This is a genomic window from Vibrio sp. K4 (genome assembly GCF_051122595.1).
GTDB classification, from domain to species: domain Bacteria; phylum Pseudomonadota; class Gammaproteobacteria; order Enterobacterales; family Vibrionaceae; genus Vibrio; species Vibrio owensii.
Genome location: NZ_CP178577.1, coordinates 575,792 through 633,462, shown reverse-complemented (window position 1 = coordinate 633,462; position 57,671 = coordinate 575,792). Strand labels below are relative to the sequence as shown.

Annotated in this window: 59 protein-coding genes (2 of these 59 running past the window's edge); 21 read left to right on the top strand and 38 right to left on the bottom strand. The window is 46.3% G+C overall.

Going from position 1 to position 57,671, the window contains the following annotated elements:
* The 4 genes from ACLIIY_RS02965 to ACLIIY_RS02950 all read right to left on the bottom strand — a co-directional run.
* A protein-coding gene (locus tag ACLIIY_RS02965) for a flagellin (protein WP_005438659.1) crosses the window boundary here: on the bottom strand, positions 1–675 show its 5' portion. Its footprint begins 459 nt before the window's first position; 675 of the gene's 1,134 nt are visible here — the first part of the coding sequence; its start codon is at positions 673–675; its stop codon lies beyond the left edge, outside the window.
* Between the two features lie 263 nt (positions 676–938).
* Entirely contained in the window at positions 939–2,072 is a 1,134-nt protein-coding gene (locus ACLIIY_RS02960; RefSeq protein ID WP_434528097.1) for a flagellin, read from the bottom strand.
* Positions 2,073–2,224: 152 nt separating this feature from the next.
* Positions 2,225–3,652, bottom strand: coding sequence for a melibiose:sodium transporter MelB (gene melB, locus ACLIIY_RS02955; RefSeq protein WP_434528096.1), 1,428 nt, complete (start codon positions 3,650–3,652; stop codon positions 2,225–2,227).
* Positions 3,653–3,740: 88 nt separating this feature from the next.
* Positions 3,741–5,093, bottom strand: coding sequence for an alpha-glucosidase/alpha-galactosidase (locus tag ACLIIY_RS02950; protein ID WP_434528095.1), 1,353 nt, complete (start codon positions 5,091–5,093; stop codon positions 3,741–3,743).
* Positions 5,094–5,421: 328 nt separating this feature from the next.
* Here ACLIIY_RS02950 and melR point away from each other — a divergent pair, with 328 nt between their 5' ends.
* Complete coding sequence (gene melR, locus ACLIIY_RS02945; RefSeq protein WP_434528094.1) at positions 5,422–6,432, top strand: transcriptional regulator MelR; 1,011 nt, start codon at positions 5,422–5,424, stop codon at positions 6,430–6,432.
* Positions 6,433–6,510: 78 nt separating this feature from the next.
* Here the strand turns inward: melR and ACLIIY_RS02940 are convergent, their stop codons facing one another.
* A complete protein-coding gene (locus tag ACLIIY_RS02940; protein WP_434528093.1) occupies positions 6,511–7,413 on the bottom strand; it encodes a Dyp-type peroxidase in 903 nt (300 codons plus the stop codon).
* Between the two features lie 44 nt (positions 7,414–7,457).
* Positions 7,458–7,943 (bottom strand): DUF2919 domain-containing protein, encoded by a 486-nt coding sequence (locus ACLIIY_RS02935; protein WP_027726641.1) that lies wholly within the window; start codon positions 7,941–7,943, stop codon positions 7,458–7,460.
* Between the two features lie 143 nt (positions 7,944–8,086).
* Between ACLIIY_RS02935 and ACLIIY_RS02930 the strand changes: the two genes are divergently transcribed.
* Together ACLIIY_RS02930 and ACLIIY_RS02925 are read left to right on the top strand one after the other, a co-directional pair.
* Positions 8,087–8,440, top strand: a complete 354-nt coding sequence (locus ACLIIY_RS02930) for a DUF2956 domain-containing protein (protein ID WP_005436875.1) — start codon at positions 8,087–8,089, stop codon at positions 8,438–8,440.
* Between the two features lies 1 nt (position 8,441).
* Positions 8,442–8,774 (top strand): DUF4156 domain-containing protein, encoded by a 333-nt coding sequence (locus ACLIIY_RS02925; RefSeq protein ID WP_038895719.1) that lies wholly within the window; start codon positions 8,442–8,444, stop codon positions 8,772–8,774.
* A gap of 38 nt (positions 8,775–8,812) precedes the next feature.
* Here the strand turns inward: ACLIIY_RS02925 and ACLIIY_RS02920 are convergent, their stop codons facing one another.
* Complete coding sequence (locus ACLIIY_RS02920; RefSeq protein WP_005445349.1) at positions 8,813–9,100, bottom strand: winged helix-turn-helix domain-containing protein; 288 nt, start codon at positions 9,098–9,100, stop codon at positions 8,813–8,815.
* Between the two features lie 304 nt (positions 9,101–9,404).
* On the opposite strand from ACLIIY_RS02920, the gene ACLIIY_RS02915 reads away from it, so the two are divergent.
* Genes ACLIIY_RS02915 through ACLIIY_RS02900 form a run of 4 tightly spaced genes read left to right on the top strand, consistent with a single transcriptional unit; the run spans position 9,405 to position 11,848 of the window.
* Positions 9,405–9,755 (top strand): ArsC family reductase, encoded by a 351-nt coding sequence (locus ACLIIY_RS02915; RefSeq protein ID WP_334543476.1) that lies wholly within the window; start codon positions 9,405–9,407, stop codon positions 9,753–9,755.
* Positions 9,756–9,773: 18 nt separating this feature from the next.
* Positions 9,774–10,910: a succinyl-diaminopimelate desuccinylase gene (gene dapE / locus ACLIIY_RS02910; protein WP_434528092.1), complete on the top strand. Its 1,137-nt coding sequence runs from the start codon at positions 9,774–9,776 to the stop codon at positions 10,908–10,910.
* Positions 10,911–10,949: 39 nt separating this feature from the next.
* Entirely contained in the window at positions 10,950–11,648 is a 699-nt protein-coding gene (locus ACLIIY_RS02905; protein WP_434528091.1) for a M15 family metallopeptidase, read from the top strand.
* Positions 11,645–11,848, top strand: a complete 204-nt coding sequence (locus tag ACLIIY_RS02900) for a DUF2897 family protein (protein WP_033005406.1) — start codon at positions 11,645–11,647, stop codon at positions 11,846–11,848. The genes ACLIIY_RS02905 and ACLIIY_RS02900 overlap by 4 nt, the downstream gene beginning before the upstream one ends.
* Before the next feature lie 128 nt (positions 11,849–11,976).
* Here the strand turns inward: ACLIIY_RS02900 and bamC are convergent, their stop codons facing one another.
* Together bamC and dapA are read right to left on the bottom strand one after the other, a co-directional pair.
* A complete protein-coding gene (bamC, locus tag ACLIIY_RS02895) occupies positions 11,977–12,996 on the bottom strand; it encodes an outer membrane protein assembly factor BamC (RefSeq protein WP_005436864.1) in 1,020 nt (339 codons plus the stop codon).
* Positions 12,997–13,062: 66 nt separating this feature from the next.
* Positions 13,063–13,941: a 4-hydroxy-tetrahydrodipicolinate synthase gene (dapA, locus tag ACLIIY_RS02890; RefSeq protein ID WP_005436863.1), complete on the bottom strand. Its 879-nt coding sequence runs from the start codon at positions 13,939–13,941 to the stop codon at positions 13,063–13,065.
* A gap of 408 nt (positions 13,942–14,349) precedes the next feature.
* On the opposite strand from dapA, the gene ACLIIY_RS02885 reads away from it, so the two are divergent.
* On the top strand, positions 14,350–14,892 hold the full coding sequence (locus ACLIIY_RS02885; protein ID WP_005436861.1) for a glycine cleavage system protein R: 543 nt from the start codon (positions 14,350–14,352) through the stop codon (positions 14,890–14,892).
* Positions 14,893–14,908: 16 nt separating this feature from the next.
* Positions 14,909–15,379, top strand: a complete 471-nt coding sequence (gene bcp, locus ACLIIY_RS02880; RefSeq protein WP_005433058.1) for a thioredoxin-dependent thiol peroxidase — start codon at positions 14,909–14,911, stop codon at positions 15,377–15,379.
* A 64-nt stretch (positions 15,380–15,443) separates the two neighbouring features.
* On the opposite strand, the gene ACLIIY_RS02875 is transcribed toward bcp, so the two are convergent.
* Together ACLIIY_RS02875 and ACLIIY_RS02870 are read right to left on the bottom strand one after the other, a co-directional pair.
* Positions 15,444–16,514 (bottom strand): AI-2E family transporter, encoded by a 1,071-nt coding sequence (locus ACLIIY_RS02875; protein ID WP_005436858.1) that lies wholly within the window; start codon positions 16,512–16,514, stop codon positions 15,444–15,446.
* 1 nt (position 16,515) lies between these two features.
* Positions 16,516–16,752: a sulfurtransferase TusA family protein gene (locus ACLIIY_RS02870; protein ID WP_009707396.1), complete on the bottom strand. Its 237-nt coding sequence runs from the start codon at positions 16,750–16,752 to the stop codon at positions 16,516–16,518.
* 270 nt (positions 16,753–17,022) lie between these two features.
* Between ACLIIY_RS02870 and ACLIIY_RS02865 the strand changes: the two genes are divergently transcribed.
* From ACLIIY_RS02865 to ACLIIY_RS02850, 4 genes are read left to right on the top strand one after another with little or no spacing between them, the layout of a single operon-like run.
* On the top strand, positions 17,023–18,477 hold the full coding sequence (locus tag ACLIIY_RS02865) for a beta-barrel assembly-enhancing protease (protein WP_033005399.1): 1,455 nt from the start codon (positions 17,023–17,025) through the stop codon (positions 18,475–18,477).
* Between the two features lie 16 nt (positions 18,478–18,493).
* The gene (gene arsC, locus ACLIIY_RS02860; protein ID WP_434528090.1) at positions 18,494–18,844 is read left to right on the top strand and encodes an arsenate reductase (glutaredoxin); all 351 of its coding nucleotides are present in this window, start codon (positions 18,494–18,496) and stop codon (positions 18,842–18,844) included.
* Positions 18,845–19,417: an NAD(P)H:quinone oxidoreductase gene (gene wrbA / locus ACLIIY_RS02855; RefSeq protein ID WP_009707399.1), complete on the top strand. Its 573-nt coding sequence runs from the start codon at positions 18,845–18,847 to the stop codon at positions 19,415–19,417. It begins immediately after the preceding gene.
* A gap of 19 nt (positions 19,418–19,436) precedes the next feature.
* Positions 19,437–19,877, top strand: coding sequence for a DUF2069 domain-containing protein (locus ACLIIY_RS02850; protein ID WP_005436847.1), 441 nt, complete (start codon positions 19,437–19,439; stop codon positions 19,875–19,877).
* A gap of 154 nt (positions 19,878–20,031) precedes the next feature.
* Here the strand turns inward: ACLIIY_RS02850 and ACLIIY_RS02845 are convergent, their stop codons facing one another.
* Positions 20,032–21,300, bottom strand: a complete 1,269-nt coding sequence (locus ACLIIY_RS02845) for a DUF2066 domain-containing protein (protein WP_180824738.1) — start codon at positions 21,298–21,300, stop codon at positions 20,032–20,034.
* 235 nt (positions 21,301–21,535) lie between these two features.
* On the opposite strand from ACLIIY_RS02845, the gene ACLIIY_RS02840 reads away from it, so the two are divergent.
* Positions 21,536–22,789: a uracil-xanthine permease family protein gene (locus ACLIIY_RS02840; protein ID WP_434528089.1), complete on the top strand. Its 1,254-nt coding sequence runs from the start codon at positions 21,536–21,538 to the stop codon at positions 22,787–22,789.
* Between the two features lie 145 nt (positions 22,790–22,934).
* Here the strand turns inward: ACLIIY_RS02840 and upp are convergent, their stop codons facing one another.
* Positions 22,935–23,561 (bottom strand): uracil phosphoribosyltransferase, encoded by a 627-nt coding sequence (gene upp, locus ACLIIY_RS02835; protein ID WP_005445324.1) that lies wholly within the window; start codon positions 23,559–23,561, stop codon positions 22,935–22,937.
* 179 nt (positions 23,562–23,740) lie between these two features.
* On the opposite strand from upp, the gene purM reads away from it, so the two are divergent.
* Together purM and purN are read left to right on the top strand one after the other, a co-directional pair.
* Complete coding sequence (purM, locus tag ACLIIY_RS02830; protein ID WP_017189240.1) at positions 23,741–24,781, top strand: phosphoribosylformylglycinamidine cyclo-ligase; 1,041 nt, start codon at positions 23,741–23,743, stop codon at positions 24,779–24,781.
* 143 nt (positions 24,782–24,924) lie between these two features.
* A complete protein-coding gene (purN, locus tag ACLIIY_RS02825; protein ID WP_045414432.1) occupies positions 24,925–25,563 on the top strand; it encodes a phosphoribosylglycinamide formyltransferase in 639 nt (212 codons plus the stop codon).
* Positions 25,564–25,647: 84 nt separating this feature from the next.
* Here purN and ACLIIY_RS02820 read toward each other — a convergent pair whose 3' ends face one another.
* Positions 25,648–26,493: a class II glutamine amidotransferase gene (locus tag ACLIIY_RS02820; protein ID WP_045480543.1), complete on the bottom strand. Its 846-nt coding sequence runs from the start codon at positions 26,491–26,493 to the stop codon at positions 25,648–25,650.
* Positions 26,494–26,554: 61 nt separating this feature from the next.
* Positions 26,555–27,130: a D-sedoheptulose 7-phosphate isomerase gene (gene lpcA / locus ACLIIY_RS02815; protein ID WP_005436835.1), complete on the bottom strand. Its 576-nt coding sequence runs from the start codon at positions 27,128–27,130 to the stop codon at positions 26,555–26,557.
* Between the two features lie 359 nt (positions 27,131–27,489).
* Between lpcA and fadE the strand changes: the two genes are divergently transcribed.
* A complete protein-coding gene (gene fadE, locus ACLIIY_RS02810) occupies positions 27,490–29,934 on the top strand; it encodes an acyl-CoA dehydrogenase FadE (protein ID WP_434528088.1) in 2,445 nt (814 codons plus the stop codon).
* A 105-nt stretch (positions 29,935–30,039) separates the two neighbouring features.
* Here fadE and ACLIIY_RS02805 read toward each other — a convergent pair whose 3' ends face one another.
* From ACLIIY_RS02805 to dnaQ, 4 genes are all read right to left on the bottom strand, one after another.
* A complete protein-coding gene (locus tag ACLIIY_RS02805; RefSeq protein ID WP_054823903.1) occupies positions 30,040–30,303 on the bottom strand; it encodes a hypothetical protein in 264 nt (87 codons plus the stop codon).
* Positions 30,304–30,634: 331 nt separating this feature from the next.
* On the bottom strand, positions 30,635–31,027 hold the full coding sequence (locus tag ACLIIY_RS02800) for a DUF1353 domain-containing protein (protein WP_434528087.1): 393 nt from the start codon (positions 31,025–31,027) through the stop codon (positions 30,635–30,637).
* 214 nt (positions 31,028–31,241) lie between these two features.
* On the bottom strand, positions 31,242–32,492 hold the full coding sequence (locus ACLIIY_RS02795) for a TIGR03503 family protein (RefSeq protein ID WP_418104765.1): 1,251 nt from the start codon (positions 32,490–32,492) through the stop codon (positions 31,242–31,244).
* 15 nt (positions 32,493–32,507) lie between these two features.
* A complete protein-coding gene (dnaQ, locus tag ACLIIY_RS02790; RefSeq protein ID WP_005436825.1) occupies positions 32,508–33,224 on the bottom strand; it encodes a DNA polymerase III subunit epsilon in 717 nt (238 codons plus the stop codon).
* Between the two features lie 58 nt (positions 33,225–33,282).
* Between dnaQ and rnhA the strand changes: the two genes are divergently transcribed.
* Complete coding sequence (gene rnhA / locus ACLIIY_RS02785; RefSeq protein WP_005436823.1) at positions 33,283–33,747, top strand: ribonuclease HI; 465 nt, start codon at positions 33,283–33,285, stop codon at positions 33,745–33,747.
* Here rnhA and ACLIIY_RS02780 read toward each other — a convergent pair.
* Positions 33,744–34,499, bottom strand: coding sequence for a class I SAM-dependent methyltransferase (locus tag ACLIIY_RS02780; RefSeq protein WP_005436820.1), 756 nt, complete (start codon positions 34,497–34,499; stop codon positions 33,744–33,746). The two genes, rnhA and ACLIIY_RS02780, sit on opposite strands and share 4 nt — an antisense overlap.
* 39 nt (positions 34,500–34,538) lie before the next feature.
* Here ACLIIY_RS02780 and gloB point away from each other — a divergent pair, with 39 nt between their 5' ends.
* From gloB to ACLIIY_RS02765, 3 genes are all read left to right on the top strand, one after another.
* A complete protein-coding gene (gene gloB / locus ACLIIY_RS02775) occupies positions 34,539–35,297 on the top strand; it encodes a hydroxyacylglutathione hydrolase (RefSeq protein ID WP_020195503.1) in 759 nt (252 codons plus the stop codon).
* Between the two features lie 253 nt (positions 35,298–35,550).
* Positions 35,551–37,137, top strand: a complete 1,587-nt coding sequence (locus ACLIIY_RS02770; RefSeq protein ID WP_045414448.1) for a lytic transglycosylase — start codon at positions 35,551–35,553, stop codon at positions 37,135–37,137.
* Positions 37,134–37,820 carry a YIP1 family protein gene (locus tag ACLIIY_RS02765; protein WP_005436814.1) on the top strand — a complete coding sequence of 229 codons (687 nt, stop codon included), beginning with the start codon at positions 37,134–37,136 and terminating at the stop codon, positions 37,818–37,820. The genes ACLIIY_RS02770 and ACLIIY_RS02765 overlap by 4 nt, the downstream gene beginning before the upstream one ends.
* Before the next feature lie 27 nt (positions 37,821–37,847).
* Here the strand turns inward: ACLIIY_RS02765 and ACLIIY_RS02760 are convergent, their stop codons facing one another.
* The 18 genes from ACLIIY_RS02760 to frr all read right to left on the bottom strand — a co-directional run.
* Positions 37,848–38,696, bottom strand: a complete 849-nt coding sequence (locus ACLIIY_RS02760) for an endonuclease/exonuclease/phosphatase family protein (RefSeq protein WP_409931959.1) — start codon at positions 38,694–38,696, stop codon at positions 37,848–37,850.
* A 134-nt stretch (positions 38,697–38,830) separates the two neighbouring features.
* A complete protein-coding gene (gene glnB / locus ACLIIY_RS02755; protein WP_005436810.1) occupies positions 38,831–39,169 on the bottom strand; it encodes a nitrogen regulatory protein P-II in 339 nt (112 codons plus the stop codon).
* Positions 39,170–39,399: 230 nt separating this feature from the next.
* Positions 39,400–39,714 carry a c-type cytochrome gene (locus ACLIIY_RS02750; protein WP_171370584.1) on the bottom strand — a complete coding sequence of 105 codons (315 nt, stop codon included), beginning with the start codon at positions 39,712–39,714 and terminating at the stop codon, positions 39,400–39,402.
* A 64-nt stretch (positions 39,715–39,778) separates the two neighbouring features.
* Positions 39,779–41,125, bottom strand: a complete 1,347-nt coding sequence (tilS, locus tag ACLIIY_RS02745) for a tRNA lysidine(34) synthetase TilS (protein WP_434528086.1) — start codon at positions 41,123–41,125, stop codon at positions 39,779–39,781.
* Between the two features lie 103 nt (positions 41,126–41,228).
* Positions 41,229–42,188, bottom strand: coding sequence for an acetyl-CoA carboxylase carboxyl transferase subunit alpha (gene accA, locus ACLIIY_RS02740; protein WP_005436807.1), 960 nt, complete (start codon positions 42,186–42,188; stop codon positions 41,229–41,231).
* A gap of 46 nt (positions 42,189–42,234) precedes the next feature.
* Positions 42,235–45,714 (bottom strand): DNA polymerase III subunit alpha, encoded by a 3,480-nt coding sequence (gene dnaE / locus ACLIIY_RS02735; RefSeq protein WP_434528085.1) that lies wholly within the window; start codon positions 45,712–45,714, stop codon positions 42,235–42,237.
* Between the two features lie 92 nt (positions 45,715–45,806).
* Complete coding sequence (gene rnhB / locus ACLIIY_RS02730; RefSeq protein ID WP_005430230.1) at positions 45,807–46,445, bottom strand: ribonuclease HII; 639 nt, start codon at positions 46,443–46,445, stop codon at positions 45,807–45,809.
* 9 nt (positions 46,446–46,454) lie between these two features.
* The gene (gene lpxB, locus ACLIIY_RS02725) at positions 46,455–47,594 is read right to left on the bottom strand and encodes a lipid-A-disaccharide synthase (protein ID WP_039986283.1); all 1,140 of its coding nucleotides are present in this window, start codon (positions 47,592–47,594) and stop codon (positions 46,455–46,457) included.
* Between the two features lie 161 nt (positions 47,595–47,755).
* The gene (gene lpxA / locus ACLIIY_RS02720) at positions 47,756–48,544 is read right to left on the bottom strand and encodes an acyl-ACP--UDP-N-acetylglucosamine O-acyltransferase (RefSeq protein ID WP_009707416.1); all 789 of its coding nucleotides are present in this window, start codon (positions 48,542–48,544) and stop codon (positions 47,756–47,758) included.
* A gap of 1 nt (position 48,545) precedes the next feature.
* Positions 48,546–48,998, bottom strand: a complete 453-nt coding sequence (gene fabZ, locus ACLIIY_RS02715) for a 3-hydroxyacyl-ACP dehydratase FabZ (protein WP_009707417.1) — start codon at positions 48,996–48,998, stop codon at positions 48,546–48,548.
* A gap of 174 nt (positions 48,999–49,172) precedes the next feature.
* Positions 49,173–50,204, bottom strand: a complete 1,032-nt coding sequence (gene lpxD / locus ACLIIY_RS02710) for a UDP-3-O-(3-hydroxymyristoyl)glucosamine N-acyltransferase (protein ID WP_180824718.1) — start codon at positions 50,202–50,204, stop codon at positions 49,173–49,175.
* Positions 50,205–50,210: 6 nt separating this feature from the next.
* Positions 50,211–50,720, bottom strand: coding sequence for an OmpH family outer membrane protein (locus tag ACLIIY_RS02705; protein ID WP_005529354.1), 510 nt, complete (start codon positions 50,718–50,720; stop codon positions 50,211–50,213).
* Between the two features lie 13 nt (positions 50,721–50,733).
* Positions 50,734–53,148, bottom strand: coding sequence for an outer membrane protein assembly factor BamA (bamA, locus tag ACLIIY_RS02700; RefSeq protein WP_009707420.1), 2,415 nt, complete (start codon positions 53,146–53,148; stop codon positions 50,734–50,736).
* A gap of 44 nt (positions 53,149–53,192) precedes the next feature.
* On the bottom strand, positions 53,193–54,551 hold the full coding sequence (gene rseP, locus ACLIIY_RS02695; protein ID WP_020195495.1) for a sigma E protease regulator RseP: 1,359 nt from the start codon (positions 54,549–54,551) through the stop codon (positions 53,193–53,195).
* Positions 54,551–55,756, bottom strand: a complete 1,206-nt coding sequence (gene ispC / locus ACLIIY_RS02690; RefSeq protein ID WP_045414455.1) for a 1-deoxy-D-xylulose-5-phosphate reductoisomerase — start codon at positions 55,754–55,756, stop codon at positions 54,551–54,553. Before ispC ends, rseP begins: the two co-directional genes overlap by 1 nt.
* 51 nt (positions 55,757–55,807) lie before the next feature.
* Positions 55,808–56,650, bottom strand: a complete 843-nt coding sequence (locus tag ACLIIY_RS02685; RefSeq protein WP_005436782.1) for a phosphatidate cytidylyltransferase — start codon at positions 56,648–56,650, stop codon at positions 55,808–55,810.
* Between the two features lie 12 nt (positions 56,651–56,662).
* On the bottom strand, positions 56,663–57,418 hold the full coding sequence (locus ACLIIY_RS02680) for an isoprenyl transferase (protein ID WP_005436781.1): 756 nt from the start codon (positions 57,416–57,418) through the stop codon (positions 56,663–56,665).
* A gap of 96 nt (positions 57,419–57,514) precedes the next feature.
* On the bottom strand, positions 57,515–57,671 hold the 3' end of the coding sequence (gene frr, locus ACLIIY_RS02675; RefSeq protein WP_005436779.1) for a ribosome recycling factor. 401 nt of this gene lie beyond the right edge of the window; only the last 157 of its 558 coding nucleotides appear in the window; its start codon lies beyond the right edge, outside the window; its stop codon occupies positions 57,515–57,517.

Here is a 57,671-nt window from a genome sequence, read left to right as displayed (position 1 = left end):
GTACGTCGCTAGCTCTTCGATATCATCACCCGCTTTCGCGCTGATGTTGATTTCTTGCTCTTGACCAAAGCTGTCAGTCAGGCTGATTTTCAGGTCGTTTTTGCCCGCTTCAACGTTCCAGTTTTTGTCTTTACCGTTTTCAGCTTGGTAGCTCACGCCGCCCATCATTTTGTTGTCTGAGCGCATGTCTTTTAGGTTAAGCATTACTGCTTCACCGTTGTCCGCACCGATTTGGAAAGACTGAGTGCCGTAAGTACCGTTAAGTAGACGGTTACCACCGAAAGATGTCGTTTCAGCGATACGGTTTAGTTCGTCGTTTAGTGCCGTTACTTCTTCTTGAATCGCAACACGCTCAGATTTTGAGTTAGAGCCGTTCGCAGATTGAAGAGATAGGTCACGCATACGTTGCAGGATGTTAGTTGTCTCGTTCATTGCACCTTCAGCAGTTTGTGCAATCGAGATACCGTCGTTCGCGTTACGAACAGCCACATCCAGGCCACGGCTTTGTACGTTCAAGCGGTTCGAGATTTGAAGACCCGCAGCGTCGTCTTTCGCGCTGTTGATTTTGAAACCTGAAGACAAACGTTCCATAGAAGTTTGTTGTGCTGAGTTTGCGTTGTTTAGGTAACGCTGAGCGGTCATCGCTGATACGTTTGTGTTTACATTCACTGCCATGGTGATTTCTCCAATTGATTTTCCGATGTAGCGGTTTCCGACGTCTCGGAAAACCAAGTAGTTCTCTCAAAGTTACTTTTATTAACGGCGCATGCCCTGTTTTCTTTAGAAAAAATTTTAGATTTTTTTGAAAATAATTCGTTTGGAGAGGTAATCGTGACGAAGCGGATAAAAAAGCAAAAAAACTTTCATTTTTCGCTAAAGCTTCTTTTCGAATTGTCGATACAGGCTGATTTTGCGTTAAATTCGTGTGGTGCGAACCATTAACCAAGCAGCGTCAAAGCAAGGTTTGGCGCTTGTTTTGCTTGCGCCAGAATAGAAGTACTGACCTGTTGTAAGATCTGCTGCTTCACCATTTGCGTGGTTTCTTTGGCGTAATCAGTATCTTGAATACGGCTATTCGAAGCCGCTAGATTTTCATGGATATTATCCAGATTATTGATCGCGTGATTAAAGCGGTTTTGATACGCACCTAACTCAGCACGATGGCTATCAACGTACTTCATCGCAGTATCTAGGACGGCCACGGCTTGTTGTGCACCACCGACAGAAGTAATGTCGATGTTATCAACCGCATCGTAACCTTTTAGCTGCAACCCAAGTTCACTCGCTAAATCACCTGAAAACGATAAAGTGCCTGAAGTTTCTTCTCCAGCTATAAATAGCTGTAGCTGACCCTCTTCATTCACAGACGCAGTAACTTTGTCAGTTTGACCATTGATATAAGTCGCAAGCTCTTCGATATCGTCGCCAGCTTTGGCATTAATTTGAATGGTTTCCGTTTCACCAAAACGATTAGTAAATGACATACTAAGATCATTCGCACCGTCTTTTACTTTCCAATCAGAGCTTGCACGTCCGTTTGCAATGTAACTAAAACCGCCCATATCAATGCCATCACTGCGCATCGACTTTAACTCAACTTGCACGGCTTCACCTGACGCTGCGCCAATTTGAAATGCCGACTTGCCAAAGCTGCCATTGAGCAGTTTACGCCCACCAAAAGAAGTAGTTTCCGCAATACGATTTAGCTCATCGTTCAGTGCCGTCACTTCTTCTTGCAATGCAGTACGTTCCGCTTTGCTGTTTGAGCCATTAGCTGACTGGAGCGACAAATCACGCATACGCTGCATGATATTGGTCACTTCATTCATCGCGCCTTCCGCAGTTTGCATGATGGAAATGCCGTCGTTTGCGTTACGCACGGCAACATCCAAACCACGCATTTGCGATTGCAGACGGTTGGAGATTTGTAGACCTGCAGCGTCATCCTTTGCGCTGTTAATACGCTTCCCTGAAGACAAACGCTCCATGGATTGGTTCAGCATGTCGGTTGCACTGGTCAAATGACGCTGTGCGACAAGTGCTGCCACATTGGTATTAACGGTGATCGCCACAAATATTGGTCCTGAAATTAAGGCTTTGGATACTTATCGACCAAGTTTCAGAAAGGTTTAGTGTTTTTTGGAAAAGAGATCGAGAAGTAAAAAGGCGGTTCGTAGTGTGGACAGGTCAGCGTAAACAATAAGCTTACGCTGACTATGTAGGATTAGAGTGCTTCTGCCGGTTTAGCAGGTTTGCGCGTAAGGTCTTTTGGCGTCTCTTGCGTCGTAATATGGTCGTATTTCTCGGTCAGATGATCCTGAATCTTTTGGTGGTAAGCGCCGTTGAGTTTGTAGAAGCGGAAGTACACAACCAAAGCGATAGCAAAGAAGAACGCAGGCAAACCAACCATGATGCATTGCATGCCAAAGACGGTTTCAGGGCTTTGTTCCATGTTCGGTACATAATCCACTGCGGTCAGTGCGATACCAATGAAGAAAGCCGCAAAAGCTGAACCAGCTTTAACCACCAGCGTTTGTACTGAGTACGCGATGCTCTCGCAGCGTGAACCTAGCTTGTACTCACCGTAATCCACTGTATCCGCCACCATAATGACGTTCAGTACCCAAAATAGCGCCGTACCGATTTGCAATAACACACCCGCTGTAGAAATCAGCAGAATGCTTTGCTTGTCGTACATGCCTACGTAGATAAGAACTGCACTGCCTAAGATTGGGAAGCTAGACGCACATGCCCATAACACTCGACGTGAGAACATTTGCGCCAGTTTAGGGAAAAGAACCAGAGTAATAAGGTTCGCAATACCAGCGTAAGCCATGTAGTAAGGGAAAAGTTCCTCATTACCGACCACATAGGTGAAGTAGTAAACCGCAAAGGCTGTGATGATGTTGGTTGCGAGGTTGTATGATAGTGCCATACAAAGCACGCTCGTTAACTGGTCATTTTTGTAGATAAGCGAGAGGAGCTTCTTCAGTGAGACTTTTTCTTCCGGTTTCGTCACGTCAAGATTGCTGGTTGAGTAACGCTCTTTCACGTTACGTAACGTGATATACGTTGAGACGAGGAAACAACCGACAAGCAAAATCGCAAACACTTGGAAGCCAAATCCTTTGTCGTCGCCACCGACATAATTAACGAACGGCATTGCGATAGCGGCGGTAACAATCCATGCAAGACTGGCAAAGAATCGAGGGTACGGTACAAGCTCTTCACGCTCACGTTTGTCCAGAGTGAGTGTCGGAACCAGTGACCAGAAAGGAATATCCATTAAGGTGTAGGTCATGCCCCACAAAATGTAAGTCACTGCTGCATAAGCAACAAGCCATGGTCCTTCGATGTGATGTGCACTAAACAACATGAGCAACACCACTGAATTGGTGATGGTGCCAATTAAAATCCAAGGTTTAAATTTACCCCAGCGTGTGCGGGTATTGTTCACGATCCAGCCCATAATTGGGTCATTCACTGCATCCCAAATACGCGCAATTAAGAAGATGGTTCCCACCACGGCAGCCGAAATACCAACAACATCGGTGTAGTAGAACATCAGGTACATGTAAACGATGGTGATAGCGAAGTCTTTACCAAATGCGCCAAAGCCGTAGCTTAGCTTGGTATTCATAGAGATACTCATTTGTTACTCCTTACGCCCCCTCATCGAGAAGGCGCAGTATATTCACGTTATTGTCGTTTTTATTGATATTGGTTTTGTGATTCTGGATTTACTGATGCACCCACGCAGGCAACCAACCTTCGTGTGCTTCAATCAAGTCATCAACAAGGGCATAAATCTCTTCGAGTCCAAGCACTGCCGCGGTATGAGGATCAAGCATGGCGGCATGATAGATACGATCTCGGTTTTCAGTGAGGATGGCTTCCGTCAGCAGAGTCTGAACATTGATGTTGGTCTGCATTAATGCCGCTAAGTGATTTGGTAGTCGGCCTGCTTTGATAGGTTGAACGCCATTTGCGTCGACCAGACAAGCTACCTCCACACAACAACCTTGTGGCAAGTTGTCAATTAACGCTTCATTCTTCACGTTGCCGTAGATAACACTTGGCGTGCCTGTCCAAATCGAGTTCATGATGGTGCTCGCGTATTCATGCGACTCTTTGACGGTGATTTGATCCGCGTTTTTGAAGTCTTCGAGGTCTTTTTTCCAATCAGCAATTTGTTCTACACAACGTTTAGGATATTCATCAAGTGGCACTTTATAACGTTCGATCAGATCTGGGCGATTTGGTTTGATGAAATATGGGGTGTATTCAGAAAAATGTTCTGATGATTCCGTTACGAAGTAGCCCAGCTTCTTAAACATCTCGTAGCGGACTAGGTTGGTGCAGCGACCGTTGTGATGCAAACCCGGCTTCGGCGCTTTGCCCGATTCAAATGCCTCAAGCAGATCAGGATAAATATCGACATACTCCCCCTGCTCGTTTTTCTTTTCGAGTGTCAGGTAGTAAGCCATGTGGTTGATGCCTGCACAGGTGTAACGAAGGTCTGAATATTTGATATCAAGGTCGCGAGCCAGTTCCTCCGCCGTCCCTTGCACGGAATGGCACAAGCCCACTTGTTTGATGTGAGGGTATTTCTCATACATCGCCCATGTGTTCATCGCCATTGGGTTAACGTAGTTGAGCATGGTGGCATTTGGACACACTTCAGTCATGTCTTCACACACGCTCCAAAGGTGAGGAATAGTGCGCAGTGAACGCATGATGCCGCCAGGGCCTAAGGTATCGGCGATGGTTTGCTCCAAACCGTGACGCTTACAAACCTCAAAGTCCGTTACAGTGCATGGCTCATACCCACCGATTTGGAATGCGATAACGACAAAGTCTGCGCCTTGCAATGCTTCTTTTTGGTTTAAGTGACAAGTGATCGTCCCCGTCGCACCGGATGATTCCATCAACTTGCTTACGACTAGGTGTGATTCCTCCAAGCGGATTTCATCAATATCCATCAAGGCAATTTGCGCCCCTTTGAAGGCCGGCTTATGGAACACATCGCCAAGAATGTTCTTCACAAAAATCGTAGAACCCGCACCGATAAATGTGATTTTAGGGCTTTTCATAGTTGAATCCTTTTTGCTTTCAAACTTTTGTTTCGATGCATTTAAGTTACACCTGTCGCAAGGCCGAATTCGTCTCAGATAAACCAATCACTCTCCCGTTTCCTAATATTTAAAATCAACCAATAAAAAATCTTAGGAAATGGGATATTTTTGTGTAAATCACGGATAAGGAAGGTGGAAAGATACGCTGAGGCTTGCTAGCACGGCGATTTAAATCACATAACCAAAATCTTATAAAACAGAGTAATCGGTGTTTTTGAAGCTGTTTAGAGTTTTGTTTCAACAGATTTAGTACAAAGAACTTATACAGTTTCCTAAGAGGTGGGCAATGGCGAAGGTAGAGTCCAAGGCAGAATTAGATACATTGAAAGTCGTGATTCAAGATAAGTATTCTTCCGAAACGGTTTCTGTAAGCCCACTTTCGCTGTACTCATCTTATGAAAAAATCGATATCGAGCTTAGGCCGCCCCACTCTATGCCGGGTTATCACTGGCACGGACAAGTAGAGGTAAACATTCCTTTTGGCGATGATGTCGAGTACATCATTAACGGCAGCCCAGTCGTGGTGAAAGCAGGCTCGATAGGATTGTTTTGGGCGTCAGTACCTCATCGACTCACCAACCCGGGCAAGAGTCATAATATGGGGATCATCAATATTCCGATTCACCACTTTATGTCTTGGACGCTAAATCGAGACTTCGTCAATCAGATCACCCATGGTTGTGTGCTGCAATCAAACGCCAGTTCATTAGTCTGCGAGTTTGAGTTAGCACGCTGGGCTAAAGAAATAAACCACTGTTCGGAAAGTCGCCAGCAATTAGCGATCGATGAAATTGGCTTGATGTTAAAAAGAATGTGTTTAGATGGCTGGCAACAACTGAGCATCAATCGACAAGAAAAATCGACCAAGAAAGGTGTCTCCAAACACTCGCAGTTTTACGTCAGTCAAATGCTGGAATACATTGCCACCCATCATAACCAGCCGATCACGATAAAAGACATAGCAGAGCACATTGGGCTGCACACTAACTACGCGATGAACGTGTTCCAACGAACCATGCAGATGACCATCAAGCAATACATCACGGCAATGCGGATTAACCACGCCAGAGCGCTGTTGAGTGATACCGACCGAACAATTTTAGATATCGCGTTAACGGTAGGTTTTAATTCTAGCAGCCGATTTTATGAGACTTTTCAGAATTATATTGGTGTAACGCCAACGCAATATCGCAAGAAGTCACGCGAAGATCATCGCTGGAGCAGTCACAGTACCAGCCCACTTTACGAACTAGAGAAAGGCGCCATTGATGGCAAAAGACCACTGACGGTCAGTTAGTCTTATCAGGCAAGAATGAGAGGAAACAAAAAAGGCAGATCACTCTGCCTTTTTAATCATTGGAGGGTTAGCGAAGAATTACTTAATCGCCAATTCCGCTAGCATTTCTTGTGAAGGAGCGAAGAAGTACGCACCGGTTACCGCTTTAGTGAAGCGAAGCAGTTGGTCAGTCTTACCATCTGTCACACCGTACATGCTCTCAAGCATCACTTTGATGTTGTGGATAGTGTTGCAGTAAGAGATGAACAGCAGACCATGTGCGCCCGTTACTGTGCCGTACGGCAAGCTGTGACGAACAATCTTAAGGCCTTTGCCTTCTTCTTTGATGTCTACACGACCTACGTGAGAAGCAGCAGGAACATCTTCTAGCTCGATAGAATCTGGCTTAGTACGGCCAATTACTTTCTCTTGTGCAGATACGTTCAAACGGTTCCATGCAGGAAGGTTGTGCTCAAAGCGTTGAACCATAACGTAACTACCACCAGCGAAAGCACCGTCTTTGATCAATGCTACGTCAGCACGTGCGTCGCCTTTCGGGTTCTCTGTACCATCAACAAATTCTGTCATGTCACGAGCATCTAGGTAACGGTAGCCGTATGTTTCGTCGACAATTGTTACGTCTTCTGCTGTGTTCACTAGGAACTTACGCAGAACGTAGAAGTGCAAATCGTGGCGCGTTGAATGACAGTGGATCAACACATCAACGTCTGATGCCGGAGCAATCACGTCACCTTCACCCAATTGTGGGAAATCAATCAACTCTTCTGGCATTTGCATGTTTAGGTGCTGCCAGAAAGACTTAGTGAATGCGATAGAAATCGTTAGGTCTGCACCTGGTTGGTTCGCATTGAGCTCTTTTACTAGCTCAGGTAGCGCTTTTAGTTTCGCCAGTACGTTTTCACGGTTTTGGTTCACTTTTAACTGAGTGTAAAGTGCAAATGGTCCTGCTTCAGGCACAATCGCCGTTTGAGCTTGTGACATTGAGAAATCCTCTATACATTGCCCCATGCGGGAATTTTTTGTTCTTAATTCTTCGATGGCTGTTCTTCTTTGTGCTCAACTTGTGGCACGTTAAAACAGTCTTTCACCCATCTTCCATTAAAAAGATAGATCATAAACCAAGCTAACAGGGTAATAGTGAGCGCGTTTGCCCAGTTGAATACACCATGTTCTAAGTAGACATGATACATGGTCTGAACCAATTGAATACCGCACAAGATCAAAGTCATGGCACGACCATGCTGCGTAATTTGATTCACCCAACCTCTGTCTGGATGACGTAAGCCCATCAACCACATCAATAATAAACTTGGAATACCCATCGATAGTCCGAGATATAGCGTATTTGAGTCGGGATAAACAATCGATAATATCTTGCTACCGCTGTCTCTACTCACTCCTGCCATGGCAAACACCACCCAAGAGCGCGCTAGGAACATCCACCCTAGCCATAACATAATTGGCGCTTTCAAAAATCCATGAGCGTCGTACTGATCAAATGAGTAACGCACAATATCGTCTTCTTAGTTTCATAAAAACGCCACTTTAACTGATCGCTTCAGAGTTGCAACCCAGCAAAGCTGAGAACTAAAGTTCATTTCATCATCTTACGCAGGTAAACTAGGTTTAGATTTACAGTGACGTCGATGGAAACATGAAGAAGAAAAACACAGCAGCACCCGTTCCTTCCCAAGAAACCCAAACTGAAGCTATGAAGATTGCTAAATCCACGCAAAAGCCAGGGCAAACCAAAGAACAGACTAAACTGATCGCTCAAGGTATTGAGAAAGGCATTGCTCAGTACAAGAAGCAGCAGAAAGAGCGTAATCGACAAGCCGATAAAGCGAAGAAAAAACAGCAGAGAGAGAAACAGCGCCAAGTCGATGACGTGGTTGAACTAGATTCAGCAAACGTTGAAGCACCAACGAGCAAACCTGCCGTCTTACCTTGGGCGCTATTGGTTTTGAGTTGGGCAGGTTTTGCGGCTTACATCATGATGGGGAAATAGCATGCAACGATATGTGATGATAGGAAGCATCGCATTGGCTTTGATGGGGTGTTCATCACCATCCATACTGCCAACTGAACTAGGTAGTGATGTGCAGATCCGCATTGATAGCCAGTTCAATCCAGATCAATGCGAGTACCTAGGTGAAGTCACTGGCAGCGAAGGGCATTGGTATAATTACTTGTTCTACACCAACGATGCCATGATGCATGGCGCGATGGCCGATTTGAAAAACAACGCCGCTTTGCTCGAGGCCGACACTGTTTACATGGTTTCACCCCAAGACTTTGTGACTTCTTTCAGCGTGCTAGGTACTGCCTACCGCTGCCAATAAGCGTTTTCCAGACGTAAAAAAAGCCAGCAATTGCTGGCTTATGCACGAAATCCAAGACTGCTAGCGATATCTCCCTCTCGCTCAAGAACCCATTGACTGTCAAAAGGTCCCCAATCCGAAAGTTGGTAATAGCCGTCGTTATGACGTCGACCATCTTGAACGAAGATGAGTTCGATGCCGATCCCCGGTAATGCCTTGAGTACATCTTGAATAGTACGACGAGGCCACCCCGTTCTTTCGATCAATTTTGGTACATTTGGCCTTTCTAGGTTTTCCACCAACAAGGCCAAATATAGCCGCCTTGCAAAAACAGGACTCAATTCCATTGACACCTCCTAAAATTGTGCTGATTCATTATTTCTTTTTTGCTCGGCGAGATGTTGCGTTTGATCAATAACTCGACTTTTCCGTGCTATTTAGCCGAGTTTTTTATCAATCTGATCACCATTTGGTGGAGGAATGAGCTACAAAATAAGCCTGAATAGAGCACTGACCTGTGAAATATTCGCCGCATGATTTTGTCACATTGGTTGCTTCTTGATAGGATGCTTGAACAGCCAAAAACAATGCAAAATCGGGCGTTCCATAGCGCAAACCGATAAGTAAAGTACAAAGAGAAAAGGAAATAATATGACGATCACTATGTTCGGCATCCCAAACTGCGACACGATTAAAAAAGCCAAGAAATGGCTAGAAGCGGAAAACGTTGCTTTTGATTTTCACGACTACCGCAAACAAGGTATCGATGCGGCAATGGTGACGGAGTTTTGTAACGCACTAGGTTGGGAGCAAGTTCTGAACAAGCGTGGCACGACTTTCCGTCAACTAACTCAAGAGCAAAAAGATTCTCTTAACGAAGAAAACGCAATCGCGCTATTAGTAGAAAACCCAGCGATGATTAAGCGCCCAATCTTGAAAGTTGAAGGCCAACTTCATATCGGTTTCAAAGCAGACCAATACGCGACCATTTTTAACTCTTAATTTAAGGAACACTCAAGGATGACAGACAGTCCAGTACTGGCACTTGCTAGAGACCTGATTAGCCGCCAGTCCGTAACGCCTGAAGATGCAGGCTGCCAGGAAGTAATGATCGAGCGATTGAAAGCGCTTGGTTTTGAAATCGAAGTCATGGTGTTTGAAGACACTACTAACTTCTGGGCTCGCCGTGGTACAGAAGCACCATTGTTTGCTTTTGCCGGACACACAGACGTTGTGCCAGCGGGTAAGTTAGAACTGTGGGATACACCACCATTTGAGCCGACCATTATCGATGGTTACCTTCACGGTCGCGGTGCAGCCGACATGAAAGGCTCACTGGCTTGTATGGTGGTTGCGGTTGAGCGCTTTATTGCAGAAAACCCAGACCACAAAGGCTCGATCGGCTTCTTGATCACTTCAGACGAAGAAGGCCCATTCATCAACGGTACCGTTCGCGTTGTTGAAACTCTAATGGAGCGCGGCGAAAACATCGACATGTGTATCGTTGGCGAACCTTCAAGTACAGAAGTGGTAGGTGATGTAGTGAAAAATGGCCGTCGCGGCTCCATCACTGGTGACCTAACTGTAAAAGGTACACAAGGTCACGTGGCCTACCCTCACCTTGCAAACAACCCAGTTCACCAGTCTCTAATGGCTATCCATGAACTTGCTACCACAGAGTGGGACCAAGGTAACGACTACTTCCCTCCGACTAGCTTCCAGATCCCGAATGTTTCAGCAGGTACAGGCGCGTCTAACGTCATTCCTGGCGAGTTCAACGTTCAGTTCAACCTGCGCTTTAGCACTGAGCTCAGCAATGAAGTGATCGTTCAACGCATCACTGAGACGCTGGATAAACACGAGCTAGACTACGATCTAAAATGGACCTTCAACGGCGACCCGTTCTTAACTGACACTGGCGCATTGCTAGACGCAGTGGTAGCGGCAGTTGATGAAGTAAACAGCACTAAGCCTGCTCTTCTGACAACAGGCGGTACATCTGATGGTCGCTTTATCGCCCGCATGGGTGGTCAGGTGGTTGAACTTGGCCCTGTTAATGCGACGATTCATAAAGTGAACGAGTGCGTGAAAGTGGACGATCTAGAAAAGTTGACGGACATGTACGAAAACACGTTAAAGCATCTGTTAGCAAAATAGCGCCTACGTGTGTAACAAGTAGTATTTAACGAGAACACCATGACACCAGAGCAACTTACCGGAATCACTGACTCGCATCTGCAATCCACTTTAGTGGGTCAAAAAGCCTTTATGCTTCATCCAGAGGTCGCAGATGATTTGTTACAGATGATTGATGCGGCAAACAAAGCGGGATTTAAGATGGAAATTGCCAGCGGCTTTCGCGATTTCAACCGCCAAAAAGCGATCTGGAACGGTAAGTTTGCCGGTGACTTAACCATCTTAGATTCTCACTCCCAGCCTCTAGACAAGGCGAAACTCAGTGATGAAGAAAAGCTGATGGCCATTCTTCGTTGGTCTGCCTTACCGGGTGGAAGCCGACATCATTGGGGTTGTGATTTTGATGTCTACGCGCGTAACTTGCTACCGTCAGACACACAATTGCAGTTAGAGCCGTGGGAATACTTAGAAGGTCACCAGTTACCTTTCTATCAATGGTTAGCAGCCAATTTAGAGCGCTTTGGCTTCTTCTTCCCTTATCAGCAAGATTTGGGTGGCGTTGCCATTGAACCTTGGCACATCAGCCATCGTTCTGTAGGGCAGCAATGTCTAACCCATTTGACACCCGAAGTTCTGAGAAATCAGCTAATTGAGCAAAATCAGATCGATAACATTGCAGGGATTGACGTCATATTGAATAATTTGGATAAGGTCGTTACCAAATTCATTCACAATATCACGCCGCCGGAGGCTCTATGATCGAACTATTAACCAACCCTTGGGTCATTATCATCATAGTGGTCAGTATCGTGGTGGGGAATATTGCTGCGCTCAAGTACACCGCAAAAATGAAGTTTGGTCAGATGGATAAAGGTCGTAAGAACGATTTAGATAAGCTGAACGAGCTGGATAAAGAGCGCTACGGCGAAAATGGTGAGAAGAAAGACGACTCTCGTTAATATCTCAATTGAGCTTACTCTGAACTCAAACCAAAGTACTGAGTACTCTCATTAAAACAAATACTAAAAAGGGACCAAGAAGGTCCCTTTTGTTTATCTGTGTCTAACTACTTAGCTGTCTTAAGCAATTAATCTTTCACTACCGCAGCTAAAACTGGCGCAAGTGACTTCAAGAATTCTTCTTCTACTGGCTTACCAGAAGAGTCGGTAATGTTGATAGAAGTACGGTTACCCAAGTCACCCAATAGGAAAGTGTATTTACCTGCTGCTAGGTCTACTGGTTTCACACCGATGTCATTCCAGAAAGCATCATCAGGTGATGCGTATTTCGCTGTCACCGTGCCTTGAGATTGGCTGCGCTCTTCGATAGTAAAGCCCATCTTCGGCATGATGTCTGGTAGGCGGTTCCACACTACGTTGTATTGAGCACGAGCAATGATCACTGGTAGACCGCTGCGGTCTTTACCCATAGTAATTGGGATGTGCTTCACTAGCTCTTGTGCTTTACGCTGTGCTTCTTCACGAACGTGTTGGTCATAACGAGCAGTAACCAAGTTAGTCATAAACACGTTGTAACGCTCACGGTTAGTACGTGTTACTTCTTTAACTTGATTGCCTTCACGCCAATCAATCAAGCTCACTTTAAAGCCATGGCGACCGTTCATCTCACCACGAGTAATTTCGTAGCGGCTGCCGATTTCCATGTCTTCATCTGGTGAGTTCCAAGTTACCCAACCCGTTTCGATACGATTGTCGGTTTGGTTTTCTACTGGGATCTTGTTTTCAGCAACCATGTCTTGAACGGTTTGCCAAACTTTATCCAATTCATCCTTGCGAAGCAGCCACAGTGTTACTTCACCGTCATTGCTGCGATCTAGGCGAGCACCAGGGATCAATTCCAATACTTGCTGCGGCGGACGAATATCCACTTCTTTACCAATACCACCCGCGTACTCACCTTGTGGGATACGGTAGTTAGGGTAAAACTGAGGAACAGCACCTGCGGGAACACTCCACTCTTCAAGAGGTGGGGTATTCAAGTACTCGAAGTCGTCTTTTGCTTGACGACGCTGGTTTGCACCACCTGAACAGGCAGTCAATACGAATACAGCTAGTGAACTTAACACTAACTGGCTTGAAAGCTTCATTTATACTCCTAAAACACTGAGGGCTTACTTGCCCCCAGCATGAACTTCAATCCTAGCAACTCAATCTTAATAAATACCGGCGTCGGTTAGCGCCTGTTCCACGACTGGCTGCGATTTTTCAGAAAGTGGGGTCAAAGGAAGACGCAGTTCACCTTCTTCAATCAAACCAAGCTTATGTGCAGCCCATTTTACTGGGATTGGGCTTGATTCAACGAATAGGTTCTTGTGCAGAGTCATCAAACGTTCATTGATCGCTTCTGCTTCGTCGTATTTTCCTTCACTTGCCAAATGGAACATGTCTGCCATGTCCTTAGCCGCGATATTGTTCGTTACCGAGATAACGCCATGACCGCCAAGTTTAACAAATTCTAGGCCAGTCGCATCATCACCACTTAGTAAGATAAAATCTTCGCCACAAAGTTCACGGTGAAGTGCAATTCGGCTTAAATCGCCTGTCGCGTCTTTTAGAGCCACGATATTATCAAGCTTTGACAAGCGTGCCACTGTCTCAGGCAACATATCTACCGCAGTACGACCCGGTACATTGTACAAAATTAGAGGTACGTCACTCGCTTCAGCAATTGCTTTGTAGTGTTGGAACAAACCTTCTTGAGTTGGTTTGTTGTAGTAAGGCGTTACGCTCAGGAAACCCGTAATACCAGAATCAGCCAATAATTTGCTAAATGTCACTGCTTCGTGGGTTGCGTTTGCACCCGTACCAGCAATCACTGGGATACGACCGTTTGCAAACTCAACGGTTTTATTTACGACCTTTACATGCTCTTCAATGGTTAGAGTCGCTGACTCACCAGTGGTGCCAACTGCAACAATACCGTCTGTACCTGCTTCAACATGGTACTCAACAAGCTTTTGTAGACTATCAAAATCTACTTCACCATCTGATTTTAGTGGTGTAATCAGCGCTACGATACTTCCTGAAAACATGTTTATCTCCCTCATTTTACTCTTTCTGCATGGTACTGTAATGCGATTGAAAAACACAAGAGCGTAAACTCGCTTACAAAGTACAAATGAATGAATAATTATCAGTTGTTAGAGGTCTCGCAACTAAAATGTGAATTTTGTTCTCAATCCTAGCCATTCTGATAATTGTGTTTGGTGGCGACATGCCGTGAATAAGCCTAGGCCGCCGCTTTTAATTAGGCGCGGAATATACTCTCTCGTCATGAGGCTCAAGTCAGCGTTGAGTGAATTAATAGAGTACTCAACAATCAAACTGTTCACTTAATCAACAAAGCGTTTTAACAAGTTTAAAAAAAGAACTGACTCGACATTTCTGTGCCGTATCTGTGCTAACATCTCTCTATTGAAGAAAGGACAAGAAGCTCATTTATGAAGCAACATCTGGTACTTACAGCGGTTGGAACGGATCGTCCGGGCATATGTAACCAAGTGGTTAAGCTCGTCACACAAGCTGGCTGTAACATTGTCGATAGCCGTATTGCTATCTTTGGTAATGAATTCACTCTTATCATGCTGCTTACTGGTAACGCCAGTAATGTCACCCGCGTCGAAACGCAATTGCCACTACTAGGTCAAGAACACGACCTTATCACTATCATGAAACGCACGTCAGCACATGAGTTGCTCGACAACAGCTACACCATGGAAGTGTTCATTGAATCAGAAGACCGTATCGGCCTCACCGAGAAGTTCACACAATTCTTCGCCGATAAACAGATTGGTCTAGATTCCCTTAGTGCGCAAACAATCAGTAAATCGAAAATCCAATTAGATGCCGATCAGTTCCACATTGCGATCACCGCCTCAGTGAGCTCTGACTGTAATCTGATGCAATTACAAGAAGATTTCGATGAACTTTGTAATACGCTCAACGTACAAGGTTCTCTGAATTTCATTAAAAACAATCTATAAAGTAAAGGATATAACAATGAATACGCTGACAGCAGGCTCGCCAGCGCCAGCCTTCTCTTTGCTCGACCAAGATGGCAACACCGTTTCTCTCGGTGACTTCAAAGGTAAAAAAGTTCTGTTTTACTTCTACCCGAAAGCGATGACGCCGGGTTGTACCACCCAAGCAAAAGGCCTGCGTGATGTAAAAGCAGAGCTAGATGCACACAATGTTGTAGTATTAGGCGTAAGTATCGACCCAGTAAAACGCCTTGGTAAATTCATCGAACGTGATGAGCTAAACTTCACGCTACTTTCAGACGAAGACCATGCGGTTGCTGACCAGTTCGGTGTATGGGGCGAGAAGAAGTTCATGGGTAAAGTGTACGATGGTCTTCACCGTATTAGCTTCCTGATCAACGAAGAAGGCGTGATTGAGCACGTGTTCAACAAGTTCAAAACCAAAGACCACCACGAAGTGGTTGTGAACTACTTGAAAGAAAACGCGTAAGCTTAGCTTTCATCCAAATACCCAAAAGCCCAGCAATCGCTGGGCTTTTTATTGGATTCGATGTCTATTCTTGTATCGGTTCGTTTTCTTCAGTGCTTGGCAGTGCGTTCCATACCGCTTTCACTAGTGTCGCCAACGGAATCGCAAAGAAGACACCCCAGAAGCCCCACAGACCACCGAAGACCAACACCGCAACGATAATCGCCACAGGGTGAAGGTTCACCGCTTCAGAGAACAATACAGGGACTAATACGTTGCCGTCTAGTGCCTGAATGATGCCGTAAGCGACCAATAACCAGTAGAACTGTGGTGTTAAACCCCATTGGAACAAACCAACAATCGCAACAGGCACCGTCACTGCAGCCGCACCGATGTACGGGATAAGCACTGACAAACCCACCGCTACAGCAAGCAATGCAGAGTAGCGCAGGTCAAGAATCGCGAACGTCACGTAACTTACGCCACCCACGATAAGGATTTCTAACACTTTACCGCGAATGTAGTTCGAGATTTGCTCGTTCATCTCGTGCCAAACTTTGTTCGCTAGCTTACGGTTTTTCGGCAAAATGCCACTCGCCATGCGCAGCATTTCTTCTTTGTCTTTGAGCAAGAAGAACACCAACAGCGGAACAAGAATTAGGTAAACCGCCAGTGTCGCTAAGCTTACCAAAGATGCCAAAGAGCCTTTTACCACACTCTCACCCAAACCAATGGCTTGGTTTTTCGCGTTGGTAACTACGGTTTCTACGATCTCTAGGTTTGCCAGCTCAGGATAACGCTGTGGCAGTGTAGCAATGAATTTTTGCAACCCTGCATACATGTTCGGAATATCGTTTATTAAATTCCCCACCTGCGTCCAAATCGTTGGCACGAGACCAAAGACGGCAATCAGCATCAAACCGATAAAGATTAGAATGACGGTAATGACGGAGAAAGTACGCGGAATACCCAAACGGCACATTTGTGTCACTGGCCATTCAAGTAAGTATGCAAGAACGATCGCCACCAGCAATGGCGCAATCAAATGCCCGAAAAAGTAAATTGTGATAAAGCCGAACAGCAAGATCGCCACTAGGCTCACTGCATGTGGGTCTGAAAAGCGTCGCTTATACCAACGACTTACCATTTCAAGCATCTTATGAAGATTCCTTATTGAATACTGTCAACGTGAAGTGTTCCGGCGAAGTTTGGCAATCCACCGCATACCCTTGGTTAAGTAAATACTTCACGATATCGTGTTTAGAGCTTTTATCCACCACTTGAATGACAAGCTGATGATATTGCTGTGTTTCTCCCTGAAACACATCTGCAGCGTGACGCTTAGCAAGTAACAGTGCCATAGGGCAGCGTTGCTCGCGCAAATCGAGTAACATGGATTCCATTGTATTGCTCTGCACTTGTGATAGGGTTGTATTGTAACGGCTTTTTGAGCTGGTGCTAGTGATTTAAGCGTAGACGACAAAGACTTTATAATTCAAAATTTTAACATCTTGTAAGAAGTATCTACGAAACCAATCCGTTTATTTTCGGTCTTATAGCTAGCATATTCATCCCATAAGGATGACCATAATGCATGGTGGTCATGCTGAGAGGAACTCGGCACCCAACCCATGTTTCGGTATTTTGGAGAATCTTTAAACCGTATGTTAAAACGCACTCGCTCGCTAGTTTGTTTATGCCTTGCTGCTGCATTGAGTACACCAACACCTATTTACGCCAATAGCCTTGATCTCCCTGATATTGGTACGGCAGCTGGAGGCACTCTGACGATAGATCAGGAGTTGATTTATGGCGACGCTTACATGCGTATGCTCAGAGCCAGCAGCCCTATTGTTAGCGATCCCGTCATCAATGAATATATTGACACACTTGGACACCGTTTGGTTGCCAATGCGAATGACGTAAAAACTCCGTTCCACTTCTTTATGATCCGCGACCGCAACATCAACGCATTCGCCTTCTTTGGCGGTTACGTTGCATTGCACTCGGGTCTATTTTTGCACGCTCGTACTGAGAGTGAGCTTGCCTCTGTTGTAGCGCATGAAATTGCCCACGTAACACAGCGCCACCTTGCACGAAGCATGGAAGAACAAGCTCGTCGCTCGCCAGCTACCATGGCAGCACTCGCTGGCGCATTGCTACTCGCCATCGCTTCTCCAGAAGCCGGGATGGCAGCCGTGACGGCAGCAACAGCCGGTAACATGCAGAGCCAAATCAACTACACCCGTTCAAACGAGAAAGAAGCCGACCGCTTTGGTATTGCAACCTTGGCGAAAGCAGGCTTTGACGTACAAGCAATGCCGCGCTTCTTTGGCCGCCTAGCGGATGAATACCGTTACGCGAGTAAGCCGCCACCAATGTTGCTGACTCACCCATTACCTGAAGACCGTATTACCGATAGCCGAGCGCGTGCACGAGCTTACCCGCCAATGCGTATCATGCCTTCGATTGATTACCATTTGACGCGAGCTCGAATCGTTGCACGTTATGCGGGTATCGATGGACAAGCGGCAATGAGTTGGTTTAATCGAACTCAAAAGAAAGCCTCCCCTGAAATCATCCCGTCTTTTGATTACGGTCGAGCGCTCGTTCACCTAGACAACAAACGTTTGAGTGAAGCTGAGCCACTTCTGAAAAAACTGCTGCAACAAGACCCTGGCAATCCATTCTATTTGGATGCCATGACCGACTTGTACATCGCACAAAAGAAGCCACAAAAAGCGGTTGATATGCTAAGCAGTGCTCTAAAACGCAACCCGCAAAACAAAGTGCTGACCATCAACTACGCTAACGCTTTGCTGGAAGCGAATAAGAATGAAGAAGCCGTACGCATTCTTCAACGCTACACGCACGATAACCCAGAAGATACCAACGGCTGGCACCTTCTATCAAAAGGTAACCACGCACTGGGTCGCAATGACGAAGAACTCGCCGCTCGCGCAGAAATTTTAGCGCTGCGTGCAGGATGGAATAAAGCCATTCAATATTATTCTGAAGCAAGTAAAATTGCTGAGCTGGGCAGCTTAAAACAAGCACGATACGACGCTCGTATCGACCAGTTAATGATCCAAAGAGATCGATTCATGGCATTACAATAACGAAATGGAGAAAACCATGTCAGTCGTGATTTATCACAACCCTCGTTGCTCAAAGAGCCGTCAAACTCTAGAACTTCTAGAGCAAAACGGTGTTGCACCAGAAGTCGTTAAGTACCTTGATACACCGCTTAATGTGGAACAACTCAAAGCACTTTTCGCTCAACTTGGTTTCTCTTCTGTACGTGAAATGATGCGTACAAAAGAAGACATCTACAAAGAGCTTGCTCTGGGTGAAGCGTCAGTGACAGACGAGCAACTGTTCGAAGCAATGGCACAAAACCCTAAACTGTTCGAGCGCCCTGTTGTGGTTGCCAACGGCAAAGCGAAAATTGGTCGTCCGCCAGAGCAAGTACTGGAAACTCTATAAATGGATTGCCAGATCCTCATTTTGTATTTCAGCCGTCATGGCTCGACAAAACAGCTGGCAAGACAAATAGCAAGAGGGGTCGAATCGACTCCTCATTGCGAAGCGATTTTGCGTACAGTTGAAGAATTGTCACCTCACTCACATACCCCTTCCGATCCAATTGTTACTCTAGATGAGTTGAAGCAGTGCGATGGCCTCGCGTTTGGCAGCCCAGTATGGTTTGGCAACATGGCAGCACCGCTTAAGCACTTTTGGGATCAAACCACACCTTTGTGGGTGAACGGCGATCTTATCGATAAGCCAGCTTGTGTGTTTACCTCATCATCCTCAATGCACGGCGGTCAAGAAACCACGCTACAGAGCATGATGACCCCACTTCTGCATCACGGCATGATGGTGTTAGGAATCCCTTACTCAGAGCCAGAACTGCATACCACTCAATCAGGTGGGACCCCGTACGGGGCAAGCAGTGTAGGACAAGAACCAAGTCTTACGGCAGAAGAGATTCGTCTCGCACAACAATTAGGAAAACGACTGGCGACCGCAGCGAAAAAGCTCAAAGGAAGTCAGTAAGCTCAAGGATAAGAAATCGATGTCTGACATTATTGACCAACCACCTCTTAGCACCCGAACCCAAACCTATCGCTACATGGCGCTGTTCGGCAATTTGGCGTTGTTAGCTTGGGTTGCGATTTGGCAATTAGCGCTTTCCCCTCACCCGCATCTAAGCAGTACCACACTCGCTATCGCATGGTGTATCCCACTACTTTTACCATTGCCAGGCATTCTTGCAGGTAAGCCATACACGCACGCATGGGCAAACTTCGTCTTGATGCTGTACTTCTTACACGCGCTGACAATTTTGTATATCGATGGTGGTGAGCGTTGGTTAGCAGCTGTGGAACTGCTCCTTACTTCACTCGGCTTTGCAGGTAACATCTTGTTTGCACGAGCGCGTGGTAAAGAGTTGGGGTTGAAGCTAAAACGTCTATCTCAAGTAGAGAAAGAAGAGAAAGCTAAATTCAATAAATAGCAATTTCAATAAGTAGCTAGCCCAATACGTATCTGGATGATGAAGCCTCCAGTTTTCTCACTCCCAGCAAGAAATACCAAACAATAAAAAAGAGTCGCACTTGGCGACTCTTTTTTGTTCAGCTTGTTGCTATGTTGCTAGCTAGGCCTAATGCTTAGTTTAGGTCTTCAACCACATCCGTTTCTAGCACTGGCGCAATCTCTGAGTTTTCTTCAGGCTCGACAGGCGTGCGAACTGGCGCATTCCATTTGTAGATCAAGTCGTACTGCTCTGGTGCAGGCTTCACTACGGCAGGCTGTTCTGGTTGCGCAGTCTCTGTATTTAGATCGACCACTTCCGCAGCTTGTGCGTCTTCCGTCGTTGCTGGCAGTTGTGTTGGCTGTGCTGGCTCTTCAGGTAACTGGGCCGGCACAACTTCTTCCATACCAGCCATTGGGTCTTCCGTCACTTCCAAAGAACGAATAGAAGAGACTTCTTGCTCAAATGCTTGTTGAGAAGCCAATAGATGGATAGTTAAGGTGACTTGATTGCCTTGGATACGCTTAATTTCAGCACCAGCAACCGAGCTCAGCTTTGTTAGTGAGTTTTCTAGCTCGAAGAAATCCATAGCAGAGGAAACGCTAAGCACTTTCACATCAATCGCTTCTGATGACTTGCTGGAAACGACGACAGCACTCTTCTTCGCGTAGTAATCGGCAATGCCACCAACCATTGCTGGAATCGCATTTGCGCCAGATGCTGAGCCACTGCGTGGAGATTGTTTAGACTCAGAAAGCTGGGCTGGAGATTGGTCGTACAATGTCCAACGAATCTTATCGCCTTGAACACGAACAATCAGTACCGCATCCACAGGGTAACGTTGGCTCGCTTGGCTGATTGGGTCAACAAAGTCACCCCATAGATCAGAAACGTTCACGCCTGTTACATCATCGAAATCACCCACTGGCATCGTGATTGGAAGACCACGTGCTTGTGCAGCATCACGAAGGGTCGCTGCACTCGTTGAATCGGAATGCTCCCATGTAATCGTGCGATCGTAGCCTTGCTCTTCAACCATCCAAACCAGAATGTTCGCTCGGTTTGGTGACCAAAGAGGAAGCTGAGCTTGCGTTAGTAGTGAGCGGATCTGGCCACTATTAAACAGCATTTTTAAGCTGCTTTGACCATCAATTTGGCCATAGCCAAGTTGGGAAATATAGCGAGAACTTGAACCCACTGCTTTCTTAATTACTGGGTTGCTAAGGGAAGATTGGCTGCCTGTTGCACGCACAATCACATCTTGCATACCTTGTTGACGCGCGAGTTCTTCGCCGTCTTTTTGCTCACCGTCGATCGCCACTTCGGCACGATAGATATCTACCTGAGTTAATGCATAAACTGGCAGAGACAACCAACCTATCAATAAGAGAGCTAAATAGCGCATAGTTTTCATAATCCTCTGAACAAGAACACGCATGATAAGCAACTATCAAACCTTGAGCAAGAAGAGTACTGAGTGAATTGTCTGTATTCTGACCAACTTAAAAGGCACGCATGAAACTAAACATTCGCTGACCTTATAAATCCACACAAAAGTTTGATCTAGGCAACATTGCAATCGATTGCCAGATGATAAGATTCGCCGGATTTGTCTGCGTATCTTTGAATAGGGAATTATTATGAAAAATGCGTTACAAGGCGCTCAGATGCTCTTTGTCGCTTTTGGTGCTCTCGTACTTGTGCCACTTCTGACTGGCCTTGACCCAAACGTCGCTTTGTTTGGTGCTGGTGTCGGTACTCTTCTTTTCCAACTGATTACTAAACGTTCTGTTCCAATCTTCCTTGCCTCTTCTTTTGCGTTTATTGCTCCTATCATGTTCGGTATCCAAACTTGGGGTATCGGTGCGACCATGGGTGGCTTGATGGCTGCTGGTTTGGTGTACGTTGGCCTAGGTGCGATGATCAAAATGCGCGGCGTTGGATTCATCCATAAGATTCTTCCGCCTGTCGTAGTTGGCCCTGTAATCATGGTGATTGGTCTTGGCTTAGCACCAACGGCTGTAAACATGGCGGTTGGTAAATCAGGTGACGGCGCAATTCAATTAGTGAACGGCGACGCAGCGATCATCATCTCCGCAGTGTCATTGCTAACGACGATTGCATTGAGTGTATTCGCGAAAGGCTTCCTAAAACTGGTTCCTATCGTTGGCGGTATCTTGGCTGGCTACACTGTGTCTCTATTCTACGGCGTGGTGGATTTCACTCCAGTTGCTCAAGCGGCTTGGCTAGCAATGCCAAACTTCACAGCGCCTGAATTCAACATCAACGCTATCTTATTTATGATCCCTGTAGCTATCGCTCCAGCGGTTGAGCACGTGGGTGACATGCTAGCGATTTCTAACGTAACGGGTAAAAACTACCTGAAGAAGCCAGGTCTTCACCGCACTATCGCAGGTGACGGGGTAGCAACAATTGCTGCTTCTATGGTTGGCGCGCCACCAAACACGACTTACAGTGAAGTAACCGGCGCGGTTATGCTAACTAAGGCATTCAACCCAGTGATCATGACATGGGCCGCTATCACAGCCATCGTACTTGCGCTGGTTGGTAAGCTAGGTGCGACTCTACAAACGATTCCTGTTCCAGTTATGGGTGGCATCATGATTCTACTGTTCGGTTCTATTGCAACAGTTGGCCTGAACACACTGATCAAGAACCATGTTGACCTTCACAAGTCACGTAACCTAGTGATCGTAGCAGTAACGCTAGTGTTTGGTATCGGCGGCATGGCTTTCGGTATTGGCGAGTTCAGCCTACAAGGTGTAAGCCTATGTGGTATCGTGGCTATCATTCTTAACCTAGTGCTACCACACGACCTTGGTGAAAACCACGTGGTGGATAACGCACAAATGGAAGAAGAGAACGCGAAGTAATTTGCAGTGCGGCTTAATCGATTTAAGTCGCCCTTTCTACTTTCGTATCTCGTAGCTAGCTTCTATATAACAGATACAAAAAAGGCTTGGTTTTCACCAAGCCTTTGTTTTTTCAATTCAGTAATAATCTAGCATCAAGCTCGAATTATTTAGTACCGAAGATCTTGTCACCTGCGTCACCAAGACCAGGAACGATGTAGCCTTTGTCGTTTAGCTTCTCATCGATTGCTGCTGTGTATAGCTCAACGTCTGGGTGAGCTTTTTCTAGCGCTTCGATACCTTCAGGAGCCGCTACAAGAACAAGTACTTTGATTGCCTGACAACCTTTCTCTTTTAGAAGATCGATTGTTGCGATCATAGAACCGCCCGTTGCAAGCATTGGGTCAACAACTAGAGCGATACGCTCGTCGATGTTAGAAGCAAGCTTGTTGAAGTAAGGTACTGGCTCGAGTGTTTCTTCGTCACGGTAGATACCAACAACACTGATACGTGCACTTGGCATGTGCTCAAGTACGCCGTCCATCATGCCAAGACCAGCACGTAGGATTGGCACTACTGTCACTTTCTTACCTTTGATTTGGTCAACTTCTACAGGACCGTTCCAACCTTCAATGGTTACTTTTTCTGTTTCAAAGTCTGCTGTCGCTTCGTAAGTAAGTAGGCTACCGACTTCTGTCGCTAACTCACGAAAACGCTTCGTGCTGATGTCACCTTCTCGCATTAGACCAATTTTGTGTTTTACTAGAGGGTGTTTAACTTCAACAACTTTCATTTCCATCTCCGGCTTTTTTGGCAATATTTAAACAAACCTTCAGATTATACATGATTTTTGCAGGGATATCAGGATAGATCACTAAAGAAAAAAACCGACGCAAACGTTTGCTATCTGTATTTAACCACTGGTAGAATAGCGCCGTTTTCATATCCAACTTAAAAACCGAGGACTTCCCTGTGAGTGGTAACAACTCTTCTCTTAGCTATAAAGACGCTGGTGTAGATATTGATGCAGGCAACGCGCTTGTAGATCGTATTAAAGGTGCGGTTAAGCGTACTCGTCGCCCTGAAGTGATGGGTGGTATCGGTGGTTTTGGCGCACTGTGTGAATTACCGACTAAATACAAACAACCTGTACTGGTTTCTGGTACTGACGGTGTAGGTACAAAACTTCGTCTAGCACTGGATATGAACAAGCACGACACCATCGGTGTAGACCTAGTAGCGATGTGTGTAAACGACCTAATCGTGCAAGGTGCTGAGCCGCTATTCTTCCTAGATTACTACGCGACTGGCAAGCTAGACGTAGACACAGCAGCAGACGTGGTTTCTGGCATTGCTGATGGCTGTGTTCAAGCAGGCTGTGCACTTATCGGTGGTGAAACTGCTGAAATGCCGGGCATGTACGAAGGCGAAGACTACGACGTTGCTGGCTTCTGTGTTGGCGTAGTAGAAAAAGAAGACGTGATTGACGGCACGAAAGTAGCAGCAGGCGACGCACTAATCGCTGTTGGCTCAAGCGGTCCACACTCAAATGGTTACTCGCTTATCCGTAAGATCCTAGAAGTATCTGGCGCAGATAAGAACGAAGAGCTAGCAGGTCGCACTATCGGTGAACACCTACTAGAACCAACTAAGATTTACATCAAATCAGCACTTAAGATGATTGAGAAGCACGACATCCATGCGATTTCTCACATCACTGGTGGTGGTTTCTGGGAAAACATCCCACGCGTACTGCCTGAAGGCACAAAAGCCGTTATCGATGGTAACAGCTGGGAATGGCCAATCATCTTCAAATGGTTACAAGAAAAAGGCAACGTTGAAACACACGAAATGTACCGTACGTTCAACTGTGGTGTTGGTCTAGTCGTTGCACTACCAAAAGACCAAGCAGACGCAGCGGTTGCTCTTCTTAAAGAAGAAGGCGAAAACGCATGGGTGATTGGTGAAATCGCTCAAGCAGAAGCAAACGAAGAGCAAGTTGAAATCCAATAACTTGCGAATCAAGCTCAAAAAATAAAAAGAATGAGGACGCTATGTCCTCATTCTGCTATCTGGAACATCGAAAACCATTCTAATAGTAGGTAATTTAGTGATTACGCACGTCAAACCTACAGTATCAAGGCAGTCTCAATATCATGAAAAACATAGTGGTCCTCATTTCGGGTAACGGCAGTAACCTACAAGCAATACTTGAAGCCTGTGAAGCCAACATGCCAAACGCACAAGTGGCAGCGGTTTTTTCTAACAAAGCTGATGCCTACGGTTTGGAGCGTGCAAAACAGTTTGATGTGAATGGTCACTTTGTCGATCCTAAAGCATTTGAATCTCGTGAAGACTTTGATGCCGAACTGATGAAGCAAATTGATGAATACCAACCAGACGTGATTGTATTGGCTGGTTACATGCGTATTCTCAGCAGCGCGTTTGTTTCCCATTATCTGGGTAAGATGATCAACATCCACCCTTCTCTATTGCCTAAATACCCAGGGTTACACACCCACCAGCGTGCCATTGATGCCGGTGACAAAGAGCATGGCACCAGCGTTCACTTTGTCACAGAAGAGTTAGACGGCGGTCCTGTGGTGCTACAAGCTAAAGTACCGGTATTTGAAGACGATGATGCCGATGCACTTGCCGCACGCGTGCAGACTCAAGAGCACAACATCTACCCAATGGTGACTAAGTGGTTAGTCGAAGGACGATTATCGATGACCGAGGGCAAAGCGTATCTCGATGGTTTTGAGCTAGGAGCTCACGGCTACGCAGCGGAGTAGTTCTCAACTCCAAACACTAAACGCAAAAAGGCAGCCATCAGGCTGCCTTTTGTTTTATTCAAATGTTTTACTGCGAGAAAACCATCACTCCAACGGCTCAGTCGGCGCTTGGTTACCCGGCTTCGGCGCGGCAAACGGTACATCCGTTAACTCTTCGGCGTTGTTCAATATCAATTCACCAACATGGAACAAGCCATACTCGCCCGGCTTCATTCGATGCCAAGTCTCATTGCCCGTAAGCGGCTGAGTCGCAATGACAGAAACCACATCATTTGGTGTTGTCTCTTCTTGGAAGTTGATTTCTACATCTTCATCCAACAGAGCTGCCTTGCCAAATGGTGCTCGACGCGTGATCCAGTAAAGATGGTTGGTACAGTAAGTCATCACAAACTCACCGTCGCTGAGCAGCATGTTAAACACGCCCTTTTCTTTCAACTTATCGCAGCACTGGGCAACATAAGCAAAAACCGCTTCCATATCTTGAGGAGGCTCAGGGTATTTGTCTTCCATCTGCTTCAGTAGCCAACAAAAAGCCATCTCACTGTCGGTTTCTCCGACCGGACGGTGACGACCCGTATACAAATCTTGGTAGTCAGTTAGCTGACCATTGTGTGCAAAAGTCCAATAACGTCCCCAAAGCTCACGCGTAAACGGGTGTGTGTTTTCTAGATTCACGCCACCTCGGTTTGCTTGGCGAATATGGCTGACCACCGCACGACTTTTGATCGGGTAGTTTTGCACTAATTCAGCAATTTTCGAGTCACAACTTGGGTTTGGATCTTTGAAAGTACGGAACCCCTTTCCTTCATAGAAAGTAATTCCCCAGCCATCACGATGCGGGCCAGTGCGACCACCGCGCTGCATCAAGCCTGTAAAACTGAAACAAATATCTGTAGGAACATTTGCGCTCATGCCGAGCAATTCACACATGGTTTAACGAACTCCTTACCTTAAAACACAACTAAGCCAGTATTCGGCTTAGTTGTAAATCTTATTCCATCTCTTTTTCGATCAACTGAATGATGATGTGAATGATCTTAATGTGCACTTCTTGGATACGGTCTGCGTAGCCAAAGTGTGGTACGCGGATCTCGATGTCTGCAAGACCTGCCATTTTACCGCCATCTTTACCCGTTAGCGCGATCGTCTTCATGCCTTTCGCTTGTGCCGCTTCAATCGCTTTTAGGATGTTGCCTGAGTTGCCAGAAGTCGACAAACCAAACAGAACGTCACCTTTGCGGCCTACTGCTTCTACGTAACGAGAGAATACGAAGTCGTAACCAAAGTCGTTACTTACGCAAGAAAGGTGGCTTGGATCTGAAATAGCGATACCAGCGTAACCTGGGCGGTTTTCACGGTAACGACCCGTTAGCTCTTCTGCAAAGTGCATAGAGTCACAGTGAGAACCACCGTTACCGCACGACAACACTTTACCATCTTGCTTGAATGAGTCAGCAATCATTTTCGCTGCCGCTTCGATTTGCGCGATGTTGTGGTCATCACTTAAAAACTTATTCAGAACTTCAGCAGCTTCGTTTAATTCACTTCTAATCAGATCTTGGTACATAAGACGTTCTCTTTATTATTTCGGCCACAGCGGAGCGTTTCCGCTTCTCACTTGGCAAATTGTTCTGATGCGAAATTCACACCGGACAGTTCATTACTCTGAGTTTACCCACAAACGAGAATTAGTGTCGATAGCGAACCAACAGATTTGGATTCATCGCGGTAATAAACTTGTTAACTTGCTTACGAAATCATCACCCAACTCCCAACTTTAGAATTTTAACTCTACTTAGATCACTTTTTACCCAATCTTGGGTTTTACATTTTATTAATATTTTGATTACACTTATGAGAACTGGTTAGACCTCTTACCAAAATACAGACGTACAACATAATTAAAGTCTGAAAAGGAAAAAACATATGGACATCTTGCTCTCAATCGTAGCGATGACAGTTGTATTAGGCATTACGCTTTACCACAGAATGTCACTCGTGAAATCCGTCAGTCTGCTAACTGCTGCCATGCTAGCACTGACTATCGCAGGCTCAGTTGGTGTTATTGGCTGGGCACTTTACGTTCTTGCTGTTGCAGTGTTCGCGGTTTCTAGCATTCGCCAATCCCTCATTAGCCGTAAAGCACTCGTCATGTTTAAGAAAGTCCTGCCTGCTATGTCTCAAACCGAGAAAGAAGCATTAGACGCAGGTACCGTATGGTGGGAAGCCGAGCTATTCAAAGGCAAACCTGAATGGCAAAAGCTTCACGCAATCAAAGCGCCTAAGCTGAGCAAAGAAGAGCAAGCTTTCCTAGATGGCCCAGTAAACGAAGTGTGTGCCATGGTGAGTGACTTCCAAGTAACACACGAGCTGGCTGACCTTCCACCAGAAGTGTGGCAATACCTGAAAGACAACAAATTCTTCGCCATGATCATCAAAAAGAAATACGGAGGCCTAGAATTCTCTGCATACGCGCAATCTTTGGTACTGCAAAAACTCACTGGCGTATCTGGCGTACTGTCTTCTACCGTTGGCGTACCAAACTCGCTAGGCCCTGGTGAACTTCTGCAACACTACGGTACAGAAGAACAGAAAAATCATTACCTACCGCGCCTAGCAGAAGGTAAAGAAATCCCATGTTTCGCACTGACTAGCCCAGAAGCAGGTTCCGATGCGGGCTCTATCCCAGATTACGGCGTGGTATGTAAAGGCGAATGGCAAGGTGAAGAAGTCCTTGGTATGCGTCTAACTTGGAACAAGCGTTACATCACTCTAGCGCCAGTCGCAACAGTTCTTGGTCTTGCATTCAAACTGCGTGACCCAGAAGGCCTACTAGGTGATCAAGAAGATCTTGGTATCACTTGTGCTCTAATCCCAACTGACCTTAAAGGCGTTGAGATTGGTAACCGCCACTTCCCGCTTAACGTACCATTCCAAAATGGCCCAACTCGCGGTAAAGACATCTTCGTACCAATGGACTTCATCATTGGCGGCGAGAAAATGGCAGGCCAAGGTTGGCGTATGCTGGTTGAGTGTCTATCGGTTGGTCGTGGTATCACGCTACCTTCAAACTCAACAGGCGGCATCAAAACTGCGGCGATGGCGACAGGTGCGTACTCACGCATTCGTCGTCAGTTCAAACAACCTATCGGCCACATGGAAGGCGTCGAAGAGCCATTAGCACGTCTAGGTGGTAACGCTTACGTGATGGATGCAGCAAGTAACTTAACCGTGGCAGGTATCGACCTAGGTGAAAAACCTTCGGTTATCTCGGCTATCGTGAAGTACCACTGTACGCACCGTGGTCAACAAAGCATCATCGATGCGATGGATATCGTAGGCGGTAAAGGTATCTGTATGGGTCCTTCTAACTTCCTAGCGCGTGGTTACCAAGGCGCGCCAATCGCGGTAACCGTAGAAGGTGCGAACATCCTGACTCGTTCTATGATCATCTTCGGTCAGGGCGCGATTCGTTGTCACCCTTACGTTCTTGAAGAGATGAACGCAGCATATTCTGACGCTGGCGATGCGGTTGAGAAGTTCGACAAAGCACTGGCGGGCCACGTGAGCTTCACCATGAGTAACCTAGTGCGCAGCATCTGGTTTGGTCTAAGTGACGGTCTAGGTTCTTCATCACCAACCAAAGACGCAACCAAGCGTTACTACCAACAATTGAACCGTTACAGTGCAAACCTTGCTCTGCTGTCGGATATCTCGATGGCAGTACTAGGCGGTTCGTTGAAACGTAAAGAGCGTCTGTCTGCGCGTCTTGGTGACATTCTAAGCCAGCTATACCTGAGCTCTGCAACATTGAAACGCTTTGAGCAAGATGGCCGCCCTGTAGAAGATTTGCCATTGGTGCATTGGGGCTTGCAAGACAGCTTGAAGCAAACTGAAGCGGCAGTTGATGAGTTCCTAGCGAACTTCCCGAACAAAGCAATTGGTCGTGCACTGCGTGTATTGATCATGCCATTTGGCCGCGTACGTAAAGCACCAAGCGACAAGCTAGACAGCAAAGTAGCTCGTATTCTACAAACGCCAAGTGCAACACGTTCACGTATTGGTCGTGGTCAGTACCTAGAACCAACGGAACACAACGCAGCAGGTAAGATTGAGCTGGCACTGTCTGTGATTCTTCAAGCTGAGCCTGTGTTTGACAAGGTATGTAAAGCACAGGGTAAACGCCGTCCATTCATGCGTTTGGATATGATTGCTCAAGAAGGTCTAGATCAAGGCTTCATTACTCAAGAAGAAGCTGATTTGCTGAGAGAAGCAGAACAGCATCGCCTAGATACCATCAACGTAGACGATTTTGAGCCAGAGCTATTGGCCGCAAAGCCGCTTTACCCTCAGATGGAAAACGTCGCTTAAGCGAATGATGGCTTAAACGATAAATAGGAAAGCAAAACGGGAGCCTCGGCTCCCGTTTTTTATTGAATCTCTGCTTCGCACAACACGGCGATCGCAAAGAAGCGCTTATTGTTCGTTATCGTCTTCAACAATAAACGACTGTTCAATTCTGCGCAGTTCTTCCTGCTCTTTCAGCTTAAGTTCTTCTTGAAGCGTCGCTTTGCGTTCGTTCAATGCTTTCTTCTCTGACTTAGTCAGGAACTTCACAGCTTTTTTGTTTGCCAATGCGTACGCAACGACATCTTCACCTTTTTCACGACGTTCATTCACGCGTTGCGAGAAACGTTCGTTGTCACGTGCTTTACGTTCAGCTGAAGTTAATTTACTCATTTTTATGCCTTTAATAAGAATACAGCAGCCCAATTGCTGCCCTCAGGTAAACAAATGAGAAGTCATTCATATAGCTGATGGCGTGAGTCTAGCATAGATACGTAAAGGAACAGCGAAGTGATTGTGTGTGCGTACTAGAACCTACTGTGGAGGGTGAAGAAACAAACGCCCCAGCGTACTAACAATAGATTCTTAGTCTCGCTGGAGCTCGCAAGATTGACGGTTTACTTTTAGTTATCAGGTTACTACACGCACAGTGTTTCTAGATTTCCATCAGTCTGAACAGTGAGGAACGAACATGATTCAGAATCTACTCACCAATAGAGCTTAACTAGGCAGACAAAAGATCTGGTTTAGAAAAACATCCGCCAAATACTCTGACTCCGTAATAGATGTAAGTCGCTCTAAAATTCGACATGCCATGTTCAAGGCATATTTGACGCAGAAGCCTATCCGCTTGCTCTCGACTGCTTTGCGGCAATACTTCCTCCCTCATGAGCTGATACAACGCATCATGCACCAAAGACGCCTTGAGGATGTTCTTGGTATCAATCGCCGGGCCACTCGCCCCATCCCATGAATAGCCTTGTTTGATCGTTAGCAACCCTTGACCGGATAAACTGAGAAACGGACTATCGAAAGGCTGCGCGAGGGTAATACCGGTTTCAATCTGTTCTTCGGAATGAAGGCTATATTTGTACGTCCGACGTTTTTTGTACTTCATAAGAGACCTCCTAGTCACCTAGCTTCTTTGAAATTTGGAGCTTAAATCTTTCACACACTCAAATCAGCTTTAACCGACTTAGTGAATATCACGAATGATTTTGCAAATCGAACCGATATTCATAACCTTCGCCAAGAGTGTCACAAAATTAGATGCACCATAAAAAAGTAAAACGGAGCCAATCGGCTCCGTTCTATAATCTAAATTCTGCGCCCTACTTCTTAGGCACTTCTAATTGCATCTCTGGCATGGCTTGGCGTTTAGCTTTGAGCTTGCTCCAGATAATCCAAAATAGAATCACCAGAATCAATGCGATGACGTTGCCAATGGCAATGATGATCATGCTACGTTTACGTTCGGCTTCGCGCTCGGCGATGATGCGTTTTTCCATTTCGATGCGGCGTTGTTCGGCGATCTCAGCTTCTTTCGCTAAGCGTGCAGCTTCTAGATCCACTTCATCGACGACGCTGAATGACTGCTCTTTGATTGGGAAGACCAATGAGCGCTTAGTTGCTAGGTCTGTGGCAAAGACTTCACCATGCCATGAGTACTTACCTAACTCTGGATCATTATCCATCTTAAGCGTGGTTTTAGTACCGTCAGCAGACACTTGACCTTGGCTGTAACTAATAAAGCCATCTGGTGCTTCTTGCTCGACGTTCACGGCAATGGATCCCGGTGTGATCATGCCTTGCTCACCACTAACCACCAGCTGGTGTGGTTGGTCTGCATGACGCGCTTGAATAAAGGTGCGTGTGATTGGCGATGGGTACACCAGTACCACTTGCTCCTGAGCTCGCAAAAATACGCCATTGCCCGACGTAATACGTGCACGGTATTTACCCGGCTCGATATCAATTGGCAGTTGAACGGTAAACACACCGTCGCCAGCTTTTTCATCTAGCCCGCGGCCATCATCAGCAAACTCGCCAATCACCATAGGTACAGGACGCGCTTCTTTGATCAGTTCGTCTTCGTTTTCTACAAATTTAGTGAAGGTGACGCGCAGATTTACGCGGTCTAGGAAATCACGCAGTACGAGTGGCTTATCGTCTGAAGTCAAACGCGCGGTGAACTTGAGCGCTTCATTTTGATAAAGGCGATTTGGGAACACATCAGTGCCGAGCTTTAAGTGTGAGATCAGACGAATGTTGTTTTTCGGGGTGACTTTTCCGACAGCCTGCCACGGACCTGGCATGGGTTTATCTATCGAAATGATGTCGAGGGAAGATTCTTGATACCAACGAACGTTGTCGTAGGTGCCCCAAGCGTAATACTTTTTACCATCAGGGCGGACAAGGACGACAGGCTGAGAGCTCTGTTCACGATAAACCAAAAAAGTAATCTGTTCGATAGTGGGATCGACACGAAAGCGGTTATCTAACAAAGACATGGCGGACTCGCTCGCGGCAAACGCGAAACAACTCCAGAACGCTAAAATAGCGACTGACAAAGCCCTCAACATAGTCTCTCCTATTTACTACCAAATACTGTCGTTCACCAGTTCGAGTCTTTTCTGGTGTGCTTCTACTTCATCGGCAGTTGCACGCAAAACCTTTAGCGCTTTTCTTCCTTCAACACGACGAATACCTTCCGCTTCACCGTCTTTTTTATTGGCATTAAATTCTAGGCTAGTTTGTCCACCGGTCATCAATAGGTAAACGTCGGCTAGAATCTCCGCATCGAGCAATGCCCCGTGGAGAGTACGGTGTGAGTTATCAATGCCATAACGTTCACACAATACGTCGAGGTTGTTTCTCTTGCCCGGGAAGATTTTCTTCGCCATGGCAAGGGTATCGGTCACCTTACAGTAATCATCCGTCTTACCGATGCTTGGATTGAGCATTTCAAACTCGTAATCCATGAAGCCGGTATCGAAGGGCGCGTTGTGGGCAACCAACTCGGCACCTTTAATGAAGTCTAGAAACTCTTGGTGTACGGCAGAGTATTCTGGCTTATCGACCAAGAATTCATCCGTAATACCGTGGACGCCAATCGCATCTGGTTGGATTTCACGGTCAGGCTTTAAGTAAACGTGAAAGTGACGACCAGTCAGCTTACGGTTGATGATCTCCACGGCACCAATTTCGACGATGCGGTGACCCATGTAGTGAGGACCACCTTCTAGGTTCATACCCGTGGTTTCGGTATCGAGAACGACAATACGATTATGTTCAGAATTGCTGCTGGTATTCATAAGGTTATGTGTGTCAGACTATGCTTTATTAAATGTTTCGGCTAATAGTACCAAAAATATGACCAAACACGTTGAGATTTTCACTGATGGATCTTGTTTAGGCAATCCGGGCCCTGGCGGTTACGGTATTGTCTTGCGTTACAAGCAAACAGAAAAGACCCTCGCGAAAGGCTACACTCTGACCACGAATAACCGCATGGAAATGTTGGCCGCCGTGGTGGCACTTCAAACGCTAAAAGAGCCATGCCAAGTGACGTTAACGACGGATAGCCAGTACGTGCGCCAAGGCATTACGCAGTGGATTCACAATTGGAAGAAACGTGGCTGGAAAACAGCGGATAAAAAGCCGGTGAAGAATGCCGATCTATGGCAAGCACTTGATAAAGAAACCGCTCGCCACCAAGTCGATTGGCATTGGGTTAAGGGCCATGCTGGTCATCGTGAAAATGAAATCTGTGATGAGCTTGCACGCACAGCCGCAGAAAACCCAACTGAAGAAGATACAGGGTATCAAGCGTCTTAATTTTTGCTGCTTGAGACCTTTTTCACTGCACTGCCCTCTCTGTTCATCACGCCAAGTGGTGTTAACTTTCTCTTCAAGCGCCAATGCGGCTTGATAGGCTTGAGAGGGTACGTTCGTTTACGAGCCACGATATAATACAAACTCCCCGCCGGTGATGCCCAATCACCCAAACTGTTCTCTAGCCACGTCCACATGGTTTTGTAACGCGTCATTGGAAACAGCGCATAGCGATCGCAGTGAATCACTTGATAGTTCAATACCCCTAACCAGTCTTTAATCCGGTTCACCGTGAACATGCGACCACTCCATGGCAAATTATTTCTTCGCCAAGGCAATAAACTCGCTAACCCAGTGAGACTGATCGGATTGAACCCCGTAATAATAAGATAACCATCATCCATCATGACGCGATCAACTTCGCGCAGCAGTCGATGGGGATCACTTGCATAGTCAAGCTGATGAGCAAGCACCACAACATCAAAGCTTTTTTCTAAAAAGGGTAATTCGTAACCATCTGCGATGACATTATGCAACGGGTTCTGGATATCTACGTTGACTTGGTGTTGAATGTTACAACTACAGCTGGTTAGCTCACAGCTCAAACCACCCAATTTCAACATGTGGTAACCGAACAGTTTCGGACACCACTCATCAAGTCGGGTTTGGATTGACTCAAGTACCCACGGCCCATTGTTCATGTCTGACCAAGTCGACGGGTGCTGTAAAGTTTTGTTGCTGAGTGCTGGTTTCATTAACCACCTGACTATATAAAGGGTGACGGAGAACGAATCGTGTTAGAGATCAAAAGCATACCCGCATTTAATGATAATTACATCTGGCTGATACAAAATAGCGACAAGCGATGTGCCGTGGTCGATCCGGGCGATGCTAAGCCAGTGTTAGAATATTTGCAGGCTAACGAGTTAACTTTAGAAGCGATCTTAATTACGCACCACCACAACGATCACATTGGTGGCGTTCCAGATTTAGTTCATGCTTTTCCTCATGTTTCTGTTGTAGGGCCAAAAGCTGAACCTATCCCAACATTAACCAATGCAATGGAAGAAGGCGATAAGCTTGAGCTTTTCGGAGAAATCTTCATGGTGCTGGGTTTGCCGGGTCACACGCTTGGTCACATCGGCTACGCTGGTGACGGTAAGTTGTTCTGTGGTGATGTGCTGTTCTCTGCAGGTTGTGGCCGTATTTTTGAGGGCACACCAGAGCAGATGTTCGAGTCACTAAGCAAAATCATGAAGCTACCAGAAGAGACCGAAGTGTTCTGCGCGCACGAATACACCGCAAGCAACGTAGCCTTTGCACTAGCGGTTGAGCCAGACAATGAGCACTTACGCCAGTACCGTGATGACGTAAACCGACTACGCGGATTAAACATTCCCACCATTCCTACCACGCTTCGCAAAGAGAAGTTAATTAACCCATTCCTGCGTGCAACCAACGCAGAGGTCATAAAATCTGTAACAAACCGTATCGAAAATAGCGACCCATGCTCGGTTTTTACAGCTTTACGTGAGTGGAAGAACGAATTTTAACCAATTTCTGCTTGTAACTTTGCTCGACGCAAGTATTATCGTGAGCTGATTTTCATAGAAGCGCCTCTGGCGCTTCTATTGCGTTTGGGGCTGATATAAAGCTGTTTGTATTTCACCCAATCGCATAAAAGTAGCGGCTTTCACGCCCTACCCTTAGTTAGTGTTACAAGATGTCTATTATCTTGCGACTGCCACGCACCTTAGCTGCGCGACAGGCAGGAGAAGATAAACAGGCCCTAAATAGGCTGAATCCATGCGTTTAAAGTACAGTTGGGCGTTGGCGTTACTACTTTCTGGCTGTCAATTGACACAGTCAGATTCAACAAACACACCAACACCAGAAACCAATAAGTCCGAGCAAGCGGTAAAACAAGACGCGGCTCAAGCGGACTCCGAGAAAAAGCAATCGATAGCGAAGAAACCTGCTAAAGAGACGCCGAAAACCCTTTCTCCTCAGGAACAAGAAGATGTATGGCGTCGTATCGGCATGCAGCTTGAAATGGACATCCCAGACAACAAGAAAGTCGCTTACTACCGTACATGGTATCTGAAGCACCCTAACCACCTGCGCACCGTTTCTGAGCGTGCACAGCCGTTTTTGTACATGATTACAAAACGTATTGAAGAACGTGGCCTTCCAATGGAATTGGCGCTTCTACCTATCGTAGAGAGCTCATTTGACCCATTCGCGTACTCACACGGTAGTGCGGCAGGTCTTTGGCAGTTCGTTCCTGGCACCGGCAAGATGATGGGCCTAGAGCAGAACTATTGGTACGACGGTCGTCGTGATGTGTATGCAGCGACAGATGCAGCACTTGATTACCTAGAGCAACAAAGCAAGCGCTTTGACGGTAACTGGGACCAAGCGATTGCTGCTTACAACAGTGGTGGTGGTCGTGTATCAAGCGCGATTCGTAAGAACAAAAAGCTAGGTAAACCTACGGACTTCTTCTCTCTAGATCTTCCAAAAGAGACCAGCAGTTACGTTCCTAAGCTACTTGCGCTTGCAGACATCATTGCGAACCAAGATAAGTACGGCATCGACATTCCACCGATCCCGAACAAACCTGTGCTTACGCAAGTCGATCCAAAAGAACAATTGGATCTCGCGATTGCGGCAGATTACGCAGGCATTGGTGTGAAAGAGCTGCAAGGTTACAACCCAGCTTACAACCAATGGTCGACAGCACCGAATGGCCCGCATCAGCTTCTTATTCCTATCGAGAAAAAGGATCAGTTCCTTGCTCAGGTGAAGAAGAACCGTGGTAAAGGTATGAAGGTCGCACGCTACAAAGTGAAGTCTGGTGACTCACTCAGCGTATTGGCTCAGAAGTACGGTACGACAACGAAAGTTATCCAACGTGCTAACGGCCTAAAAAACAACAATATTCGCGTTGGTCAGTACCTAATGATCCCAACGTCCACAAAAGACGATGCTAAGTACGCGTTAACCGCCGAAAATCGCCTGAACAAAACGCAATCTCAAGCTCGCGGTCAATTCAAACTGACTCACGTTGTGCAATCTGGCGAGAGCTTGTGGTCTATCGCAAAAGAGAACAAGGTTTCTCATAAGTCTCTGGCGAAATGGAACGGCATGGGACCAAAAGACACCTTGCGCGTTGGCCAAAAGCTGGTGATCTGGAAAAACTCAGACAAAGGCGCAGTAATTCGCACAGTATTCTATGACGTGCGCTCTGGCGACACCATCAGCGGCATTGCGAGCAAGTTTAAGGTGAAGAGCAACGACATCGTGAAATGGAATTCTCTTCAAAAGCAGAAGTACCTGAAACCAGGTCAGAAGCTTAAGTTGTATGTTGACGTAACTAAGGTAAGTGTATGAACCCATCGAGTAACCCGCTTGTAATGTTGTTGGATATTTTTCGATCTCCAACATCTAGCTTCTTGGCGCTGTATCAGCGTGGAGGCTGGGGATGGCAACCGTTCATCTTTTTGATGCTCAGTCCATTCCTATTCTGGGGTGCCTATTTCTCGAATGTGGATTTCACTTGGCTAAGTGAACAATTAACGGCTCAATTCCAACAGGTCGATCCTAAGCAGATTGAACTGTTGGAGCCAAACACGCTGATGGCAAGTGCGATCATCAACGACGTGTTCAACCGCTTTGCAACTCTGTTGCTTTTGGCGCTGTGGTTCTTCCTAGCGACTAAAGCAAGCAAACAACAATACGGTTACTGGAAATGGTTTGCGGCGGCTTCTGCAATCCTATTCCCAGCGGTACTAGGCGACATCGCAAGCTATGCGAGCCTGTTACTGAAACACGGTCAGGTAATGACGTACGCGGCGGATTTAAACAGCCTAAATGGTTTGTTAAAACTGCCACTTACCAATGAATGGTCACACTTTGCTAGCTCATTACCGCTGCTTTTGCCTTGGTACATTGTGCTTGGTTACGGTGTGGTTCTGACTTGGACAGAGTTTGAACGTGGACAGGCTCTTGTGATTTCGAGCCTGCCTTGGATTGCGTTTTACGTGATTTGGGCGTTGTACATCGTTATTGCTTAAGCCATTTAAGCGAGCTCATAAGAGCCCTTACTGGTCGTTAAGCGTAAACGACACCAATAATGGATTATGATCGGAAGCGTCGCTCTGCGGCGCTTTCGCGTTTTTGAGGGTCAGACCTCGGTAAAAGACATGGTCGAGTGGCAAGCCAGTAATGAACTGAGTGCGGTTATCTTGACTGAACTTCGCTTCTTGTAGGTCAGCCTTTTGAAGAGCATTCTTCATTGCTTTAACGCGGTCCTCACTCCAGCTATTGAAATCTCCCGCAAACAAAATTGGGCCTTTGTGCTCTTTTAGAACCATTTCTAAACCAGACAACTGTGAAATGTACTCTTCAGTTCCAACGGTAAAGTTAATCGCATGAATGTTTACCACAGCTAGGGTCTCGCCATTGCTAAGTTGATACTTGCTGTACAGAGCAGACTTTGGCAAACGCAGCCATGGTTCTTTAGAAGTGTATGCACAAGCACGAATTGGCTCTTTCTGCGCAATACTGATTACCCCAGCACCACTTCCTAGTGCCTTAAACGCGCTTACTTGGTTGCTCATCCAATGGCCTTCCACCAGCCAGTTTTTAAACTCATCGGTCAAACTGGCTTCTTGTAAAAGCAACAGCTGTTTATTGGCAGAGAAAGCATCGAGCGCTTGTTGCCAGTTGTCTCTGTTTTGCTTATAGATGTTCCATACCAAAACGTTAAGCTCACCATTCTTATCAATCGCTTGTGGCTTATTAAACTCCATACAGCGGATATCTTGAGTAATGTTCGTCCCTGTTTGAGTAACAATCTGTGGTTGTTCTGGCACAGTAAAGATCACCTGAAAACTCACAAACCCAGCGATAATAAGAAAAACTAACGCAAAAGCTAAACGCTGATACATAGGCCTACCTGAATGCAAATAAAATGGAATCAAAAATACGAGCAATAAAAAAGGAGCCATTCACGGCTCCCTTTTAGCTTACTCAAATTTTCACCACATGCTGTAGTGAAATCTTATATCTATCTGGATAAAGATTAGATCGCGTCTTCGTCTTCTTCACCCGTACGGATACGTACTACACGCTCTACGTCGGTTACGAAGATCTTACCATCACCAATCTTACCGGTTTGCGCCGTTTCAATGATGGTTTCTACACACTTGTCTGCAACGTCTTCTGTCACTACGATTTCTAGCTTCACTTTAGGAAGGAAATCCACCATGTACTCAGCACCACGGTACAGTTCAGTGTGACCTTTCTGACGACCAAAGCCTTTCACTTCAGAGACGGTCATCCCTGTAATGCCTACTTCAGCCAATGCTTCTCGAACATCATCCAATTTGAATGGCTTGATAATCGCTTCAATCTTTTTCATGTTCATCCCTTAAGCTTCAATCGTTTGCGCATATTATCGGTTAGCGTCTCACAACATTCAATCCTTGTTGTCACCAAGCACCTGAAAATCCTGACACTGGTGGAATTTATTTGCCGATGAATGTAACAAAGTCACGCAGTCAGCAATCCCGCATGCCCGAAACGAAAAAACCAGAGCACTGGCTCTGGCTTGGTCTAAATCTTTGCCTGGGTTACAGCGACAAGCCGCGCTTACTTCAAGCTTGCGTAGTACGCTGCTAAGTTTGCGATATCTTCGTCTGACAGTAGATTCGCTTGCGCTTGCATCACTGCGGCAAGACCACCTGTGCGTTGACCCGCTTTGTACGCCTTGATTGAACTTGCGATGTATTGCTCGTTCTGGCCTTTCAGGTTTGGGTAACCAGGAATCACCGCGATACCATCCGCACCATGACAAGCAGCACATACGCCTGCTTTTGCTTGCCCAGCGGCCACATCACCTGCCGCCAGAGCTTGCCCACTTAACATGGTTAGCGCCACCATTGCGCCCATGATTGTTTTCTTCATTGCTTCACCTAATCGATTCTTATTTAAGGATTTTTATATTTTATAATCGACATTGTGGCATGAATTACAAAGACTTGCGCCAGATAAGTTCACAATCTTGGCCACTGAAGGCTTGATCAACAAACAAATCGCCGACCGCCACCACCTGATCTTGGTACATCAGAATCGGGATCTGGCGACGCAGCCAACTCGGCACGTTGTACTCTTGAAACAACTTCTTCAGCTTACGACTGTGATTCCGCGTAGTTGGGTGCGCAGAGAGTCCTTCCGGATTAAACGTCACTCTGAGAAGTTCAGGTTGAGGCGGCAAAGCAATGCTGGCTTGTTCTGAGTTGGTACTCAAAGTGAGCTCTCCGAGTCGCTCAGGCAATACCAAAGCAGTATCGGTTTGAATGTCACTCTGCCACGTCGTGACATCAACCGTTTCGGTTACCCAATACAGGCGATTCTGAAAACGGCGAACTTGACCCTGCTTGAGCTGAAGCTTTGGATTGGCATCTTGCTGCGCCAGCGCGACCTCATTCCAAATCAAATTGAGCTGAACTTGTGTTGGCATGTTAGCGTTCAGCTTAGCCAGCCACATACGTACCAATCGCGCACGAGCCAATTCACTGTGCGTAGCTAATTCTTCAATACTCAGACTCAAATCACTTTGCAGAGCACGCTCAAACACTGCGCTAAGCAACTCGTCCAGCAAAGCTTCTTGCTGCGCGCACAAGCTCGCACTGCGCTGCACCGCTTGATGGATACTCGGCCAACGTTCAGAAAATTCTGGCACTATACGATGACGTAGGAAGTTACGATCGTAACGAGTATCTTGGTTGCTTTCGTCTTCTACCCAATCCAGCTTTTGTTCTCTGGCTGTCGCTTCGATTTGCTCTCGCTTAACGGCCAGTAGTGGGCGAACTAATGTGCCATCAGCAAACGGCATGCTTTCAGCCATCGATGATAACCCCTTTGGTCCGCTGCCCCGTTTAAGTGCTAACAAGAAGGTTTCCACTTGGTCATCGGCATGTTGCCCTGTCAGAAGTAAGTCACCCATTTGGATATGCTTGGCTAAGGCTTGGTAACGTGCTTCACGCGCCAACAACTCAATGCTTTCACCACTATTGATGTCTAAGTTCACGTGCTCAACCGAGCATGAGATTCCCGCTTGCTGAGCCCAAACTAAACATTGATTTGCCCAGTCGTCCGCATTCGTACTCAAACCATGATGTACGTACACCGCGCGACAGCTAACGGATTTAGAATCTACTGATTGATTGTCTATCGAATGCGCTTGGCGATAGCGACTAAGTAGCTCAAGTAATAAACGCGAATCCACCCCACCACTAAACGCCAAGACAATCTTGGTGCCTGATTGGTAATAACGATTAAGAACTTGAGCAAATTGCGAGTAAAGCGATTCCATAAATCATCCGATAGAAACAAAAAAGGGTTGGACGCATGCCCAACCCTTTCTATTTTATCTGTAATCTAGCGAGAATTCAGCTAGCGCCTAGCAACAGCTGTAATTAGCAGTAACCGTAGTTCATTAGACGTTGGTAACGACGCTCTAGTAGCGTTTCGTGGTCTAGTTGCTCCAGATCTTCTAGCTGACGAAGCAAGTTTGCTTTCATATTTTCAGCCATTTGAACGTGGTCACGGTGTGCACCACCTAGTGGTTCTTCGATGATTTCATCGATAAGCTCAAGCTCTTTAAGACGTGGAGCAGTTAGGCCCATCGCGTCTGCTGCTTGTGGTGCTTTGTCTGAATCACGCCACAGGATTGAAGCACAACCTTCTGGAGAGATTACTGAGTACGTTGAGTACTGAAGCATGTTCACGTAGTCACCTACACCGATTGCAAGTGCACCGCCTGAACCACCTTCGCCAACAACGTTACAGATTACTGGTACTTTAAGACCAGACATCACTTTTAGGTTCTTCGCGATCGCTTCAGATTGACCACGCTCTTCCGCGCCAACACCTGGGTATGCACCTGCTGTGTCGATGAAAGTGATGATAGGCATGTTGAAACGCTCTGCCATTTCCATCAAACGTAGCGCTTTACGGTAACCTTCTGGTTTAGGCATACCAAAGTTACGTTTTACTTTTTCTTTGGTCTCACGGCCTTTCTGGTGACCAATGATCATCACTGGACGACCTTCAAGACGTGCAATACCACCAACGATCGCTTTGTCGTCAGCAAACGCGCGGTCACCCGCTAGTTCATCAAATTCATCAAATGCGTGCTTGATGTAATCTAGCGTGTATGGACGTAAAGGGTGACGAGCCAGTTGAGCTGTTTCCCATGCACCTAGATTGCTGAAGGTTTTCTTCTTAAGTTCTAGGCTCTTTTTCTCAAGCTGTTCGATTTCTTTATCAAGGTCAACCGCAGAATCACCACCGTGACGAGATACGTCACGTAGCGCTTCGATTTTCGCTTCTAGCTCTGCAATTGGCTTTTCAAATTCAAGAAAGTTTAGGCTCATCTATGAATCCTTTTTTACTCAGCGTCTTACATATTGCGCTGAATTTTTAGTTAAATTCGAGTTCTACTTGGCCTTTGCCAAGCAACTGTTTTAAATCGTCTAGTAATGTATCTGTTGGCGTTACTCGCCATTCGGTGCCCAATGTTAACCGCGCTCTGGCGTCGGCACGCTGGTAGTATACATTGACAGGTACGGTTCCGGCTTTGTGCGGTTCTAAAATACGAGTAAATTGCTCAAAGAATTTATCGTTGATCTGGCTAGCATCAATAGATACCGACAAACCACGTGCGTATTTTTCACGTGCGGTACCCAGATCCATAACTTCACGCGCCGACATTTTAAGGCCACCGTTGAAGTCATCAAAGCTGACCTGTCCAGAAACAACCAGAATTTTATCTTTTTCGAGAAGTTCTGCATACCTATCAAGCGCATCCGAGAACAACATCACCTCCATTCGACCACTTCGGTCGTCCAGAGTCATGATACCGATACGCGTACCGCGTTTAGTTGTCATCACGCGAGCGGCAATAACCAGACCCGCAACTGTCACAGATTGATCGCGACGAGTTGGGGTCGCGTCTTTTAGTCGACAACTAACGTACTTATTTAGTTCCTTTATGTATGCGTTAACTGGGTGTCCGGTCAAATATAAACCGAGCGTCTCACGTTCACCCTCTAACCATACTTTCTCTGGCCACGCTGGCACTTGAGTATATTTGTGCTCCACCTCTTCTGGCGCATCAGTCAACACACCGAACATATCAGTTTGACCAAAAGCTTCCGCTTGGTGGTGTTGGCTTGCCGCTTTCACCGCATCATTAAGCGATGCCATTAGTGCCGCACGATGTGGACCTAACCTGTCGAGTGCGCCTGCGTAAATCAGTTTTTCGATAACACGCTTGTTGACCTTCTTCAGGTCGATACGCGCACAAAAATCGAATAGGTCGATGAAGTGACCGCCTTTGTTGCGCGCTTCTAAGATTGCATCGATTGGGCCTTCACCCACACCTTTAATCGCGCCGATGCCATAAACAATCGCGCCATTCTCATCGACGTTAAAACGATACAAGCCGGCATTGATGTCTGGCGGAAGCACGGTGAGCTTCATGCGGAAACACTCGTCTACTAGGCCAACCACTTTCTCAGTGTTATCCATATCGGCGGTCATTACCGCTGCCATGAACTCCGCTGGATAGTGCATCTTCAGCCATAGCGTTTGGTACGAAACCAGTGCATAGGCTGCCGAGTGAGATTTGTTAAAGCCGTAACCCGCGAACTTCTCTACCAAGTCGAAGATCTTCATCGCCAACTCGCCATCGACGCCGTTGGCAATTGCCCCCTCTTCGAAGGTAGCACGCTGTTTCGCCATCTCTTCCGGTTTTTTCTTACCCATCGCACGACGAAGCATGTCCGCACCACCAAGGGTATAGCCAGACAGTACCTGTGCAATCTGCATTACCTGTTCTTGATACAGGATGATGCCGTAAGTCGGATCGAGAATCTCTTTAAGCGATTCGTGTTGCCACTTTTCATCTGGGTATGAGATCGCCTCACGACCGTGCTTACGATCGATAAAGTTATCTACCATGCCCGACTGCAGCGGACCCGGACGGAAAAGTGCTACCAATGCGATGATGTCTTCGAAACAGTCCGGTTGCAGACGCTTGATCAGCTCTTTCATACCGCGCGATTCAAGCTGGAATACCGCAGTGGTTTCCGAGTTTTGCAGCAAGCGGAATGACGGAGCATCGTCCAACGGAATCGATTCGATGCGAACAGGTTCTTTGCCTTCGCGTTCTAAACGCGGGTTAATCAGACCCAAGGCCCAGTCGATGATGGTTAGGGTACGTAGACCCAAGAAGTCAAACTTAACCAGGCCGGCGGTTTCCACGTCGTTCTTATCGAACTGAGTAACCGGGAAGTGACCTTCCGAGTCAGCATAAATCGGCGCAAAGTCTGTAATGGTGGTTGGTGAGATTACAACACCACCCGCGTGCTTACCGGCGTTACGTGTACAACCTTCAAGGAGGCGACACATGTCGATAAGCTCTTTCACTTCTTCGTCTGCGTCATACAACTCTGGCAGTGCAGGCTCAGCTTTAAACGCTTTTTCCAGCGTCATACCCGGATCAGGCGGAACCAATTTTGAAATACGATCAACGAAGCCAAACGGGTGACCCAGTACACGGCCTACGTCGCGGATTACCGCTTTCGCCGCCATGGTACCGAAGGTGATGATCTGAGATACCGCATCACGGCCATACATTTCCGCTACGTGATCAATTACTTGGTCACGCTTATCCATACAGAAGTCGACGTCGAAATCGGGCATGGATACACGTTCTGGGTTCAAGAAACGTTCGAATAGAAGGTCGTATTCCAATGGATCAAGGTCGGTGATCTTCAATGCGTATGCCACCAAAGAACCCGCACCTGAACCACGACCCGGACCTACCGGAATCGCGTTGTCCTTCGACCATTGGATGAACTCCATTACGATCAAGAAGTAACCTGGGAACCCCATTTGGTTGATTACGTCGAGTTCGATTTGCAGACGATCATCGTATTCAGGACGACGCTGTTTTCGCTCTTCCTCGTCTGGGAACAGGAACTCTAGACGCTCTTCCAGACCTTCGCGAGACTTCATGACCAAGAAGTCGGTCTCTTCCATACCTTCAGTTGGGAAGGCAGGTAGGAAGTATTCACCCAAACGTACTGTCACGTTACAACGCTTGGCAATTTCAACACTGTTTTCCAACGCTTCCGGAATGTCGGCAAACAGCTCGCACATTTCCTCTTCAGTACGCAGGTATTGTTCTGGGCTGTAGTTCTTCGGACGACGCGGATCTTCTAGGGTGTAACCATCGTGGATCGCAACGCGGATTTCATGGGCGTCAAACAAATCTTCACTGATGAAAACGACTTCGTTGGTTGCGACAACTGGCAGTTCAACCTCTTCTGCCAATTCAATCGCAAAGTGCAGGTAAGTTTCTTCATCTGGACGACCAGTACGAACCAATTCTAGATAGAAGCGATCTGGAAAGTATTGGTTGTAAAACTCGACACAACTGTCGACAGCTTTACGGTTGCCTTTTAGCAATGCTTTACCGATTTCACCGTTTTTCGCGCCTGAAAGAACGATCAAACCTTCTGATAGTTCTGCCAACCAAGCTTTGTCGAGCACCGGTTGGTGTTGTACATGACCACGAAGGTAAGCTTTTGAGATCAGCAAAGTCAGGTTTTTATAACCTTCGTTGTTTGCTGCGAGTAACGTTAATTGCGTCAGCTCCTCACCAAACTCATCCGATTGCATTTTGAAGTCTGCACCGATGATTGGCTTCACACCACTGCCGTGTGCGGTGCCATAGTATTTCACCAAACCACACAGGTTAGTGAAATCGGTCAGCGCCATTGCAGGCATACCGAGTTCGGCGACTTTCTTAACGAGCGGTGGAACTTTGTTGATACCATCCACCATAGAGAAATCACTGTGGATTCTTAGGTGAATGAACTTGGGATCTGACATTAACAGGTACCGTAAAACTATATCTTGATTGGGATTCTAACCTAAAGCGGGCGTGGTTTATAACACCGATACGCCCATTCTATTACTTTGCTTTATTCTTCGATGCCGAGCGCTTTTTTCACAGGCTTGAAGCTCTTACGATGTTCACTGATCACACCATGTTGTTCAATCGCTTCGAAGTGCGCTTTAGTTGGATAACCTTTGTGCTTAGCAAAACCAAATTGCGGATATTGTTTATCCAACTCTTCCATTTCTTGGTCACGAACCACTTTGGCAATGATAGAAGCCGCACTGATTTCCGCTACGCGCAAGTCACCCTTCACCACCGCTTGAGAATCCATTGGCAACTGCGGGCAGCGATTGCCATCGATAAGCGCAAGGTCTGGCTGTACCTTCAAACCGGCGATTGCACGTTGCATGGCAACCATGGTCGCTTGCAGGATGTTTAGCTCATCAATCTCTTCAGGAGAACAACGGCCTACCGCCCATGCTAAGGCTTTCTCTTTGATTTCTGGCAACAGTGCAAGGCGCTTTTTCTCGCTCAGCTTTTTAGAATCGTTCAAACCTTCAATTGGGTTGTTTGGATCTAAGATGACCGCTGCGGTAACAACATCACCCACCAAAGGACCACGCCCTACCTCATCGACACCTGCAACCAGCTGATAGCCTTGCGGGTATTCAAACGGTGGTAGTTCTACTTTTGCTTTGGTCGTTTTTGGTTTTACAGCCATGGTAAATCTCTATTTATTAATCAGTTTTAGAACCGCATTCGCGGCTTGTTGATCCGCATCTTTACGAATCCAATGATGCATTTCAGTAAACTTATCCAACATTTCTCGGTTGTCGCTCTCTAACAAACGAGAGACTTCATTGAATAGGTTTTCTGGTGTGCAATCTTCTTGCAGGTATTCTTTAACCAGCTCAGTGTCAGCCAAAATGTTCGGCAGCGACACGTATTTGGTTTTCAATAGTCGCTTAGCAAGGAATGCCGTTACAGCATTAACACGGTAACCCACCACCATTGGGCGTTTAAGCAACATACATTCAAGTGCAACGGTGCCCGAGGCTAACATCACCGCATCAGAAGCAGTAATCACGTTGCGTGCTGTATCGTCCACCAACTTGAAATCAAGCTCTGGCGCGTGTTCTTTCCACGCTTGCTCAAATTGTTCACGGCGTTTTTGATTCACCAAGGCAACGACAAAACCAAGATCTGGGAATTTCTGATGCAGTTTTTTACAGGTTTCAATAAACGGTTGAGAGAGCATTTTTAGCTCGCTGCCACGGCTACCCGGAAGTACCGCTAGCCATTGTTTATCTTGTTCTAAACCAAGCAGTTCACGTGCAGGCGCTTTGTCCGATTGCAGTGGAATAGCATCTGCCAATGTGTGACCAATGAATTCACAAGGTACATTGAATTTATCGTAGAACGCTTTTTCAAACGGTAGGAATGCCAGTACCAGATTGGTTGCGGCTTCAATATTGAAGATGCGCTTTTGACGCCAAGCCCAAACCGATGGACTGACGTAATGCACGGTTTTAATGCCCGCGTTTTTAAGGTCTAGCTCAACTCGTAAGTTAAAATCTGGAGCGTCAATTCCGATGAAAACATCTGGTGGATTCTCGGTGAAATACTTCACAAGTTGCGCTTTGACTTTCAGTAGTCGTGGCAAGCGACCTAGCACTTCCACTAGGCCCATTACGGCAAGTTCTTCCATATCGAACAGAGACTCACAGCCTTGCGCGATCATCTTAGGGCCACCAATACCGACAAACTCTGCATCTGGGTATTGTTGCTTTACTGCTTTGATAAAGCCTTCACCTAGCGTGTCGCCAGACAATTCTCCGGCAATGATGCCGATACGTAATGGTCTTTCCATATCTACTTCGCTATTTTTCCTGTGCGCTATGGGTAACGGTTTAAACTATGTATCCGCGGTAGCCGCACAATTCGCAGCGTACAAACCGTTATCCATAAAACACAAAAAGACCGCAGCCCAATTTGGGCGCGATCTTTTCAATTTAACCGCTCATTCGTTGATTAACGAATAATGCCACGTTCCGTTGTTTCCAGAATATCTGAGAAACGTTTCACTGCCGGCCACTCTTGTGCCATTTCAGCTAGGATTGGTTTCACTTCTTCCAGAGTCTTACCTGAACGGTAGATTTCTTTGTACGCTTTTTGTAGCGCACGAATTTCTGGTTTTTCGAAACCGTTACGCTTCAAGCCAACCAAGTTCAAACCAAATGGTGTTGCGTGGTTACCTTGAGCAAGTACGTATGCTGGTACGTCTTGAACAACAGCAGAACAGCCGCCAACGTATGCGTAAGCGCCAACCGTACAGAACGGATGAATCGCAGAAAGCGCCATCACACCTGCATGATCATCAACGGTTACGTGACCACCAAGAATCGCATTGTTACCAATGTGAGTATGGTTACCAACGATAACGTCGTGTGCGATGTGTGCATTTACACAAAGCAGGTTGTCATCACCAATCACTGTTGTCGCTTTGTCTTGAACCGTACCACGGTGAATCTGAACCGCTTCACGAATCACGTTGCGGTCACCGATAACCACTGTTGTATCTTCGCCACCGTACTTCTTGTCTTGGTTTTCTTCACCAATAACAGCGTGTGGGAAAATGCGGTTGTCTTTACCAATTGTGGTGTGACCTTTGATCACTACGTGAGACATCACTTCAGTACCTTCACCGATTTCTACCGTTGAGGTGATGTAAGTGAATGGACCAACAGTCACGTTAGCGCCAATTTTCGCGCCTTCTTCTACCACCGCAGCTGGGTGGATTTTAGCGGTTTCATGAATCATATTAAAACTCTCGACGAGCACACTTCAGCTCTGCTGAACATACTACTTCGCCGTCAACCTTCGCTACACCTTTGAATGCAGCAATGCCGCGACGCTCTTTCAAAAATTCTACTTCAATAATCATTTGATCGCCTGGTACTACTGGTTTACGGAATTTTGCACCGTCAACACTTGCAAAGTAGTACAGTTCGTTTTCAGTTGGCGCACCAAATGATTTAAATGCAAGTAAGCCTGTCGCCTGCGCCATCGCTTCCAGAATAAGAACACCTGGGAAAACTGGCAATTGTGGAAAGTGACCTGTGAACTGAGGTTCGTTAACCGACACGTTTTTAATCGCGTGAAGGTACTTCTCTTCTTGGAAGTCAATCACTCGGTCGATCAATAAGAATGGGTAGCGATGAGGTAGTAGCTCTTGAATTTCAGAGATGTTCATCGTTTTCTTTTCAGTAGTCAAAGTCGTCTTCCTATATCAATACTCAACAACCAAGATGGCAAGGCAGCGGCAAAAGCCACTTCATCAGGAAATGCCTGCAAAGTGTATACCAGCTTGGTGATAAATCTACTTATAGCGCGTCATTATAGAAGAAAAAGACCCGCATTTCGCGAGTCTTTGTTCAGAATTATGGAACTAAGATTCTTCTTTCGGTTCCAGCTGTTTCTCAACAGCTTTCAGGCGTTTGTTCATATCGTCAATGCGATGAACTCGAGTTGCCGTTTTACGCCACTCTCGGTTCGTTTGCAGTGGAATACCTGACGAATACAAGCCTTTCTCTTCGATACTGCGCATAACCATGCCCATACCGGTGATAGCTACGCCATCTGCAATCGTGATATGTCCGTTAAGAACCGACGCGCCGCCGATCTGACAGTATTTACCAATTTTGGTACTGCCAGCGACAATAGTACCACCTGGCATCACGGTACCATATCCGATCTGCACGTTATGAGCGATTTGAAGCTGGTTATCAAGAATTACGTTGTCTTCGATAATGGTGTCTTCAAGTGCACCACGGTCAATCGTAGTACATGCACCAATCTCAACGCGGTTACCGATACGCACTGAGCCAAGTTGAGGGATCTTAATCCACTCGCCTTTGTCGTTAGCGTAGCCGAAACCATCAGAGCCAATGACTGTGCCAGATTGAACCAGACAGTCATCGCCCATTGATACTTCATGATAGATAGTCACATTAGCCCAAAGCTTGGTGTTGTTACCTAGCTTTGCGTTCTTACCGATAAAGCAACCAGCGCCGATACTTACGTTGTCGCCTAGTTCAACACCCGTTTCAATCACTGCGTTTGCACCGATTGTTACGTTAGTACCCATCTTCACGTCTGCTGCGATAACTGCACTTGGTGCGATCTCATCAGCAGGCTTCGGCGTGGTGTCCATTGCTTGAACAACACGAGCGAATGCAACATAAGGGTCAGCCACAACTAATGCGTTACCCACACATTGGTCTTTGTGTTCGGCTTTCACCATCACAACTGTCGCTTTGCACTCAGAAAGGTGTTTTGCGTATTTTGGGTTAGACAAGAAAGTGATGTCACCTTCTTGTGCTTTATCCATTGGAGCTACGCGGCTTACAACGAGAGACTCGTCACCAAATAGCTCACCCCCGGTAATTGTCGCCAACTCGGCTAATGTTAATGTCTTCATAACTTCTTATTTTAGAGCTTTAATTACGTCTTCAGAGATGTTGTATTCTGGCTTACCGTACTGAAGTGAAGAGATGTCGATTACCATGTCGTAGCCTTTCTTAGTTGCTACTTTCTTCACTGCGTCTTGGATAGTTTTGAATAACTTCGCTTTCTCTTCAGCTTCGCGACGTGCACTTGCTTTCTCTAGAGCTTGTGCCTTCACTTTGTACTCGCTGTCTAGTTTAGCGATGTCGATACGTAGTTTTTCAACTTCGTCTTGACCTAGAAGCTCACCATCACGTTGTAGCTTTTCAATCTTAGTCTTAGCTTGCGCTTGGATAGATTTCAGCTCATCTGCTTTGCTCTTAAAGTCTTTCTGCATTTTTTGTAGAACTACTTCGCGTTGAGGAAGCGCTTGGAAAACTTGAGCAGTATTTACATAAGCAATTTTCTGAGCAGCTTCAGCCGCGTTAGCAAACATTGAAGAGCTAAGTACTAGAAGGCCTAGGCCAGCTGCTTTGATCATTTTATTCAAAATATTTTCCTCTTTAGAAGGTTCTACCGATAGTGAACGTGAAGAACTCTTCATCGTCGCCATCATATTTCTTAATTGGTTTCGCTAGCGAGAATACTAGAGGCCCCATTGGAGACATCCATTGCAACGCCGCACCGTAAGATGAGCGGTAGTTGGTTGGATCTGAGTAATCGTAGTAGTAACGGTCGCCGTATTCCGCACCTGAGCTACGGTAGTCGAATTCCGTATCCCAAACACTCGCCATATCGAAGAAGATACTGGTACGAATTTGGTTACGAACTTCGTCAGAAGCAAATGGTGTTGGAACAATCAACTCAAGGCTTGCCAACGCAACCGCGTTACCACCAACAGAATCATCTGTTGCAGTATCTGCACCGTTGTTCGAACCTGAGTAGTCACGATAAACCGCTTTCGGACCTACGGTATTCGAGCCGAAACCACGTAGTGTTGTAAAACCACCCGCGTAGTAGTTTTCGTAGAATGGGAACAAGTTATCGTTGCCATCCGTTTGACCATAACCGTTACCATAACCTAGACGACCACGGAACAAGAGCGTGAATTCATGCTTCTTAGTCAGTGGAACGTATTGACGGACATCATACTGCATCTTGAAGTATTGAACGTCAGAGCCAGGTACGGTCATCTTATAGAATGCACGTTGGTGGTTACCCGCTGTCGGGAAGTAGCCACGGTTTAGGTTGTTACGTGTCCATGAGATGTTGAAGTCAAAGTCATTTGTGTTCAACGCGCCGCTAGAGTCAATGTTGTCCTCTTGCGCCTGTAGGAACTGTTCTACCTGTAGGTAAGGAGACAAGTTACCGATCTTATTGTGGGTGTAGCCAACACCAAACTCAAAGCGGTTCAGTTCGTCGAATGGGAAACCCCATGTCAAACTTGCGCCGTAACTTTGGTTGGTATAGTCAACGATACCCGCTTCAGACGCTTCGAACTCGTCGTAGAAGATCTTACCACCCAAACTTACACCATCTAGGTTCCAGTAAGGGTCACGGTAGTCCAAGCTCACGTTTTTCTGGTAGTCGTTCATCATCGCGTTAATACCAACGCGGTTACCACTACCAATAAAGTTGTCTTGCTGTAGGCCAACCTGGAAGCTCACGCCCGATTCAGTACCGTAACCGACACCGAAGTTCACGCTGCCCGAGTTCGCTTCTTTAACAGAGTAAACTAGGTCAACTTGGTCGTCGCTGCCAGGAACTCGTACCGTTTGTACTTCTACGTTTTCGAAGTAGCCCAGACGGTTTAGACGCGTTTTACCCGTTTCGATTGATTTCGAGTTTAGCCAGCTGCCTTCCATCTGACGCATTTCACGACGCAGTACTTCGTCTTTGGTCGAGTTGTTACCCGTAAAGCGAATGTCACGTACGTAAATACGGTTACCTGGGTCTACGTTCACAACAAGCGATACTTGTTTGTTTTCATCGTCGAACTCAGGAATGGTGTTTACTTGTGGGTAAGCATAGCCGGATTCACCAAGCACACGCTTGATGCCTTCTTCCATTGACGTTACGCGAGAGCCGTTGTAGGTCTCGTTGTCTTCAAATGGAACCAGCTTTTCAAACGTTGCTTCTTCACCAATTAGGTTGCCGCGGAATTTCACGTCCTTAACGGTGTACACGTCACCTTCCTCAAGACCAAGGGTAATGTATACGCCTTTTTTGTCAGGAGAAATCGCCACTTGTGTCGAATCAACGTTAAATTTCAGGTAACCACGATCTAGGTAGTAAGACTTCAGCGCTTCGATGTCACCAGCAAGAACTTGCTTCTGGTATTTTTCGTCCGCTAGGAAGTTCCACCATGGCACGTCAACGTTTAGGTTGAAACGAGAAAGAAGGTCTTCATCAGAAAAGACTTCATTGCCGATAAAGTTGATTTGCTGAATTTTCGCCGATACACCTTCGGTGAAGACGAATTTCAAGTCAGAACGGTTACGAGGCAATGGAGTAACAACCGCTTTTACGGTCGCGTTGTATTTACCAACACTGTAGTAAAAGTCTTCCAAACCTTTTTCGATGTTGCTCAGCGTAGTGCGGTCAAGCGCTTCACCTTCACGAACGCCAGAAGCATTCAGGTTTTCTTGTAGCTGCTCGTCCTTGATTGCTTTGTTGCCTGAGAATGAGATGCTCGCAATAGTTGGACGCTCTTTCACTTGAACAACCAGAACATCACCATTACGCAGCACTTTCACATCTTCGAAGTTACCCGATGCGTACAATGCGCGAATGATCTCTGCAACATCGCCTTGGTCAACGGTATCACCGACACGTACAGGCATTTTCAGCAACGCTGCACCCAGTGCCACACGCTGCAATCCATCGATTTCAATATCTTGAACTACAAAGTTCTCTGCTCCGTTTGCAGATACACTGGTCGCCAGTAAACTTGCAAACAGAATTCGCTTAATCGCCATACTTGTTCTAATTATTCCTTGCTACTGCTTTTGTCTCTGAACTATCACAGACGAGTAAAATCATTAAATAGCGCTAACGCCATGAGCGAGAAGATAATCGCACCACCAATTCGATAGCCCATTTCCTGTACTTTCTCAGGTACTGGGCGTCGGATGACTGCTTCAATTGCAAAAAACAGCAGATGCCCACCATCCAACATTGGTAAAGGAACGAGGTTAATAATACCTAGGTTAACACTAATTAGTGCTAGAAAACCTAAAAAGTAGACCAGACCGTAGTCTGCGGTCGCCCCTGCTCCTTTGGCAATAGATATTGGTCCGCTCAAATTGTTCAGACCAACGTCACCTACAATCAGTTTCTTAAGCATACTGATTGTAAGTCCAATAACTTGACCAGTTTTGTCAATCGCTTTGCCAATAGACTCGAATACACCAAACTGTAATTCGAAGCGATAACTTTCTGGCCATTCTGCGACTTCAGGTGCGATACCCGCGAAGCCAACTGTTTCTTTGTTAGCTAGCTCACGACTGCCTGGAGTCAATGTGAAAGATTGCTCTTCACCTTGACGTAACACCGTCAGGTCAATTGGCGTTTCTGGGTTAGAACGAATGGCTTCAACCACTTCATCCCACTTAGAAATCTTATCACCATTAATCTCGATGATTTTATCGCCAGCTTGCAGGCCTGCTTGTTCAGCAGCACCACCTTCACTCACCTGTGCCAACTCCGTATAAATCTCTGGAGTGTACGGTTTGAAGCCTAGCGATTGCATCGCAGATTGTGTTTCTGGATCAAATTTCCAATCACGGATATCAAGTGTCTTCGTGACTTCCGAGCCTACTTCATTAGCCGAAGAAAGCGTTACTGTCATCGAATCATCACCAATATGGGAAACTAATCCCATGTTGACTGATTCCCAGTCCGGAGTTTTGATACCTGAGATGGATTTTAGTTCCATCCCTGATTCAATTCCTGCTTCTGCAATGATTGAATTGGGCGTAACTTCACCAATTACCGGCTTCACTGCTGGTACTCCAATCAGGAAAACCAACCAGTAAGCAACAATAGCAAACAGGAAATTAAAGATAGGACCCGCCGCCACGATCGACGTGCGCTTCCACAGTGGCTTTTGGTCAAACGCCAAATGCTTTTCGTGCTCAGGCACTTCGTCAACACGGCTGTCCACCATCTTGACGTAACCACCTAGCGGAATCATCGAGATGCTGTACTCAGTTCCGTCTTTGCCTACTTTGCTCCAAATAGACTTACCGAAACCGATAGAAAACTTTTCAACTTTTACACCGCAACGACGCGCAACCCAAAAGTGACCATACTCGTGCACGGCCACCAAGATGCCCAGTGCAACGATAAAAGAAACTAAATTCCACAAAATACCAGTCATTAGCTACGCTCGCGTAAAAATTCTAAGGCGATAGTTCGTGACATTCTATCTAGCTCTATCAAGCTTTCCAAGCTATTCACATTCTCACTTTTATGGCTTGCAGTGATTTTGTTCAAAACTGATTCATTGATGCGAGCGATATCAGTGAAACCAAGACGGTTATTCAAGAAAGCATCAACAGCGACTTCGTTTGCTGCATTCAGAGCGGTCGTAGCATGCTGCCCTTCGTAACAAGCATCAATCGCTAGCTTCAAACACGGGTAGCGCGCAAAGTCGGGTTGCAGGAACGTCAACTCACCCACTTGAGTAAAGTCGAGTGGTTTCACACCAGCATTCACACGAGATGGGTAAGACATGGTCAGTGCAATCGGCGTTGCCATATCAGGTTCGCCCATTTGCGCTAAAACGGAACCGTCTCGATATTGCACCATCGAATGAATCACAGACTGAGGGTGAATGATCACTTTCAGCTGTTCGCGAGCCGCATTAAACAGCCATTTTGCTTCAATGTACTCAAGACCTTTGTTCATCATGGTTGCGGAATCAACCGAGATCTTAGGTCCCATCGACCAGTTAGGGTGAGCGATTGCCTGTGCAGGAGTAACGCTCTCAAGCTCAGCGATATCGGTGTAGCGGAATGGACCTCCAGATCCAGTCAGCAGGATAGATGAAATGCCGTGCTCTTCTAAGTTACAGCGACCTAGGTTGGTTTGAACTTGTTGAGGTAAACACTGGAAGATCGCGTTGTGTTCGCTATCAACAGGAAGTAGCTCTGCGCCGTGCTCTTCAACTGCATCGATAAACAGTTGTCCAGACATCACCAGTGCTTCTTTGTTAGCAAGGAGAACGCGCTTGCCAGCTTTTACCGCTGCCATGGTTGGAAGCAGACCTGCCGCACCAACGATAGCCGCCATCACGCTGTCGACTTCTTCTAGGGCAGACACATGGCAAAGCGCATCAACACCACCCAACACTTCTGTACGAGGAGACACTGAAGCCAACTCTGACTTAAGCGCCACAGCCGCCGCTTTATCCGCCATTACAGCGTATTTAGGTTGCCATTTACGGCAAAGTGCGACCATCTTTTCAACGTTCGTGCTTGCCGCCAATGCGACGATAGAAAAAAGCTCAGGGTTTTGTTCAACCACTTTAAGTGTGCTTGCACCGATTGAGCCTGTTGCACCAAGAATCGTTAACTTTTGCATGATGTAAGACCGTTAGAAAAACTCAGGAGCGACGACGCCGCTCCCGATAAATTAGAATACGTAGTAAAGAAGAGCAAATACTGGGAATGCAGCCGTTAGGCTATCAATACGGTCGAGAATGCCGCCGTGCCCTGGAATGATGTTACTGCTGTCTTTGATGCCAGAAACACGTTTGAACATGCTTTCTACTAGATCACCAAGAACAGAAATCACAACTGTAATCAGTGTGATGATTACCATGTGAATTGGGCTGGTAAATTGAATGTCAAACCAACCTGCGAACAACCATCCAACAATTAATGCTGCAATGATGCCGCCAATCAAACCTTCGATAGTCTTGTTTGGACTAACATGTGGCGCCATTTTACGTTTACCCATGCTTTTACCAGCAAAGTAAGCGCCACTGTCTGCAGCCCATACCAAGAAGCAAACGTACAGCACAAGTTTTGCGCCGTGGTATGGATCTACTGAAATATCGGAAGCTCTAAGGATGATCACACTCCAAAGGAAAGGGATCAAAGTTAGAAAACCAAACACATGACGCAGTGCTTTACTGTTTTGCCACAGGTTGGTGGTTTTAGGGTAAGTAATGGCCATCCCACTTGCGATAATCCACCATGCAAAACCGAGCGCTAACACTGTGTAGTGCGGAGTTGCTAGTTGGTTAAGGCTTGCCGCATCTGGCGAGATGAATAGAAAACTGAGTCCGGTTACGACAACGGCTGGTACAAGCGCAGCGATGCGTGAATTGCTTTCTGTAAACTGGGTCCACTCCCAAAAACCTAATAGCGTAATCGCAGTCAAAGCGATAATGAAGCCAATTAGGGGTAATTTAAAAATACCTAAAATTACAAGGGGGGCTAAAATTAGTGCTGTTATTATTCTCTGTTTCAAACTAACTAGTCCTTATTGAGCAGCCATCAATGCCTTTACTTGCTCGCCAGTACAACCAAAGCGACGCTCTCGGTTAATAAACCAAGTCACAGCCTCTACTAAGCTGTCTTCATCAAACTCTGGCCAGTACTCCGGAGTAAAGTACATTTCAGCATACGCCATTTGCCACAGCATAAAGTTACTGATGCGACACTCACCACTTGTACGGATCAAAAGATCCACTTCAGGGAGATCTGCCATCGTTAAATGCTGGGTAATTAACTGCTCATTGATATCCTCTACACGGATTTCACCGTTACGCGCTTTTAACGCCAACGTTTTTGCCGCCTCTGTGATGTCCCATTTACCGCCATAGTTAGCCGCAATGTTAATCACCATGCCCGTATTGCCAGCGGTGAGTGCTTCTGCTTCGATGATTTTACCTTGCAGTCGCTCACTAAAGCGGCTGGTATCACCAATAACGCGCAAGCGCAGATTGTTTTTGTGCAACTTTTTCACTTCGCTAGAAAGCACGGAAATGAACAGCTCCATCAGGAGACCCACTTCTTCCTCAGGACGACGCCAGTTTTCACTACTAAAAGCGAACAACGTCATGGCTTTAATACCGAGTTTAGAAGCAGCAGCGACGGTCTTACGAACGGCATTAACGCCTTTTTTATGACCGAATACGCGAGGTTTTCCTTTGGACTTAGCCCAACGACCATTACCGTCCATAATGATGGCAATATGTTTAGGGAGGGAATCAGAGAAGGCTTGAGAATTTTGCATAGGGAGTTAATTGAGTTCCATCAGTTGGATAGATTAACACAAAAAAACGCTGCACTGTGAGCACAGCGTTTTCCAACAGTGATGTAGGTGGGAGTATTAAACTTCCATCAACTCTTTTTCTTTAGCAGCAAGAACTTCGTCGATCTTCTTAACTGCTACGTCAGTCAGTTTTTGAATTTCGTCTTGTGCTTTACGATCTTCGTCTTCAGAGATTTCTTTATCTTTTAGAAGACCTTTTAGGTCGCTGTTTGCG

Coding starts and splice junctions, on each gene's coding strand:
- fadE (WP_434528088.1), top strand. CDS start 27,490: ATGGACATCTTGCTCTCAATCGTAGCGATGACAGTTGTATTAGGCATT.
- melR (WP_434528094.1), top strand. CDS start 5,422: ATGGCGAAGGTAGAGTCCAAGGCAGAATTAGATACATTGAAAGTCGTG.
- ACLIIY_RS02800 (WP_434528087.1), bottom strand. CDS start 31,027: ATGAAGTACAAAAAACGTCGGACGTACAAATATAGCCTTCATTCCGAA.
- tilS (WP_434528086.1), bottom strand. CDS start 41,125: ATGGAATCGCTTTACTCGCAATTTGCTCAAGTTCTTAATCGTTATTAC.
- ACLIIY_RS02865 (WP_033005399.1), top strand. CDS start 17,023: ATGTTAAAACGCACTCGCTCGCTAGTTTGTTTATGCCTTGCTGCTGCA.
- dapE (WP_434528092.1), top strand. CDS start 9,774: ATGACAGACAGTCCAGTACTGGCACTTGCTAGAGACCTGATTAGCCGC.
- ACLIIY_RS02765 (WP_005436814.1), top strand. CDS start 37,134: ATGAACCCATCGAGTAACCCGCTTGTAATGTTGTTGGATATTTTTCGA.
- melB (WP_434528096.1), bottom strand. CDS start 3,652: ATGAGTATCTCTATGAATACCAAGCTAAGCTACGGCTTTGGCGCATTT.
- lpxB (WP_039986283.1), bottom strand. CDS start 47,594: ATGGAAAGACCATTACGTATCGGCATCATTGCCGGAGAATTGTCTGGC.
- bcp (WP_005433058.1), top strand. CDS start 14,909: ATGAATACGCTGACAGCAGGCTCGCCAGCGCCAGCCTTCTCTTTGCTC.
- lpxA (WP_009707416.1), bottom strand. CDS start 48,544: ATGATTCATGAAACCGCTAAAATCCACCCAGCTGCGGTGGTAGAAGAA.
- ACLIIY_RS02850 (WP_005436847.1), top strand. CDS start 19,437: ATGTCTGACATTATTGACCAACCACCTCTTAGCACCCGAACCCAAACC.
- purN (WP_045414432.1), top strand. CDS start 24,925: ATGAAAAACATAGTGGTCCTCATTTCGGGTAACGGCAGTAACCTACAA.
- bamC (WP_005436864.1), bottom strand. CDS start 12,996: ATGAAGCTTTCAAGCCAGTTAGTGTTAAGTTCACTAGCTGTATTCGTA.
- lpxD (WP_180824718.1), bottom strand. CDS start 50,204: ATGAAGACATTAACATTAGCCGAGTTGGCGACAATTACCGGGGGTGAG.
- rnhB (WP_005430230.1), bottom strand. CDS start 46,445: ATGGCTGTAAAACCAAAAACGACCAAAGCAAAAGTAGAACTACCACCG.
- accA (WP_005436807.1), bottom strand. CDS start 42,188: ATGAGCCTAAACTTTCTTGAATTTGAAAAGCCAATTGCAGAGCTAGAA.
- ACLIIY_RS02840 (WP_434528089.1), top strand. CDS start 21,536: ATGAAAAATGCGTTACAAGGCGCTCAGATGCTCTTTGTCGCTTTTGGT.
- ACLIIY_RS02940 (WP_434528093.1), bottom strand. CDS start 7,413: ATGTCACAAGCTCAAACGGCGATTGTGCCTGAAGCAGGACCATTTGCA.
- ACLIIY_RS02780 (WP_005436820.1), bottom strand. CDS start 34,499: ATGAAACCAGCACTCAGCAACAAAACTTTACAGCACCCGTCGACTTGG.
- bamA (WP_009707420.1), bottom strand. CDS start 53,148: ATGGCGATTAAGCGAATTCTGTTTGCAAGTTTACTGGCGACCAGTGTA.
- ACLIIY_RS02845 (WP_180824738.1), bottom strand. CDS start 21,300: ATGCGCTATTTAGCTCTCTTATTGATAGGTTGGTTGTCTCTGCCAGTT.
- arsC (WP_434528090.1), top strand. CDS start 18,494: ATGTCAGTCGTGATTTATCACAACCCTCGTTGCTCAAAGAGCCGTCAA.
- glnB (WP_005436810.1), bottom strand. CDS start 39,169: ATGAAAAAGATTGAAGCGATTATCAAGCCATTCAAATTGGATGATGTT.
- ACLIIY_RS02870 (WP_009707396.1), bottom strand. CDS start 16,752: ATGTTACTCGATTTGCGCGAGCAACGCTGCCCTATGGCACTGTTACTT.
- ACLIIY_RS02925 (WP_038895719.1), top strand. CDS start 8,442: ATGCAACGATATGTGATGATAGGAAGCATCGCATTGGCTTTGATGGGG.
- wrbA (WP_009707399.1), top strand. CDS start 18,845: ATGGATTGCCAGATCCTCATTTTGTATTTCAGCCGTCATGGCTCGACA.
- dapA (WP_005436863.1), bottom strand. CDS start 13,941: ATGTTTTCAGGAAGTATCGTAGCGCTGATTACACCACTAAAATCAGAT.
- lpcA (WP_005436835.1), bottom strand. CDS start 27,130: ATGTACCAAGATCTGATTAGAAGTGAATTAAACGAAGCTGCTGAAGTT.
- dnaE (WP_434528085.1), bottom strand. CDS start 45,714: ATGTCAGATCCCAAGTTCATTCACCTAAGAATCCACAGTGATTTCTCT.
- ACLIIY_RS02805 (WP_054823903.1), bottom strand. CDS start 30,303: ATGAGTAAATTAACTTCAGCTGAACGTAAAGCACGTGACAACGAACGT.
- rseP (WP_020195495.1), bottom strand. CDS start 54,551: ATGACTGGTATTTTGTGGAATTTAGTTTCTTTTATCGTTGCACTGGGC.
- rnhA (WP_005436823.1), top strand. CDS start 33,283: ATGACCAAACACGTTGAGATTTTCACTGATGGATCTTGTTTAGGCAAT.
- ACLIIY_RS02950 (WP_434528095.1), bottom strand. CDS start 5,093: ATGAAAAGCCCTAAAATCACATTTATCGGTGCGGGTTCTACGATTTTT.
- ACLIIY_RS02875 (WP_005436858.1), bottom strand. CDS start 16,514: ATGCTTGAAATGGTAAGTCGTTGGTATAAGCGACGCTTTTCAGACCCA.
- ACLIIY_RS02795 (WP_418104765.1), bottom strand. CDS start 32,492: ATGTTGAGGGCTTTGTCAGTCGCTATTTTAGCGTTCTGGAGTTGTTTC.
- ACLIIY_RS02905 (WP_434528091.1), top strand. CDS start 10,950: ATGACACCAGAGCAACTTACCGGAATCACTGACTCGCATCTGCAATCC.
- ACLIIY_RS02680 (WP_005436781.1), bottom strand. CDS start 57,418: ATGCAAAATTCTCAAGCCTTCTCTGATTCCCTCCCTAAACATATTGCC.
- ACLIIY_RS02750 (WP_171370584.1), bottom strand. CDS start 39,714: ATGAAGAAAACAATCATGGGCGCAATGGTGGCGCTAACCATGTTAAGT.
- ACLIIY_RS02885 (WP_005436861.1), top strand. CDS start 14,350: ATGAAGCAACATCTGGTACTTACAGCGGTTGGAACGGATCGTCCGGGC.
- ACLIIY_RS02820 (WP_045480543.1), bottom strand. CDS start 26,493: ATGTGTGAATTGCTCGGCATGAGCGCAAATGTTCCTACAGATATTTGT.
- ACLIIY_RS02760 (WP_409931959.1), bottom strand. CDS start 38,696: ATGTATCAGCGTTTAGCTTTTGCGTTAGTTTTTCTTATTATCGCTGGG.
- ACLIIY_RS02915 (WP_334543476.1), top strand. CDS start 9,405: ATGACGATCACTATGTTCGGCATCCCAAACTGCGACACGATTAAAAAA.
- ACLIIY_RS02770 (WP_045414448.1), top strand. CDS start 35,551: ATGCGTTTAAAGTACAGTTGGGCGTTGGCGTTACTACTTTCTGGCTGT.
- ACLIIY_RS02900 (WP_033005406.1), top strand. CDS start 11,645: ATGATCGAACTATTAACCAACCCTTGGGTCATTATCATCATAGTGGTC.
- ACLIIY_RS02930 (WP_005436875.1), top strand. CDS start 8,087: ATGAAGAAGAAAAACACAGCAGCACCCGTTCCTTCCCAAGAAACCCAA.
- ACLIIY_RS02920 (WP_005445349.1), bottom strand. CDS start 9,100: ATGGAATTGAGTCCTGTTTTTGCAAGGCGGCTATATTTGGCCTTGTTG.
- dnaQ (WP_005436825.1), bottom strand. CDS start 33,224: ATGAATACCAGCAGCAATTCTGAACATAATCGTATTGTCGTTCTCGAT.
- ispC (WP_045414455.1), bottom strand. CDS start 55,756: ATGCAAAAGTTAACGATTCTTGGTGCAACAGGCTCAATCGGTGCAAGC.
- upp (WP_005445324.1), bottom strand. CDS start 23,561: ATGAAAGTTGTTGAAGTTAAACACCCTCTAGTAAAACACAAAATTGGT.